Annotated in this window: 49 protein-coding genes, 5 pseudogenes and 1 riboswitch; of the genes and pseudogenes, 48 read left to right on the top strand and 6 right to left on the bottom strand. The window is 37.7% G+C overall.

Translation table 11 applies throughout. The annotated features are described in order from the left end of the window. Window positions 1–369, bottom strand: a pseudogene (locus ACERJO_RS18790) (DUF2268 domain-containing putative Zn-dependent protease); the annotation flags it as partial. 342 nt (window positions 370–711) lie between these two features. Here ACERJO_RS18790 and ACERJO_RS18785 point away from each other — a divergent pair. The 3 genes from ACERJO_RS18785 to ACERJO_RS18775 all read left to right on the top strand — a co-directional run bounded on the left by ACERJO_RS18785 (window position 712) and on the right by ACERJO_RS18775 (window position 2,931). Beyond that, complete coding sequence (locus ACERJO_RS18785) at window positions 712–933, top strand: hypothetical protein (RefSeq protein WP_373648503.1); 222 nt, start codon at window positions 712–714, stop codon at window positions 931–933. Window positions 934–1,231: 298 nt separating this feature from the next. After that, window positions 1,232–2,242 (top strand): DUF3231 family protein, encoded by a 1,011-nt coding sequence (locus ACERJO_RS18780; RefSeq protein ID WP_373648502.1) that lies wholly within the window; start codon window positions 1,232–1,234, stop codon window positions 2,240–2,242. A 182-nt stretch (window positions 2,243–2,424) separates the two neighbouring features. Further along, complete coding sequence (locus ACERJO_RS18775) at window positions 2,425–2,931, top strand: DUF3231 family protein (RefSeq protein WP_247106832.1); 507 nt, start codon at window positions 2,425–2,427, stop codon at window positions 2,929–2,931. A gap of 73 nt (window positions 2,932–3,004) precedes the next feature. On the opposite strand, the pseudogene ACERJO_RS18770 reads toward ACERJO_RS18775, so the two are convergent. Then, a pseudogene (locus ACERJO_RS18770) lies at window positions 3,005–3,157 on the bottom strand (IS5/IS1182 family transposase); the annotation flags it as partial. Between the two features lie 215 nt (window positions 3,158–3,372). Here ACERJO_RS18770 and ACERJO_RS18765 point away from each other — a divergent pair. From ACERJO_RS18765 to ACERJO_RS18740, 6 genes are all read left to right on the top strand, one after another. Next, on the top strand, window positions 3,373–4,068 hold the full coding sequence (locus tag ACERJO_RS18765) for a hypothetical protein (protein ID WP_373648501.1): 696 nt from the start codon (window positions 3,373–3,375) through the stop codon (window positions 4,066–4,068). A gap of 199 nt (window positions 4,069–4,267) precedes the next feature. Next, on the top strand, window positions 4,268–5,221 hold the full coding sequence (uvsE, locus tag ACERJO_RS18760; protein ID WP_373648500.1) for a UV DNA damage repair endonuclease UvsE: 954 nt from the start codon (window positions 4,268–4,270) through the stop codon (window positions 5,219–5,221). Window positions 5,222–5,849: 628 nt separating this feature from the next. Then, window positions 5,850–7,382 (top strand): NADH dehydrogenase subunit 5, encoded by a 1,533-nt coding sequence (locus ACERJO_RS18755; protein ID WP_373648499.1) that lies wholly within the window; start codon window positions 5,850–5,852, stop codon window positions 7,380–7,382. Continuing rightward, complete coding sequence (locus ACERJO_RS18750) at window positions 7,382–10,000, top strand: DUF2309 domain-containing protein (RefSeq protein WP_373648498.1); 2,619 nt, start codon at window positions 7,382–7,384, stop codon at window positions 9,998–10,000. Before ACERJO_RS18755 ends, ACERJO_RS18750 begins: the two co-directional genes overlap by 1 nt. A 55-nt stretch (window positions 10,001–10,055) precedes the next feature. Continuing rightward, the gene (locus ACERJO_RS18745) at window positions 10,056–10,436 is read left to right on the top strand and encodes a Na-translocating system protein MpsC family protein (RefSeq protein WP_373648497.1); all 381 of its coding nucleotides are present in this window, start codon (window positions 10,056–10,058) and stop codon (window positions 10,434–10,436) included. 1 nt (window position 10,437) lies between these two features. Continuing rightward, window positions 10,438–10,968, top strand: a complete 531-nt coding sequence (locus tag ACERJO_RS18740) for a carbonic anhydrase (RefSeq protein ID WP_373648496.1) — start codon at window positions 10,438–10,440, stop codon at window positions 10,966–10,968. Window positions 10,969–11,332: 364 nt separating this feature from the next. Here the strand turns inward: ACERJO_RS18740 and ACERJO_RS18735 are convergent, their stop codons facing one another. Beyond that, window positions 11,333–12,724 carry a family 4 glycosyl hydrolase gene (locus ACERJO_RS18735; protein ID WP_373648495.1) on the bottom strand — a complete coding sequence of 464 codons (1,392 nt, stop codon included), beginning with the start codon at window positions 12,722–12,724 and terminating at the stop codon, window positions 11,333–11,335. Window positions 12,725–12,887: 163 nt separating this feature from the next. On the opposite strand from ACERJO_RS18735, the gene ACERJO_RS18730 reads away from it, so the two are divergent. From ACERJO_RS18730 to ACERJO_RS18670, 13 genes are all read left to right on the top strand, one after another. Further along, window positions 12,888–13,724, top strand: coding sequence for an AraC family transcriptional regulator (locus ACERJO_RS18730; protein ID WP_373648494.1), 837 nt, complete (start codon window positions 12,888–12,890; stop codon window positions 13,722–13,724). 40 nt (window positions 13,725–13,764) lie between these two features. Continuing rightward, window positions 13,765–13,911 carry a hypothetical protein gene (locus tag ACERJO_RS18725; protein WP_373648493.1) on the top strand — a complete coding sequence of 49 codons (147 nt, stop codon included), beginning with the start codon at window positions 13,765–13,767 and terminating at the stop codon, window positions 13,909–13,911. Between the two features lie 190 nt (window positions 13,912–14,101). Further along, on the top strand, window positions 14,102–15,043 hold the full coding sequence (locus ACERJO_RS18720) for a family 43 glycosylhydrolase (protein WP_373648492.1): 942 nt from the start codon (window positions 14,102–14,104) through the stop codon (window positions 15,041–15,043). A gap of 178 nt (window positions 15,044–15,221) precedes the next feature. Beyond that, on the top strand, window positions 15,222–16,955 hold the full coding sequence (locus tag ACERJO_RS18715; RefSeq protein ID WP_373648491.1) for a sensor histidine kinase: 1,734 nt from the start codon (window positions 15,222–15,224) through the stop codon (window positions 16,953–16,955). Beyond that, window positions 16,952–18,322: a response regulator transcription factor gene (locus ACERJO_RS18710; RefSeq protein ID WP_373648490.1), complete on the top strand. Its 1,371-nt coding sequence runs from the start codon at window positions 16,952–16,954 to the stop codon at window positions 18,320–18,322. Before ACERJO_RS18715 ends, ACERJO_RS18710 begins: the two co-directional genes overlap by 4 nt. A 396-nt stretch (window positions 18,323–18,718) precedes the next feature. Next, window positions 18,719–20,419 (top strand): extracellular solute-binding protein, encoded by a 1,701-nt coding sequence (locus ACERJO_RS18705; RefSeq protein WP_373648489.1) that lies wholly within the window; start codon window positions 18,719–18,721, stop codon window positions 20,417–20,419. 73 nt (window positions 20,420–20,492) lie between these two features. Beyond that, window positions 20,493–21,383, top strand: coding sequence for an ABC transporter permease (locus ACERJO_RS18700; RefSeq protein ID WP_373648488.1), 891 nt, complete (start codon window positions 20,493–20,495; stop codon window positions 21,381–21,383). A 13-nt stretch (window positions 21,384–21,396) separates the two neighbouring features. Beyond that, entirely contained in the window at window positions 21,397–22,287 is an 891-nt protein-coding gene (locus ACERJO_RS18695; RefSeq protein ID WP_247106807.1) for a carbohydrate ABC transporter permease, read from the top strand. Window positions 22,288–22,298: 11 nt separating this feature from the next. Continuing rightward, the gene (locus ACERJO_RS18690) at window positions 22,299–22,928 is read left to right on the top strand and encodes a YesL family protein (RefSeq protein ID WP_373648487.1); all 630 of its coding nucleotides are present in this window, start codon (window positions 22,299–22,301) and stop codon (window positions 22,926–22,928) included. Window positions 22,929–23,379: 451 nt separating this feature from the next. Continuing rightward, window positions 23,380–23,703, top strand: a complete 324-nt coding sequence (locus tag ACERJO_RS18685) for a pyrophosphohydrolase domain-containing protein (RefSeq protein WP_373648486.1) — start codon at window positions 23,380–23,382, stop codon at window positions 23,701–23,703. A 25-nt stretch (window positions 23,704–23,728) separates the two neighbouring features. Beyond that, entirely contained in the window at window positions 23,729–24,718 is a 990-nt protein-coding gene (locus ACERJO_RS18680) for an HNH endonuclease domain-containing protein (RefSeq protein ID WP_373648485.1), read from the top strand. Between the two features lie 82 nt (window positions 24,719–24,800). Continuing rightward, window positions 24,801–25,265, top strand: coding sequence for a UPF0158 family protein (locus ACERJO_RS18675; protein ID WP_373648484.1), 465 nt, complete (start codon window positions 24,801–24,803; stop codon window positions 25,263–25,265). Window positions 25,266–25,301: 36 nt separating this feature from the next. Further along, window positions 25,302–26,057: an alpha/beta fold hydrolase gene (locus ACERJO_RS18670; protein WP_373648483.1), complete on the top strand. Its 756-nt coding sequence runs from the start codon at window positions 25,302–25,304 to the stop codon at window positions 26,055–26,057. On the opposite strand, the gene ACERJO_RS18665 is transcribed toward ACERJO_RS18670, so the two are convergent. Further along, window positions 26,054–26,449, bottom strand: coding sequence for a (deoxy)nucleoside triphosphate pyrophosphohydrolase (locus tag ACERJO_RS18665; RefSeq protein WP_373648481.1), 396 nt, complete (start codon window positions 26,447–26,449; stop codon window positions 26,054–26,056). The genes ACERJO_RS18670 and ACERJO_RS18665 overlap by 4 nt on opposite strands. 209 nt (window positions 26,450–26,658) lie before the next feature. Beyond that, window positions 26,659–27,138 carry a DinB family protein gene (locus ACERJO_RS18660; protein ID WP_247106800.1) on the bottom strand — a complete coding sequence of 160 codons (480 nt, stop codon included), beginning with the start codon at window positions 27,136–27,138 and terminating at the stop codon, window positions 26,659–26,661. 423 nt (window positions 27,139–27,561) lie between these two features. On the opposite strand from ACERJO_RS18660, the gene ACERJO_RS18655 reads away from it, so the two are divergent. The 18 genes and pseudogenes from ACERJO_RS18655 to ACERJO_RS18570 all read left to right on the top strand — a co-directional run. Then, window positions 27,562–28,194 carry a glycoside hydrolase family 11 protein gene (locus ACERJO_RS18655; RefSeq protein WP_308446102.1) on the top strand — a complete coding sequence of 211 codons (633 nt, stop codon included), beginning with the start codon at window positions 27,562–27,564 and terminating at the stop codon, window positions 28,192–28,194. Window positions 28,195–28,671: 477 nt separating this feature from the next. Beyond that, window positions 28,672–29,547, top strand: a complete 876-nt coding sequence (locus tag ACERJO_RS18650) for a formylglycine-generating enzyme family protein (protein WP_373648480.1) — start codon at window positions 28,672–28,674, stop codon at window positions 29,545–29,547. Between the two features lie 444 nt (window positions 29,548–29,991). Continuing rightward, window positions 29,992–30,177, top strand: a complete 186-nt coding sequence (locus tag ACERJO_RS18645; protein WP_373648479.1) for a hypothetical protein — start codon at window positions 29,992–29,994, stop codon at window positions 30,175–30,177. 29 nt (window positions 30,178–30,206) lie between these two features. Then, window positions 30,207–30,557 (top strand): Na-translocating system protein MpsC family protein, encoded by a 351-nt coding sequence (locus tag ACERJO_RS18640; RefSeq protein WP_373648478.1) that lies wholly within the window; start codon window positions 30,207–30,209, stop codon window positions 30,555–30,557. A gap of 392 nt (window positions 30,558–30,949) precedes the next feature. After that, a complete protein-coding gene (gene ilvD, locus ACERJO_RS18635; protein WP_373648477.1) occupies window positions 30,950–32,620 on the top strand; it encodes a dihydroxy-acid dehydratase in 1,671 nt (556 codons plus the stop codon). Window positions 32,621–32,803: 183 nt separating this feature from the next. Continuing rightward, window positions 32,804–33,094: a DUF6407 family protein gene (locus tag ACERJO_RS18630; RefSeq protein WP_373648476.1), complete on the top strand. Its 291-nt coding sequence runs from the start codon at window positions 32,804–32,806 to the stop codon at window positions 33,092–33,094. Window positions 33,095–33,726: 632 nt separating this feature from the next. Further along, window positions 33,727–33,915, top strand: a complete 189-nt coding sequence (locus tag ACERJO_RS18625; RefSeq protein WP_373648475.1) for a hypothetical protein — start codon at window positions 33,727–33,729, stop codon at window positions 33,913–33,915. 19 nt (window positions 33,916–33,934) lie between these two features. Then, window positions 33,935–34,591, top strand: a complete 657-nt coding sequence (locus ACERJO_RS18620) for a YdcF family protein (RefSeq protein WP_373648474.1) — start codon at window positions 33,935–33,937, stop codon at window positions 34,589–34,591. 31 nt (window positions 34,592–34,622) lie between these two features. After that, complete coding sequence (locus ACERJO_RS18615) at window positions 34,623–34,877, top strand: GrpB family protein (RefSeq protein ID WP_373648473.1); 255 nt, start codon at window positions 34,623–34,625, stop codon at window positions 34,875–34,877. A 374-nt stretch (window positions 34,878–35,251) separates the two neighbouring features. Further along, window positions 35,252–35,713: a GNAT family N-acetyltransferase gene (locus tag ACERJO_RS18610; RefSeq protein WP_373648472.1), complete on the top strand. Its 462-nt coding sequence runs from the start codon at window positions 35,252–35,254 to the stop codon at window positions 35,711–35,713. A gap of 56 nt (window positions 35,714–35,769) precedes the next feature. Continuing rightward, window positions 35,770–35,964, top strand: a complete 195-nt coding sequence (locus tag ACERJO_RS18605; RefSeq protein ID WP_373648471.1) for a hypothetical protein — start codon at window positions 35,770–35,772, stop codon at window positions 35,962–35,964. A 157-nt stretch (window positions 35,965–36,121) separates the two neighbouring features. Further along, entirely contained in the window at window positions 36,122–36,574 is a 453-nt protein-coding gene (locus ACERJO_RS18600; protein WP_373648470.1) for a GNAT family N-acetyltransferase, read from the top strand. 56 nt (window positions 36,575–36,630) lie between these two features. Beyond that, a pseudogene (locus ACERJO_RS18595) lies at window positions 36,631–37,203 on the top strand (histidine phosphatase family protein). 210 nt (window positions 37,204–37,413) lie between these two features. Next, window positions 37,414–37,953 (top strand): histidine phosphatase family protein, encoded by a 540-nt coding sequence (locus tag ACERJO_RS18590; protein ID WP_373648469.1) that lies wholly within the window; start codon window positions 37,414–37,416, stop codon window positions 37,951–37,953. Between the two features lie 245 nt (window positions 37,954–38,198). Beyond that, a complete protein-coding gene (locus ACERJO_RS18585) occupies window positions 38,199–38,750 on the top strand; it encodes a hypothetical protein (protein ID WP_247106782.1) in 552 nt (183 codons plus the stop codon). A gap of 238 nt (window positions 38,751–38,988) precedes the next feature. Continuing rightward, window positions 38,989–39,423: a GNAT family N-acetyltransferase gene (locus ACERJO_RS18580; RefSeq protein ID WP_373648468.1), complete on the top strand. Its 435-nt coding sequence runs from the start codon at window positions 38,989–38,991 to the stop codon at window positions 39,421–39,423. 191 nt (window positions 39,424–39,614) lie between these two features. After that, on the top strand, window positions 39,615–41,090 hold the full coding sequence (locus ACERJO_RS18575) for a BCCT family transporter (RefSeq protein ID WP_247106780.1): 1,476 nt from the start codon (window positions 39,615–39,617) through the stop codon (window positions 41,088–41,090). A gap of 160 nt (window positions 41,091–41,250) precedes the next feature. Beyond that, a pseudogene (locus tag ACERJO_RS18570) lies at window positions 41,251–41,535 on the top strand (HD domain-containing protein); the annotation flags it as partial. 26 nt (window positions 41,536–41,561) lie between these two features. On the opposite strand, the gene ACERJO_RS18565 reads toward ACERJO_RS18570, so the two are convergent. Then, a complete protein-coding gene (locus tag ACERJO_RS18565; protein WP_373648467.1) occupies window positions 41,562–41,786 on the bottom strand; it encodes a hypothetical protein in 225 nt (74 codons plus the stop codon). 160 nt (window positions 41,787–41,946) lie between these two features. Between ACERJO_RS18565 and ACERJO_RS18560 the strand changes: the two genes are divergently transcribed. The 8 genes and pseudogenes from ACERJO_RS18560 (at window position 41,947) to ACERJO_RS18525 (ending at window position 51,432) form a co-directional block, all read left to right on the top strand. Next, window positions 41,947–42,273 carry a PadR family transcriptional regulator gene (locus tag ACERJO_RS18560; protein ID WP_373648466.1) on the top strand — a complete coding sequence of 109 codons (327 nt, stop codon included), beginning with the start codon at window positions 41,947–41,949 and terminating at the stop codon, window positions 42,271–42,273. A 14-nt stretch (window positions 42,274–42,287) separates the two neighbouring features. Continuing rightward, a complete protein-coding gene (locus tag ACERJO_RS18555) occupies window positions 42,288–42,626 on the top strand; it encodes a DUF1048 domain-containing protein (protein WP_373648465.1) in 339 nt (112 codons plus the stop codon). 312 nt (window positions 42,627–42,938) lie between these two features. After that, window positions 42,939–43,572 (top strand): annotated as a pseudogene (locus ACERJO_RS18550) (ABC transporter permease). Between the two features lie 287 nt (window positions 43,573–43,859). Next, a riboswitch (cobalamin riboswitch) is annotated at window positions 43,860–44,053 on the top strand. Between the two features lie 193 nt (window positions 44,054–44,246). Beyond that, a complete protein-coding gene (locus tag ACERJO_RS18545; protein WP_373648464.1) occupies window positions 44,247–47,159 on the top strand; it encodes a DUF4430 domain-containing protein in 2,913 nt (970 codons plus the stop codon). 9 nt (window positions 47,160–47,168) lie between these two features. After that, window positions 47,169–48,026 carry a DUF4430 domain-containing protein gene (locus ACERJO_RS18540; protein ID WP_373648463.1) on the top strand — a complete coding sequence of 286 codons (858 nt, stop codon included), beginning with the start codon at window positions 47,169–47,171 and terminating at the stop codon, window positions 48,024–48,026. A gap of 201 nt (window positions 48,027–48,227) precedes the next feature. Then, the gene (locus ACERJO_RS18535; protein WP_373648462.1) at window positions 48,228–49,106 is read left to right on the top strand and encodes an energy-coupling factor transporter transmembrane component T; all 879 of its coding nucleotides are present in this window, start codon (window positions 48,228–48,230) and stop codon (window positions 49,104–49,106) included. Beyond that, window positions 49,088–50,764: an ABC transporter ATP-binding protein gene (locus ACERJO_RS18530; RefSeq protein ID WP_373648461.1), complete on the top strand. Its 1,677-nt coding sequence runs from the start codon at window positions 49,088–49,090 to the stop codon at window positions 50,762–50,764. Before ACERJO_RS18535 ends, ACERJO_RS18530 begins: the two co-directional genes overlap by 19 nt. Continuing rightward, complete coding sequence (locus ACERJO_RS18525; protein WP_373648460.1) at window positions 50,740–51,432, top strand: ECF transporter S component; 693 nt, start codon at window positions 50,740–50,742, stop codon at window positions 51,430–51,432. The genes ACERJO_RS18530 and ACERJO_RS18525 overlap by 25 nt, the downstream gene beginning before the upstream one ends. The last annotated feature ends 269 nt before the right edge of the window (window positions 51,433–51,701 follow it).

The raw sequence follows: 51,701 nt of genomic DNA, 5'->3' as shown, positions 1-51,701 counted from the left end.
TTTTTTCGGATCTGCTATATACAGTCCGAACCTCAACTCATCGGAACGAATCATTAAGTTATTTTCTTCAAGGAACTTAATGCAATCATTCAATGTTTTTTCGACCGTTTGAAGCGCTTGAGCCTCCTTTAAATGTTTTAATGCTATTTTGCCTATTTCGGTATCCGATACACGAAGATAACCAAGCATATTTGTAGCCATTATGACATCATAGCCATTTGGTTGCTTTGCCTTTAATGGAACATTGATCGTGTTCCACATTTCTTCAAAGGGCTTCATCATTGAGTACCGATAAAAATATTCCCTATCACTTTCCATGGAAAACAATGCTTCATATTGTTCAATTGTGTCTTCTATTATAAATTTCATAACTACCACCTTTTTCAATTTTATTCATTTAGCAAATGTGTCTTATTTACAAGTATGGTCGTATCATGAGCATATACATACTCCAATACGTTCACATCCATCTTTTTCGCCTTTCATTTATGACTATAAAGTATTACGTAGCGTAAAAGTCAATGGAGTGAGTTGTGATTTTTTTTGTAACGTGAGTTCCTTAGTTTATTGAGCAAGGACAGAGGAAATAGTAAAGTATTTATTAATGCTAAGGGGTTTGAAATATATGTAAATCTTAAATGAATGGATTTTTTGTTTGTATTTGGACACCTTAAAAATGGTGGAAAAATTCAAATCGAGGTGAAATCGCTAATGGCATCAAGACGTCATCAATTATTTAACCTAATGATAATCATACTTCCATGGCTATCGTTACTATTTATAGGTAAACGTACGATTAAAAGATATTCATTAGCGAGTATTATAATAGGGATATTAGAGGTTATAAATCATATTATTGGCCACCAACGAAAATGGTGGAGTTTTATGAAAAGCCAAAATCATTTATTAGGGATGAGTTCCCTTTTGATCTAGGTCCCTACTTCCCCGTTACTTAAACTTTCATATGGGAATTTCAAAAAGTTTATATTAGTTAATGCTCTTGCGAATGGAATGTTTGCATTTTTCGGTATTCCTTTACTTGAAAAATTAAAGATTCTTCGTTTAAATCGGATAAGTTACTTTCAATTCTTTTTATATATTCACTACAAGGCGTATTTATTGTATGGAGTGCAATATTTGTTAGAAGAAAAATATAAGAAATAAGTCAGGACTGTCGGTTATGCGCAAATGAATGTTATTCTGAGGAAGCTACATTTTGGAGGGAGTTATATTGAGCCAAGGAAAACAAATTAGACTCACATCAGGAGAGATTGCCCAACTTTGGGCTCAATACATGAGTGATAGTGCAAGTATCTGCATGCTCACTTATTTTTTAGAAAAGGCTGAAGATACTGATATTAAGTCTGTCATTGCTTATTCCTTAAAGTTGTCACAGTCTCATATTAAAAAAATAACTTCCATTTTTACTGCGGAGAAACATGAAATACCGCATGGTTTTAAGATAGAGGAGGATGTGGATATACATGCTCCTAGATTGTACTCTGATAGCTATGTATTAAATTTTATTCATCAGATGTCCATGATTGGACTTACTACTTATTCGGGAAGTTTATCATCTTCTGTAAGAGCAGATATAACAGACTACTACAGCAAATGTCTTTCAGAGACCATGCAATTAAATAAAATGACAAAGAATGTATTATTGTCAAATGGTCTATTCATAAGATCACCTTACTTACCTAATCTAGAAGAAAGTAAATTTGTTAGCAAGCAAGGATTTTTATGGGATGTATTTGGTGACAAAAGATCATTAGTGGCATCAGAGGTAGCAAATGTATTTGCTAATTTCCAGAGAAATGCATTGGGAGTAGCTACCCTTATTGGATTTTCTCAGGTGTCACAGGGGAAAGATGTCAAGAAATTCTTTATAAGAGGAATAGAAATTGGAAAAAAGCACACTAAATTATTCGGGGGGAAATTGGAGGAAAGTAATCTCCCCGTTCCTACTTCATGGGCAGCAGAAATAACAAACAGTACGACTTATACATTTTCGGATAAACTTATGATGTTTTATACATCTACTTTGATAGCTTTAAGTGTTGGTTACTATGGTACAGGTATTTCTCAAAGTCCAAGAGTAGATTTAGGTGTTATGTATAACCGATTATCTTTAGAAATTCAATTATACTCTGAGGATGGGGCTAATATTATGATAAAAAATAAATGGTTAGAACAACCTCCGATGGCACTAAATAGAGAGGAATTAATAAAAAATAAATAAAATTGGAGTATGTATTTAATAAGAATTTCTGAGCATGGATAAAAGATTAGGTTGGAAAAACATATACATTGTAAAAAAATATGCGATTGATCAATATTTCTTGAAGACTGGGATATCCTATCATTGTACTGAATTGGAGTGATCTAAATTTGAATTTAAATTTCGTTAGGAGGATATCAACAATGGGAATTTTAAGTGGAAATCCGCAAGAAGAACCGATGCATTACGGTGAGGTATTTGGCACATGGACCTTTTTACATGGCGCTAAAACGGCATTAATCTCTCACCAAACATTATTGAATCATGCAGGTGACGAGGATTTAAAAAAGCTTCTAATAAGTATGATGGAAAATGCGAACCAAGAAATTGAGCAATTAGAAAAGCTATTAAAAGAGAACGAAGTCGCATTACCACCTACTGCACCAGAACGTCCGAAAGCCGATTTAGAATCAATACCGGTAGGAGCGAAATTCAATGATCCTGAAATTGCTGCAATGTTAACTGCCGATATTGGAGCGGGTCTTATTTCTTGTAGTAAAAATATGGCACAGGGAATAAGAGAAGATATCATTATGATGTTTGGTCAGTTTCACACACAAAAAGCAACACTTGGTGGAAAGCTATTACGCTTGACAAAAGAAAAGGGCTGGTTAGTACCACCACCATTACATTTAAGTCAAACTGAATAGATGAATGCTGGGACAAAACCCTCTGAAATGAAATCCGGTGAAATTTTACGACAAGTAAAATCTCACCGGATTTTATTCTCTTGAGATTCACCGCAAATATCGTGGTAGCAGCTTGAATTTGCATACCAAACAGAACCGAGGATGATACAATTTTTAACCCGTGTCTATTTTTTAATTCGCTATTTTTTGCTTCTATTTTATAACGTGACTTTGCCATGTCTTTAAACTCTTCTGTTTGTTCCCGGGAGCGAGGGCAAAGCTCCCTTTCAAGTCCGAAGTAAACGAGCCCTTTTTCAGTGGCCTCGAAGTATCGCTTACTGAATGTGACATCCAGTTAAATACCTACTCGAATGAATACTAGGAAAAATTTGTACAACGACTAAAAACTATCCCATTTTAGTGTTATCATAAATGGAGATTATGTAAAGAAAGGGGAAAACGTTGAAAAAAAGTTATTTGCTATCTACTATACTATTGATTATGCTCATAGGATGCCAAAGTTCACCGACGGAGCAACCTGCAGTTGAAGAAGAACAACAAGCGCAGTCTTCGGACGAGGGAAATGATGGAACTGAACAATCAGTACGAGATGAACAAAATAGTGAAATGGTGATCACTGTTGAGGAGATTCAACAGATTATAGAAAATGGAGACACATCATTTGAAACGCAAAGTCCACTAGTTGGGGTTGGAGATACATATGAAGCCTTTGTCGATTTCTTCGGTGAGCCGGATGAGGGGGCTGGTATCTATTACTTATTTTTAAATAGTTACATGCCATTGCTTGTGAATGAGGTAAATGATGTGATGCAAGTTGTAGGTGTTCACTTGATTTTTGAGAAAACAGATTATCCGGCGCGAACTCTTGAGGAGACAATGGAAGAAATCGCTGCCTTCATTCCAACAGATGCCGAGGAGATCGACTTTTATGAACTTCCAAATGGACATGGCGTTGAATATTATTATGAAAGTAACTATATTGCCGATGTTTTTCGTGATCACATCTTTGAATTGGAGGAGCCAGGCGGCTTTTCCGTGCAAGCCACCTATGCTTCTGGTTCGCAAAAGGAGCTGTTTAGAGAAGTTGTTGTGACCGTTGGATATAAGGAAGATCCTGAGGGGGAAGAGGATCGTTAATTCAAGGCTGTGTTGTGCCTCTTTTTGGGGTTAGGTGTGTAAGTATTCGTGTTCATGGGAATGGTCATGTTTTCGTTAGTGAGTATAATAGGAATTACGTTACAGTAGACAGGCCTTTTTGGATATGAAAGATCACACATGATTGTCTCTCCCCATACAAATACTATGATTATCGACAAGAATAAGGTGGATTGATGAAATGAGACTTAGATTCGGCTATGTGTCAACAGCACTATCTCTGTGGGAGGCATCTCCCTCTCGAACGTTAACCTTTACAAAGTGGTCTAAGATGGAACGAGATCAGCGGAGGGAGAAGCTACTTCATGTGACAAGGCATAATTTGCAGGCAACGATTCGAATGCTGCATTATAATATTGCTCACGGTATTGAGCTGTATCGCATGTCTTCTTCACTCGTGCCACTCGCAACTCATCCGGAGGTGAAGTGGGATTATGTTACTCCCTTTCAAGATTTATTTCAAGAGATCGGTGAACTTGTCCAGCGCTACTATTTGCGAGTGAGCTTTCATCCAAATCAATTTACGCTCTTTACGAGTCCTGAGGAGCATGTGACGATTAATGCGATTCGTGATATGACGTATCACTATGATATGTTGGAAGCGATGGGTTTACATAAGGATGCTAGAATCAATATTCATGTAGGTGGTGCATATGGAAATAAAATAGAGGCACTCGCGCGATTTAAGGATAATTTTTCAAAATTGGATAAGAAGATTCGCAAGCAAACTACGATTGAGAACGACGATAAGACATACACCGCTCTTGAAACGTTAAATGTTTGTGAGGAGCAAGGACTTCCTTTTGTATTTGATTATCACCATCACTGGGCAAATTCGCTAGAAGGTTCATTGGATGTGATCATACCAAGAGTCTTTGTAACGTGGGAACATACGGGAATGCCACCGAAATTTCATTTGTCTTCGCCGAAATCAAATAAAGCGATACGAGCTCATGCTGATTACGTTGACATTGATTTTGCTCTTCCTTTTATCAAAGCTCTCAAAGCCTACGGACAATCAGCCGATATTATGATTGAAGCGAAGTCGAAGGATCAAGCTGCTCTGAAGCTTGTTGAGGAATTAAGTCAGATACGTGGGTTTAAACGTATTAGTGGAGGGGCGATTGAGATATAAGGAAAGCTCTGAATCCTTTTCAAGACAGGGATCAAGTATCTATCAAAACAGAAGATCGGCAAAGAATCTCCCCTGTCACATCTGAATGTCAGACGATATGAGGACAACACTTGAAATGAAGTGAAAGTTAATCTTTATATATTTGTCTGCTGAAGAGAAATTATTGTTGACAATTCCTATAATAAGGTATATATTTTTACATAACTTAATAATCGATAGATGTTTATTTTTAGTTTCATAATTAATAAGGTCTTTAGCATTCTTTTAATATATAATATTGAAGTGGATGAAAAAGCTTCCTTAAGTATAAAGAACGAGAGAGTGACATAAATCGGTATATTTATAATCTAGTGATTAGATTATGAAATATACCGATTATTTTTGGCAAAAAAATGATAAACATGTATGGATTATATCCTTTATGAAGGTAGCTCTTCAAAAAACGTAAGTTAGTTGAAGTGAAGCCGACAATTTTCAAGATTCAATGATTTTCTTTATCATTGAAGATTTGAAATTGTCGGCTTTTTTTTTTTTTATTGGGGAAAAACACATCATGCAGGGGAAAAGTACGTATGTTATCTGAATCTGTCTCATCATACGTTTACGTCACTTAAAGGAGGAATGCTAAATGTTAGCTTTCATGAGTTCATCATCATTTTTAACCTTATTTTTTATCGTGCTTATCATTTCTTGTCTAAGCGGACTATTGTTTTTACACCCAAGGATTCCCTTACGGTTTGTACGGATTCATATTAGTATTGTAACCCTGCCACCATTGGTTTCCTTATTAGCTCTTGTTAATACTAGTGTGAATGGTGTAGTTGGTCTTTGGTATGTAGATTCGTTAGCATGGTTGTTGGCTTTCTTTGTTCTTTTAATTGGTTTAATCATCCAGCGTTTTTCCGCACGTTATTTAATGGGAGATCGCTCGTATCGAAAATATTTCATGCTGTTTACATTCACTACAGGGGCTGCTTCTATTGCATGGTTAAGTGGTGATCTTCGCTTATTGATCATTTGTTGGGGGCTCACTCTTATAGGATTAACCGTATTGATAAGGTTAAATAGTAGATGGAAAGTAACGAATGAAGCTGCTAAGGTTTCTGGTCGTTTATTTGCATTAAGTTGGTTCGCTTTGTTAATCGCTATCATATGGCTTTCGCAAGCCACTGGGCAATGGCAGTTATCGCTAGCTCTAACGAATGAACGTTTAGTTCTACTTGAAGCATGGGAGGTAACGGGCATTAATTTATTGATTGTATTAGCGGTTATTATCCCTGCAGCCCAATGGCCTTTCCAACGGTGGTTAATAGAATCTGTTGTCGCTCCTACTCCTATTTCCGCTATTATGCACGCAGGCTTAGTCAATGCGGGAGGAGTGATTCTAACTCGGTTTTCACCCCTTTTTAATGGCGATGTAGCTCAGATTGTTTTACTTGTTTTCGCGAGTGTTTCCGTCTTAATCGGTTCAGGTATTAGCTTAGTTCAAGTCGATTATAAGCGCCAGTTAGTTGGCTCAACGATTACACAAATGGGGTTTATGCTCATTCAATGTGCGCTAGGTGCATATTTAGCAGCCATTATTCATCTTGTATTACACGGTTTGTTCAAAGCGACGCTGTTTTTACAGGCTGGCTCGGCAGTACGACGTTATGAAGCAGTAACTCGTATTAATGAACGTTCTTCTTATTTCTGGGTCATCGCTGGACGTGCATTAGGCTTACTTGCTGGGGTTGCCTTTTGGCTCCTCGCTCCTGGAGAAGGGTATCAATTAGTTAGCGCACTAATCTTAGGGTGGGCATTATCCGTTTCTTGGACACAGCTCGTTGCATTTGGAGAGGGAAGAATGGGACGACTTGCAGGCGTTTTCTTGTTGGGAGGCTTTGCCATTGTTTACTTCATCACTCATAGCCTGTTCTTTGGGTGGTTGCATACGACTGGTTATCAAAGTGTTCAGCCTCCAATGTCAGTAGTTATCTTTGTCATAAGTCTTTTACTGTTTGGTAGTGGTGTAGGTACTTGGGCTGCTCGTAACCGTTCTTCTCTGTTCTTTGCTGTACTCTACCTTTGGTTAGTACGTTTAGGTGAAGCAAAGTCGAAGGCGGTAGATAGTCATCCAACCTATCTTAAACAATATTTTTCACAAGGAGGTAATCGCTGATGGGCATGACATCTGTATTGGTTAAAGAAACAAATGAACAAGGAAAGGATCTAAATACTGATTCTCAAAAAACGGATATAAACGTGTTAGTAAAATCAGCTAGCCGAGTTATTGCACCGCTTTGGCCTATTGCAACGTTTGCGGCACGTCATCCATGGATGGGCCTTGAAACACAATCTTTTGAACAGGTCGCAAGGTGGTTGAAAAATACGCGAGATGTGGATATTTATCCTAGTGCTTCGATGATTCAATCGGCAAAGGATCGAGGGGAAATTGATGAAACCTTTCTAGAATTGGGATTACAGCGTTGGCTTTCCTCACATTCTATGAATATACCACGGGAGATGGCAGAGCGCTTCTGTCGTGCTTCCATAAAGTTGGATCCGTTACCTACTAATCTTATGTCTTCACCTGAGTTACATACATTGGTAGATGGACTAAGTGTCTTGAATCCGGAACGTAACCCTTCAATGAAACCTTTAAGTTCGTATGTTAAGAATCAAAATAGTGAAAAAATCGTAAATATTCTCGATCATCATATGATCAAGTGGTGCAAATTTTACCTTGATGATTCACAGGCTGGTTGGACAATGCCCAATCGTGAGAAAGGATTTTATCATGCATGGCAACAGCTTATTTCGCATGATCCTGCCCTTAGTAAAGGTCAGCGTAACCTCTTAAAAGATTGGCCACAAGAGGCTCATGTGGCTTTAACACAGGTATTATCTGCACTAGAAATCCCTGAGTCAGAGAGGCAAAGCTATTTAGAAGATCATTTGCTTTCTTTACCTGGGTGGGCAGGGATGATGCTTTGGCGGTCGCAACAGTCGTCCCATGAACGTTCGCTTCTAACGGAATATTTAGCCGTTCGAATATCGATGGAGTGGGTTTTTATAAAACCTTACTTACCTATAGCAAATCAACAGTCTGATAAGGAAGTTTCGGTTGCTTCGCTTTTAGCAGCTTGGATTCACTGGGGGAATCTTACAATCGAGGAATGGACCCAGATGTCTAATATCGAACAAAACGAATATTTGACCTTTGCTTACCGTTTTGATGAGACGATGCGAAGAAAGCTATGGTTGGAAGCATGGGAACAAACGTATACAGAACAATTAAGTGAGAAGATTCATTCGAAACAAAGTGTGAAGAATGATAAAAAAACATTAGCTCAATTTGCATTTTGTATAGATGTACGTTCAGAGCCCTTTCGTCGCAAGCTGGAAAAAGAAGGGCCATTTGAAACCATTGGTATTGCTGGCTTCTTCGGATTACCAATTGCAACTAGCGAGCTTGGTAGTACACATTGCCATTCCTCTCTGCCTGTTATACTCAAACCGCAACATACAATAAAAGAGTCTGCAGATACAAGTGAACTCAAGCAATATCAACAGCGTAAGCAGGTGGCTAATTCACTAGGCTATACATTTCATAGAATGAAACAGAATGTATTTGCGAGCTTACTTTTACCAGAAATCAGTGGACCTTGGCTTAGTTTACAAATGGTAGCGCGGAGTTTTGTTCCTAGAAGAGCAAATGGTGTCATACGTAACCTTCGAGAAGCATGGCTACGCAAGCCTGATACAAAGATTTCACTTCAGCATGTTCATGACACAGAAGCAGATATACCTGTTGGTTTTTCTGAGGAAGAGAAGGTTAATTATGCACGACAAGCTTTGTCAATGATGGGGCTGACAAAGAATTTCGCACCATTAGTTGTAATTTGCGGACATGGAAGTCAAAGTACGAATAATCCGTATGCTGCTGCTCTAGACTGTGGTGCATGTGGCGGTGCGGCAGGTGGATTCAATGCAAGAGTTTTAGCGGTTTTATGCAACCTTCATGAAGTAAGAGAAAGTCTATATACGGAAGGAATTGAAATCCCAGAGGACACGGTTTTCGTGGCTGCTGAACATAAAACAACGGTGGATGATTTACATTGGCTCTATGTTCCTAAGCTTTCGCAATCAGCTCAAGAAGCGTTTGATCATATTAATGCTGTATTACCGAAAGTAAGTAATGATGCAAACGCAGAGCGCTTATCACAATTGCCTAATTATCACTCACATTTTAAAAATCCGAAGACAGAGGCACACCGATTTGCAGAAGATTGGAGTGAAATACGTCCAGAATGGGGTCTGGCACGTAATGCTGCTTTTATTATCGGTCAACGAGATTTGACTGAGGACTGTAATTTGGAGGGGAGAGCTTTTCTTCATAGCTATGATTGGAGACAGGATCACAAAGGTGATCTTCTCGCTAATATCATTGCTGGACCAGGGACGGTGGCTCAATGGATTAACTTACAGTATTATGCTTCCACTGTGGCCCCTCATTACTATGGGAGTGGAAATAAGGCAACACAAACGGTTACAGCAAGTCTTGGTGTGATGCAGGGGAACGCAAGTGACTTATTATCTGGGTTTCCTTGGCAATCTGTCATGAAATCAGATAATGAGGCTTATCATTCACCCTTACGATTATTAGTGGTGATACAAGCACCACGGGAGTATGTAGAAAGACTACTAAATCATGATCCAACGTTCTCTCAAAAAGTTGAGAATGGCTGGATTCGATTGGCCACGGTCAATCAAGAAGGATATTGGGAGAATTGGTAATCGGTATATAAAGTGAATGAATAGAACTTATATAAATGTTTAAAAGGAGGATTATATGAATAAATCGAAAGGCACGTTTGAATCTGAAATCAGTAAAGCTGTAACAAAATGGGAGAAGGAGTATCTTGGGCGTGGTCCGATCTCTGTGAAATCAGATATTTTACGCGATATGATAATCGTCACATTAAATGGAATATTAACCCCAGCTGAGTATAAATTGTGTAAGGATAAAGAAGGAATAACAACAATCAAAAGAACTCGAACTGAATTAGTGGAATCAGGAGTAGAAGAGCTAAAGGAAGTTATTTTTACGATAACAGGGAAAAAAGTCGTTAGTTTTCATACTGATCTAAGCACACGTACGGGCGAACGGATGATGGTCTTTAAATTATCAAATGAGTTTGATGAAAAAGGGAACCATGGAAGGAGTGAATGAAATGAGTGTAGATAAAATTAACAAAAAATCGTTATGTTTAATTGACATTGATCCTGAATTGGAGACCCTCCTAGAAGATGTAGTTAACGTTCAGCCGGAAAATATGTTAACTTTACAAAGCTACGGTCCCGAAATCTCTCATCCTTATGGTGATATAATGAGATCGATCATCATTGCAGTTTATCAAGAGAATGTTGAAGAGATTTTTGTAGTAGGAATAAAAGACAAGGAAACTGATCCAGTCGATCTAGAAAGCCTACTTTATTCTGAGAGTAAAGGCATGAAGGATAAAGTAGAAAGGTTGGACTATCTTTTTCAAAATTGTCGACCTGAATTTTCAGGTGGCAAGGTAATAGATTGGTTAGAAGGAAAAAAGAATATAACCGAAAGTATTGAGAAGAGTGTGGAAATTATTCGAAATCATCCTTTCATACCAGCTTATGTGAAAGTTCGTGGTTTAATCATGGATAATAGGAGTGGAGAGTTTTCTATTATTGATGGGGTTACAAGAGAACCCTTATTAAAATCTTAACGAATTGAAATAGATCCTTTGGTAAGAGAAGGTGAATGGCAATCTACTCTATAGCTTTGGAATGGGTGACCAAAAGGATCCTTATTCCGCTAAATGCGAGAAATGTGGTTCATGATGCATAAGGCGGTTCCTCATTCCGTTATTTTGATAAAGTCGGAAGGAAAAGGAGGGGACATGGGGAAATAGCGGAATGAGGATCCTACAACAGCCTCAATAAAGGCTTTATGACGCAAATAGAGGAATGACGATTACATAAGAGAACGACAGGCTTCACGGGTGGCGTCTGCTTCGCTTGTTACATGTCCCACTTTTAGGAAATTAGGACATCGGACGACACAGCTCGACGAAGCCTACCGTGTATTTCTTAATCCGAAGTATCATACCAATGCTGAGGAATGATGTCCTTTTCTAATTGCAACAGCTCATGAATGATCTGATCAGCATCAGCAATTGAATGAACTAATGGATCTGTTAACATCGCTCTTCGCAATTTCTCGTAACTGCCTTCTAAAACAGCTTCAACGGTTATTTCATGAGTATCTAAGACGACCTCCTGCATCCCTCTAATTCCGCGAGGCATTTCCCCTACAGGTAAAGGCTTCACCCCATCCATTGTCACTTCACATAACAGTTCTAAAAAGGCATCATCACTCATATTCGTAACAGCACCTTTGTTCCATGTATTAATGTAAAATGGCTTATTTAATCCACCTACCATATTCTCAATAATATCTGTAGCATGGTCGGGGCCGAATAGCGTCATATATTCTTCAATCGGAGATTCACCATTTAGAAAACGATCCACCTGTTCCCACATTTCCTCATGCCGCTTATATCGATCATCGGTTTCCCAAATTGAAAGTGGTGGAATGTCTTCTTTTAATTTCCCGAGTCCTTGCCAGTACGGTACATATTCTTTTGTATGGGCTGTACATGTTGGAACACTTCCGAATATGTCATATAATTGAAAGCTAATTTTATCATTAAATAACGCTTTTGCACCTGTATCTCCGCCTACCGTTTCTGTTTCGGCTGAGCGTTTTAGCGATTGTGCAATAATAGGAAGAACATTTTCCCCTTTGTACTCCGCCTTGATCAACCAAGTGAAATGATTGACGCCGGCAATACGTATATCAAACTGACGGTCAACATCTGCTGTATACTCTTTTGCATCGTTTATGATCCCTGCTCGTTGTGCATATAATATTTTCTTATGTGGCATATGATGTGAATCGCACAAAGCAAAGCTTTTCAAATTTGGGGCATATCGTTTCAATGCCATTCCATGTACGGTGGATGGGTTAATATAATTGATCACCCACGCATTTGGACAAAGCGCCTCTATGTCCTTTGCACATTCCATAATATTCGGCAACTCACGCATCGCTCGGAAAATTCCACCAGGACCAATCGTATCGCCTGAACACATTCTAATACCAAATTTCTCAGAAATCGTACAATCCATTCCTCTATATTTCACTGTATCAACAGCAAAGCTAAGGACGACAAAGTCAGCATTCTTAAGGACCTTCGTCCGATCAGTGGAGCCTTCAATCTTCAACTCTACGTTATTTGCTTCTACAACCATCTTAGCGAGTTTAACTAGCTTGTTTAACCGCTCTTCATTCGTATCAACTAATGCTAACGTACCTTTATTCAAGTGTTCTGAATGGACCATCTGCCAAATAGCTTGACGTCCAAAGAATAAACTTCCTGCACCTAACACGACTACCTTCGGATATGTAGCGATTGTCATCCCCTCCAAATGTTATTTGTTCCAATTATAAAACAATGACTAGAAATAAAAATGTACGCAGGTAAGTATAAGATGTCATTTAGTACGATTATTTCGTTTCATTAGTTCCTATTGTTATAATTAAGGGAAACGACTATGTCTAAAAGTATGAGGTAGATAAATTATGGATAACGTAATCCTTTTTAACGAGCTTGCCGAGCATGCGATGCTACGTATATATGGTAGTCATGAAATAGCCCACCCTAGCCAATGGGTTGAAAGTAAAAACCATATTGACTATGACCTATGGTACATTCAAAAAGGGCAAGTAGAGATTCACATTAATGAGGAGGTTTATAAGGCGTCAGTAGGTGATCTCGTTCTATTCAGCCCAATGGTTGCCTATACTGCAACAACAGTAGATGGACCTTGTCAGTTTATTTTTACCCATTTTGATTTCATATTAGGAGATCGCCTTGATTTCTTAAACCACTTTCAATTGTCAGGTGTGATCAAACATGGACTTGTGAAAGAGGAAGTTGAACTATTTCTTGAAACATATAACCAATACAAACAGAACGCCCCGATGTCAGGAATCCGCTTAAAAGGATGTCTAACGATTCTGATTGCTAAGATAATCGAAAAGTACGGAACAGGCGATTATCGAGGAACATTTACAAGCCTATCACCTTCTCATAATCAAACGGGGCATTTGGACCACTTAAAACCCGTCTTTAATTATGTAAATGAGCATTTGCATACAACACTGCGTATTAAGGATTTAGCTACTCTTGCAGGAATGTCAGAGAAGTATTTTATCCACTATTTTAAACAAGCACTTGGTATGACGCCAGGGAGGTATATGTATCAGCTGAAAATGAACCGAGCTCGCGAGCTGTTATTTAGTAAACATTACACGATTCAACAAATTGCCAACAAGCTCGGATACCCAGACCCTTATAGCTTTTCAAAAGCATTTAAGAAGCATTATAAAGTACCGCCTTCTCAGTTTTTTAGGTAGTTTGATAAGGTATCTCATCTACGGGGAATAGGAATGATTCATGATTGGATTGACCTTACTCTTACCAGTAGGAGTCGTTGATATTTATTTTCGTAATCACCGATTTGCGGAGAAGCCAAACGTGTTTGAGAATGGGTCTTTTTATCATATTCAGAACCGAATCTTAAAAAGGTCGATGCTTCATTAATTTTTTGAGCAATACCACCATTTTATAAATGAAATACGTTGCTATCTATTATATAATGAAGTGTATATATATAAATATATTAATAAAAATATTAACTTAATATATTTGTAAGCGTTGCATTTTTTTTTTTTTTGAAAGGGCTTTATTCTGATTCAACAATTAAGAGCTGACGAAGGGAAGGAGAAATAGGATGTTTAACACGGAATGCTTTAAAGGGATTGATTTTTATAAGAAAAACTGGGAGTTAAAAGGTGCTTTGTGGGCGCATGATCCGGTTATTAGTAAAGAAGGTGACAAGTGGTATGTCTTTCATACTGGTAGGGGGATTGGGGTGAAATCCTCAGATGATGGTATCGTTTGGAAGCAGGAAAAGCCAGTCTTTTCATCGTTGCCTGAATGGAGCAAAGAATATGTGCCGGAAAAGACAGAGGAGAGTATTTGGGCACCTGACATTTCCTATTATAACGGCGTATATTATATGTATTATTCGGTTTCGACGTTTGGAAAAAATACATCCACAATTGGCTTAGTGACGAACACAACGTTAAATCGCGAGCATCGAGACTTTGAATGGAAGGATCAAGGCTATGTGATTCACTCATCAGCTGACGATCCGTACAATGCGATTGATGCGAATTTAATTGTAGATGAACAGGGACAGCCTTGGTTAAACTTTGGATCATTTTGGGGAGGGATGCAGCTAATTCCATTAGATCCCAAAACAATGAAGCCAGCTACTGACGCCGAACGGATCGTTATCTCCACAAGAAAGCTTGAACCGAATACGATTGAGGCGCCGTTCATTGTCCATCGCGACGGGTACTATTATCAATTTGTCTCGTTTGATTTTTGCTGTCGCGGGGTAGATAGCACATACAATATCGTCGTTGGAAGATCAAAGGATGTTATTGGACCTTATGTAGATCAAGAGGGAAAGTCGATGATGGAAGGTGGAGGAACATTGGTAGACGCAGGTGATGAGCGTTGGATTGGCCCTGGCCATTGTGCGGTTTATTTTTCAGGGGATTCTAGTATTCTTGTCAATCACGCCTATGATGCGAAGAATAAAGGAAAGCCGACCTTACAAATAAGACCGTTGTATTGGGGAGAGGATGGTTGGCCACACATATAAATGTAAAAATGACTACGTAACGAATGGGGTTACGTAGTTTTTTTGTGAGTCAAGGGAAGATGAATAGTTCTTTAGTATGATAGTTACTATCTCAAAATGTTTTAATATATGCTATTATAATGTAAGAAAGCGTTTACTTTTTAGTATTGTCATTACATTTCGTGGAGTGAATGGATGTATGAAAGCTTTTCGTCGATTTCGAACCTTTTTTGTAGCAATGAGCTTGAAAAGTAGAATTTCAATTCTTTTAGGCACAGGTACCTTTTTGTTGCTAACTTTTACAATTTTATTCTCATATTTCTCGATGTCCTCTATTTTAACTAGTAAGCTACACTCCACTTTCAATAGTAATGTGCAGCAAATTAGATTATCGATAGAAAATAAAATAGATGATCTAAATTATGTCGCTCAGCAAATTGTATTCTCTGATAACATTACGTATAACTTTTATGACTATTTACATCTTCCTCAATCATACGAGCGTGTCACACTGTATGACGAAATAAAAAGTGAATTGAATTTAGTCACATTTAGTAATCCGAGTATTGGTCTGGTTTTCATTTATATAGAGGGAGATGATGATTATTTTTTTAATAACTATGGTGTAAAAGACCCATTTGTCATTGATAGCGATACAATTATAAGTGAAGGTTCTAGTATGTATATGTTTGGCCCGCATGTGAGTATGGAACGGTATAAAGATTCGTATGTTCTGTCGACAATTAGAGAGCTTAACATGGGGATTGATCGAAATGTCTATGTTTATTTAGAATCAAACCTCGATCTAACGAATGATTTATTAGCAATAGATCACGTTATGAATGATGCCGAATATATGATTTTAGATGATTCTGATCAAATCATTTATAGCGATAGTGACTTGTTTCCGAAAAATCAATACTTTAATCGTGAACATAGTACTTATGGTAAGAAAAACGGCTACTATTGGTTTCAAGAGCAAACGGATGAAGGCTGGAGTATTATTGCACTTATACCTATATCAGAATATAACCAAGAAATGAATCAATGGGTTCTTTTAATGATTTACATTATGATCTTATTTGTCGTGATCAGTTTTCTTGTATCTTTAATCCTATGGAAGACGATTTATAAACCAATCAATGAATTTAGAAGAGAAATTAAGCTTGTGGGAAATAATAATTTTCATACTGATATCGTTGATACGAAAATACCAGAGTTTTCAGATCTTGTCACACGATTTAGAGCGATGCGAACGAAAATTGCAGAATTGATCAAAGAGATTGAAAAAAAAGAAAGAAAAAGAGCTGATTTAGAAGTAGAAAAATTGAAGCACCAAATTAGTCCTCACTTTTTAATGAATACGTTAGACACCGCAAAATGGTTAGCCATTTCTGGAGAAAGAAAAGAATTAACGCACTTGTTGACGTCTCTAAATAAATTGTTATATTACAATATGGGCAAATTAGGAATTTTATCGACGCTAGAAGATGAGTTAGATTCAATGGAGCAATATTTGAAGCTTCAACAAATTCGTTATGATTTTTCTTATGAAACTAATATTCAGGTTTCAAGTGGAGTACTCCGTACAGTCATTCCAAGATTCATTTTGCAGCCGATCGTTGAAAATTCAATCTACCATGGGCTAGTTGATGAAGGGACTATTCGTATTAACGTAAATCGTAAAGATAGTAGAATTATCATTGAAATTACAGATGATGGTAGAGGTATGGAGAAAGAGAAAATGAAAGAGATTCTTTATAAAGAAACTCACAAACAAACGAAGAGTGGGATGGGAATTGGTTTAAACTATGTAAAAAGGGTTATGGATAGAACCTATGGCGAATATGGCATGCTTGAGATTCAAAGTACTTTAGGCAAGGGAACTACCATTCGATTGTCAATACCATTCATTAAGGGGGAAAACCCATGATAAATGTACTGATTGTGGAAGATGACAAGTTAGTTCGCAGTAGCCTTATTTCGACCTTTAATTGGGAAAAATATGATATGCACATTGTTAATGATGCAAAAAATGGTGAAAAAGCATTAGAAGTATTAGAACAAGAATCAGTAGATTTAATCATTACAGATTTAGCTATGCCCATTATGTCTGGAATAGAACTAATAAGAGTCGTAACAAAAAAATATCCGCGTATTGCTATTGTCGTTTTATCATTACATCGAGATTTTGAATATATTCAAGAGGCTATGAGATTAGGGGCAATTGATTATATAGCAAAAGTTGAGTTAGATGAAGAAAATATGGATGAGAGTCTAAATCGAATTAGAAACCGAATTAAAAGCAAGAGTCATACTTCTAAATACTATGTTGAAGAAAGTATTGACAATGGATATGTATTGCTTACTGATCATGCATTTGATTGTCATAATATTTTAAAAGGTGTACTAGACTCTCAACATATGAATGTAGCTAATGAAAACTGTTTGATCATAAAGACTAATCGTTTTTCGGTTGAGTTGTTAGTGGACACTTTAATAAAATACCATCAAAATATCGGTCCATTATTATGCATCACCTCAAATGGAAACAAAGATAAGATCGAAATAAACAAATTAATAGACCATTATGAACAACTAATCTTTTATGAATTAGAATCAGATTATAAAGTAGCAATAAAAAATATAGACCAAATCCTTTTACCTGAAAGAATTTCAAAAGAGCAACTTGGTAAATGGAAAAAGCAAATTCATTCATTAGAATGGATTACGAATGAATTAGAATTAACGAATCTTTTGCAAATGATCAAAAATGCGCGTCTTAATAAGAGCCAATTAGAAGATGTTTTATTATGGACGATTAATAAGTGCACTCGTATGTTTTATGAACAATTATCATTTGAGATTCAGATGCCTGATGAATTTGCTCACTGGAAAGAAGTGGAGAAGTGGTTCTATGAAGTGAAGCAGAAAATATATTTAGAAACCTATTGCTCTCATTATTCACCTGAAGCGAATAAGTGTATTATCCAGGCACTATCTATGATCGAAAATAATATAAATTCACCAATTACTGCGAATGACATATCAGAACAGGTGAATATGAGTAGAAGTTATTTTTCTAAATGCTTTAAAGATATTGTTGGCCAGACCTTCAATGAATATGTTCGATTCGTAAGAATTCACAAAGCAAAGCACTACTTACAAAATACGAATGATAGAATAGGTGTCATTTCAGAAAAAGTTGGCTATATTGATGTGAAGTATTTCAGTAAAATCTTCCGTTTAGAGACAGGTCTTTTGCCTAGCGATTATCGAAAAATAAAACAAGGGTCTTAAATGTCATTTAAACATGCACTTTATACTGTCCATACTGCGAAAGTGGTTATTATTAGGTGAACATATAAACTAAAATAAGTATCAACGACCTTTAACTATTTATTAGTTTAGGTTGGTTGATGCTTTTTAAAATGCACAGAGGATGACTTTCGAAGTGACGTTTACATCGATGTTGTAATCTAAGCGACAGCTACACGTATACATTTGCGGATAAGGTAGACAAATGAATACTATTTGTATGACTAAAGTGTTGTGATAGTTAAAATCTTCCTTATCAAATATAAATGCAACACAAATCTCTCCGTATTTTAAAAACAACCATCCCGTTGTATGCGCTTTCATTTGTGGATATGATGAAGTTGTAAAAAAACTATTGAGAACAAGGGGGAAATAACATTGAAAAAATTAATTTTATTGTCACTGTTCTTATTCGTATTCAGTATGGTTGCTTGTTCTAATGACGATTCTTCTGAAGGACAATCTAGTAATGAGACAGAGAATACTACTTCCTCAGAACCAGGAGATCCGTTTGGTGCGTATGATGAGACGATCACTATCTCAATTGCACAAGAGGTAGACCCAAGTGATACATCATTGCCAGAAGATGATACACCACTTGACAACCAATACACACGTAGCGTGAAAGAGAATCTTAATATTCAAGTGGAGCATGATTTCACTGCTTCGCCATCGAACTATAACCAACGAATTAGTCTTGCGATTGCAAGTAATGATTTACCAGATGCTATGATTGTCGGACCAGTAGAATTACGCCAACTAGTAGAAACAGACCAAATCGCGGAGATGACAGATATTTATGAGAATTATGCTTCTCCAGCTATCAAAAGAATTGTAGACAGTACAGATGGGATTGCTAAAGAAACAGTAACATTCGATGGTCGAATGATGGCTATCCCTAATGTCCAATTACAAGCGGATGGTATCCACTTGTTGTGGATACGTCAAGATTGGCTTGATCACTTAGGGTTAGACGTTCCGCAAACAGTAGAGGAATTAAAAGAAGTGGCAAGGGCCTTTACTGAAGATGATCCGAATGGAACAGGTGCAAATGACACAATTGGCCTTGCAGGTCCAGGAAATAATAATAAATTATATGCTAATTTTTTAGAATCAACGAATAATCTGTATGGTTTTGACGGTGTTTTTGCAGCATTTGGTGCTTATCCAGGCTTTTGGATTGAAGATGATAATGGCGATGTTGCATATGGAGCCACTCAAAATCAAACGAAAGAAGCTTTATCATTTTTACGTGACATGTATGCAGACGGTTTAATTGATCGAGAAATAGGGGTTAGGGAAGATCCAGGTGAATCCGTTATTAGTGGTGAAACGGGGATGTTTTTTGCACCGTGGTGGATGCCATATGGTCCGATAACGGATGCTGTTACAGAAGATCCAAATGCTAACTGGCAAGCATACACAACTCCATTGAATGCGGATGGAGAATACCGACCAAGTCTGAGCTCACCATCTGCTAACTTTGTCGTTGTAAGAAAAGGTTACGAACACCCAGAAGCTGCCATGAAAATATTAAATAATTTATTAGATAATGAAGCAACCTTTGACCCAAGCTTAGGTGGACCAGGCTATTACCCATTGCGTTTAGTATTTGCACCAGCTGATGAGACAGAATATAGCGTAGAAGCATTAAGAGAAGTACTAAATGGAACGAAAACTCCAGCTGACTTTGAGGATAAACCAGAATATAAACTATTAGTTTCCGATGCGGAATCGATTACAGATGTTAAAACAGAACCCTATGATGATTATAATATTGAGCATTGGGATATAGACTCAGATCGTGGAGCGTGGACAAGAGCTTATGCTCTAATGGTAGGTGGTTCCCCATTAGTAGATAATGAAGTCAATGGCGTTCATAGTTTAGCTTATTCACAAACAGATACGATGGAACAAAGATGGGTGAACCTAAAAGCTATGGAAGATGAGACCTTTTTGAGAATTATTATGGGGAACGCTCCATTAGAAGATTTCGATACATTTGTTGAAGATTGGTTGAACCAAGGTGGTGAACAAATTACGAGTGAAGTAGAAGAAGTTGTAGAATTGACTGAATAATGATGATAAAGGCGTCGGTATATGGTCGACGCCTTTATATTCCATAGATACTCAATGGAAGGAGTATAAACTCATGAGAAATAAAAGCTTTGCAAAAGATTACTATATTATGCTTTTGCCTGGGGTTATATGGATTGTGTTTTTTAGTATTGTTCCTATGTTCGGTATCTTTATTGCCTTTCAAAATTATAATCCTGTACAAGGTGTATTAGGTTCTGAGTTTGTTGGTTTAGACGTATTTCGTTATATGTTCCAATTAAATGATACAATGAGAATTTTTTTTAATACCATTTATATAGCTGTTATGAAAATAATAGGGAACTTGATCGTACCATTAGTATTTGCCTTAATGTTGAATGAAATTCGTTATATGGGATTAAAAAGAACGATACAAACAATTGTCTATCTTCCACATTTTTTATCTTGGGTTATTTTAGGTGGTGTAATGTTAGACATCTTTGCATTTGCGGGTCCAGTTAATCAATTATTATCATTGTTTGGGCAGGAACCGATTCTCTTCTTTGGAAGAGCTGACTTATTTCCATATTTAGTAGTAGGTAGTGACGTCTGGAAAGAGTTTGGGTTTAATACGATTATTTACTTAGCTGCGTTAACCGGCATTAATCCAGCATTGTATGAAGCTGCGGGTATTGATGGTGCGTCAAGATGGAGAAAGTTATGGCATGTAACGTTGCCAGGCATTCGTACGACAGCTGTATTATTGGCTGTACTGAGCTTAGGGAATGTATTAAATGCCGGTTTCGATCAAATCTTCAACCTGTACAATCCATTAGTGTATTCAACGGGTGACATTATTGATACGTGGGTGTATCGTGCTGGTTTACTTAATTTACAATTCGAATTAGCAACAGCTGTTGGACTATTGAAATCGGTCGTTGGATTTTTATTAATTACGATTTCTTATTACTTGGCCTATCGATTTACCAAATATCGAATTTTCTAATGGAGGTGCTGTTATGGTTAAAGGAAATCAATTATCTTCAAAAATAGCGGATGTTATTCTTATTATCATTCTAGTAGCGGTTGCCATAACATGTATACTTCCGTTATGGTATACATTAGCTCTATCATTTAGTTCTAGTTCTGCTGCATCTGCAGGTGCTGTTACTTTATGGCCGGTAGATTTTAACTTCAATTCTTATAAACAACTATTACAAGATGGACAGTTTTTTAAGTCTTTTTGGGTATCGATTCAAAGGGTCATACTTGGAGCGGGATTGAATTTAATTATAGTGCCACTTATGGCGTATCCTCTTTCTAAAACGGTAAAAGATTTCAAAGGTCGAAATCTCATTATGTGGACATTGATATTTACAATGCTATTTAATGGTGGGTTGATTCCATTATATATTACGATCCAATCGTACGGTTTAATGAATAGTATTTGGGCGCTAGTACTTGTTGGAGGAGCTCAAATTATTGTTTTCTATATTATATTAACGATTAACTTTTTTAGGAATTTACCTCCTTCATTGGAGGAAGCAGCATTAGTGGATGGTGCTGGACCGTGGTATATCTTATTCAAAGTATATATGCCCTTATCTGTACCAGTTTTAGCGACGATTTCATTGTTTGGCATTGTCTATCATTGGAATGAGTTTTTATACGGCTTAATTTTTATGACTAGAGAAGAATTTTATCCTTTGCAAACATATATTCAACAATTAGTTGTTTCTGTTGATCCGTCTACGATGACTGAGGATCAATATAAACGTATGAGTGAATTATCGAATCGAACATTAGATGCAGCCAAAATATTTATTGCTATGATTCCAGTGTTAGTGGTTTATCCGTTCTTGCAAAGATATTTCATACATGGTATTACATTAGGGTCTGTAAAAGAGTAGGGGGCCATTATATGGCAATGGAGAGAATTTATTATTTTGCTGATTCTATCATACGATTAGTCTATGTCAATTTACTTGCGATTTTATTCAGTTTATTAGGATTCGTTGTATTCGGTTTTTTTCCTGCAATTGTCGCAACCTTTTTTATCATCAAAAAGTGGTTGACTGGTTTTAGCGACATACACATAACAAAGCATTTTTGGAAAATTTTCAAGAAAGAACTGATACGAAGTAATTTATTAGGTTGGTTATTAACCTTAATTGGTTTATTCCTGTATATTAATATGAGTATTGCGGAAGTCATCGGTCATTCAATCGTTCAATATAGTTATTACCCGATAGTAATCGTTTTCAGTATTCTTATTTGTCTCTGCTTGTTTGTAATGCCAATATATGTTTATTATAGTGTATCGATTTTCGCAACAATTAGGAATGCATTCTTCTTATTATTCGTGCATCCATTAAATACTCTATTTATGCTAGCAGTTACTGTATTATTTTTTCTATTCATTAGAATGATACCAGGTTTCTTTCCGATCATTGGGATTAGCGGATTTGCTATGATTATTATGTGGTTTAGCTTGAGAACATTTGAAAGAGTTGATCATATGCAGAAGGAAGAAAATAAAGTGGTGAATTAGAAGCAAACCTTCAGCTTTGTGAAACGGAATAGAAGTGTCGGCAAAGAGAGATCACTATATGATTCAAAGAGTTCATTCCCTGAATGAGCTCTTTTTATTACGTCTGGCTAAATATAGAGCTGTAAATTCATACAATATCTAACAAATATCACACCTTTTCTGTATAATAGGTATAAAGTTTTAGATTTCTACCGGAATAGAAAGGATGTTTCCATGTCTACGCAGCTGACAAATTGTAAAGTGCATCCGTGAATTCTATTAATTAATATAGAAAATAATCTCTATTTATGTGGTGATAGATCTGATTAATTGGAACTGTTAATATTGGAATGTAAGTTTGAACAACTTCAATGATTATGATCGGTACTTTTCGTTATAGATCATTTTACTATTTGTTTATATAGAAAATGAGCGTTGTACTTTTAAAAAAAACGATGAAAGGATGCCCAAAATGCCAACATACAACAAACTAGTAAGAGACCGAATCCCAGACACAATTGAAAAAAGCAGAAAACGATTCCGGGCAATGACATTAGATGAGTCTACATATGAAAAGGAACTTAAGGTGAAGCTAAAGGAAGAAACGGATGAGCTATTAAAAGCGAAGTTACGAGAAGAGCAAGTCGAAGAAATGGCCGATTTGCTAGAAGTGGTTTATGCACTCGGTAAACTGGAAGGTATTGAACCGGGCGAGATTGAACATGTTAGAAAGAAGAAGCGTACTGAGCGAGGTGGCTTTGAAGAGAGGATTTTTTTAATTGATGTAGAGGAATAAGTCAATTACTAAGGCGTGATATAGAATGAGTCATAAGTTAAAAGTAGGTGAATTACAAGAAACGTATTTAACTGACGAAGATATTTGGCGTACTTTTACCATTATCCTTTCTAATAAATCGGTGAAATCTTCTACGTATAAGTATGCTCTAATCAAATCATTGATAGAGAATCTGTATCAGGTTAATGAGAACTTTGAATTAACCTATGATCAATTGGCTTATTCGTTCACAAAGGTTTATTGGAATTTAATTGTGACTCATCATTTAGAAAAACAAAACCGTGGAAAGAATGCTAGAGTCGTCACAATTATTAAGGAAGCTCAGAGATTGTATGGAGTCCCAAATGAATTTAGTTTCGATAAGATTTCCGAAGAAATTCAAATTAAGATTGTGAGTAAAGTGAAATCGACAATGAAAGAGAATGTATTTGGTGCTCTTTACGGAGATACAAAAGGTACGTTTTATGCTTTTGATCATAAAAAAGAATATTTTAAAATAAACCCTCCTGTGCATGCATTTATGCTAAATTATCAACGACTCATTGTAAATTTAACAAACTACCATCTAGCGGCAATGATTGAGCAGTTAAATGAAGTTCCAAGCATCAATTATCTTCTAGGAAAAGTCGAAAGTATTGCAAGACGTTCGTCGTTAAGACCTTTTGAAAAGTTACTTCTGAATCACTTTGAAGCGCGTTGTTTTTACTGCAACAAAACTCTTTCTGGTCACAAACGAGAAACGCATGTTGATCATTTTATTCCTTGGTCGTTTGTACAATCCGATCATATTTGGAATCTAGTACTTTCCTGTCATACGTGCAACCGTTCAAAAAGTGACAAACTTCCGAAGCGAGAGTTTCTTGAGTTTATGATTGACCGTAATCATGTATTAACGAATAAGCAAGAGGATCAGCAAGTAAGAAGCATGATGATGAATTACAAAGAACGAAAAATGGTGATGCTGTATGAGTATTCGATTAAAAATGGGTATGATACGATTTGGGTTCCGAGGTAGTATTAAGTGTATATATAAGCAAGTGATTATGTAGTTATCGTTCGACCAATGTGTCAGGAAACATATCGAAAGGAGTATCACGATGACTATTAAATTAGAAACAATTATTGATGAAATAGATTCCTCTTTTAGAGAATGGAAAGTATTTGTTTATATGCCTACTAGTGAGATTGTTACTGTGAGTCTTGACGACTTGAGAGTTGTGGAGGATGATGATTCACTAGAGGGACTGTCAGGCTGGCAGCTGGATGCTAGGAAGCAAGCGATACATATTTTGGATCATGAGGAGCAATATATTGAACTTCCGGTTTTAGAGGACTATGAAGAGTATCAAATGATAGAGGACTTCTGTACGGATGTCATTCAACCACTTCATATTCGACAGGACTTTCTCAAAGCCATTAATGGTAAAGGTGCTTTTCGGAGGTTTAAGAATAAGTTGATCAAATATGACCTTGATGAAGAGTGGTATGCATATCGAAAGCAACAGTTACAGAAGATTGCACTTCAATGGGCAGAGAAGAATCAAATAAAGCTCGAATTATAAAATGGATATATTTATGCCAACAAAGGAGGAAACCCCTTGCTCTATAAAGAAACTGGATCGAATGAAGCGCCCCTCCTCGTCCTTATCCACGGTGGTGGTGTGAGTGGCTGGATGTGGGATAAGCAAGTGGAGCATTTCGCCTCTAATTATCATATTATCGTTCCCGATTTACCTGGTCATGGTCGTAGTAAGGAGGAATCCTTTTCAATTGAATCGTCTGCTTTGCAAATGAATGAGCTCATCAAGGAGAAAAAATCTGATAAAGCGGTGATTGTCATCGGTTTTTCGTTAGGAGCTCAAGTGTTAGTGGCAATGTTAAGTAAGGAGCCAGAGTTAATTGATTTTGCGATGATTAATAGTGCGCTCGTTAAACCAATTCCTTTTGCCAATATCCTCATTAAATCAATGGTTCCTGCGTTCCCATTAGTTAGAAATAAAACCTTTTCTACGATTCAAGCTAAATCGATGTACATCGATGAAACCAATCAAGAGAAGTACTATCAAGAAAGCCGGCAAATGAAGAAAGATGTGTTTGTGAGAGTGATGCAAGAGAACATGTCATTTACGATTCCTGACGGCTTTAAGAATGTGACTAGCAACATCTTAGTGACGGTAGGAGAGAAAGAGCGGAAAGTGATGAAAGACTCTATGAAGTCACTCGTTGAAAGCAATCCTTATGCCAAAGGTCACATGATTCCGCAAATCGGTCATGGCTTTTCGCTTGCAAACGCCGTAGCATTTAATGAGATGGTAGAAGAGTGGTTAAATGGTGCGGGGCAATCGAAAGGCTAGTTTTCACCTATCAATTGCTCAACTGCTGGAATGTCTGCTGGCGCCCATTTCAGTGAAGATAGATTTTCTCGTTTTAACCAAATCAATGTAGAATGCTCATTTGGTACAGGTGTTCCACGAATGATCTTCGCCTTAATCGAGATGAGGTTAATTGTAAATGTTTCGTATTCATGTGTGTTGTTATTAAATATAGCGGTCGCTTCGATTTGACATTGTAATTCCTCGTCTATTTCTCTTTTGAGCGCGGTAAAGAGGTCTTCGTCTTTTTCTACTTTTCCACCTGGAAATTCCCACATGTTCGGGAGTGTCATGCTAGCGGACCTGAGGGCGCATAAGATTTCATTTTTTTCGTTTTCGATGATAGCGGCGACAACGGTTATGGTTTTCTTCAAGCTGATTCCTCCTCTCTTTGATTAATACGTTTGGTTCTTGGTTGAATTGGTAGTGAAAACGCATTTGAGAATGATTTCTCAAATGCGTTTTGTTTATGGGTTAGAAAGTTATAAAACGTTGTCTGTTCCTCATAGTACTCGGAGTCGATTCAATGGTGGCGTCGCGTCCTTTTTCAGAAAATCGCCCTCAGTACGACCGTGTGACGTCATTATTGATTCTGTGCTTCTTGTGTAGGTCCCATTATTCCAGGGACAGGTAATCCAGCTTGTCTTAATAAAACCGTCATTTGCCCACGGTGGTGGGTTTGATGGTCGATGAGGAGACGTAATAATGCACCACGTGGAACCTTCCTGCCCATCGCTTCAACTTCCTCCACCATCATTTCATCTGTTAATGTTTCTTCTACTCTCGATTTCACACGCTCACCAACTTGCTTATAAGCATTTAAGATGTCAGCAGCGGACGTCGGAACGTCCTGACTGTCACTAGCGGGAGCAACCGATACACCGACTAAACTAGCAAAGCTTACAGGACTATTTGCTAAATGCCAGCCTAACCAGCCTAAAGAGCTATGTCCTTCTACGATTGATTGAGATAACGTCTCATCTGTCATTGCTTCAAGCACTTGGTTTGTCCCTGCAGTAGCGGCAGACCAATCTTGGATAAAATCTTCAACTGTACGATACATGATAATTCACTCCTTTTTAATCAAGTATACATGATAGGCTTTTTCCACTCAAAGCTTAGCATCTGGAACGATTGAATTTAATTTCTCAATCACCTTCAAAGCCTGTGATAGAGGACATTGAAGAAGACGATGAACAATATCACGATTGAGATAAGCACATTAAATAGATGATGAATAATGTCCAGAGCAAAGAAATGGGAACGATGCTCCTGTATCTAGTAGAAAGAATATTTAGAATGAGAGGGTAAATCTATAGTTTTTAAAATGTAATGTATGCGTTTACATTCTATAATTTACAAATAGAGGAGGTGGTTGTAAGATGCTTCAAATAAATGACACGTCATAAATTATGAATAAGCGGACATCATTTTGGAAGTAGTATGTAGGTAAGTAGTGCTATAAAAATAGTAGGAGGGTAAATGTATAATGAAAATGAATAAGAAAACCTTAACTGTATTTATTGTAGCAATATTGAGTCTGTGTATGATCGCATCTCCCGTAAGTGCGAACACGTATTGGCAAAATTGGACCGATGGTGGTGGAACGGTAAATGCTACTAATGGGCCTGGTGGTAACTATAGTGTGAATTGGACAAATACGGGTAACTTTGTCGTTGGTAAAGGTTGGGAAATAGGCTCTCACAATCGGGTTATCAATTATAACGCTGGTGTGTGGCAGCCGTCCGGTAATGCATATTTAACGCTTTATGGATGGACGAGAAACTCTTTGATCGAGTATTACGTTGTGGACAGCTGGGGAACTTATCGCCCTACTGGTACACACCGCGGTACGGTTTTCAGTGATGGAGCGACATATGATCTCTATACAACGATGCGATATAACGCGCCTTCGATTGACGGAACACAAACGTTCCAACAGTTCTGGAGCGTGAGACAGTCGAAGAGACCGACGGGGAACAACGCTAGTATTACATTTAACAACCACTTTAACGCTTGGAATAATGCAGGAATGAACCTTGGAAGTAATTGGTCTTACCAAGTGTTAGCAACAGAGGGCTATCAAAGTAGTGGAAGCTCAAATGTAACGGTGTGGTAATTGATGTGTAAGCAGTAAAACTGGCGGGAACAGATTCATAACAGAAAGATAGCTTTTGGTCGTCGAATGCTATGGCAAATAGGTTCAACAGCCAGCCGTTTCACTTCACCAAAAGATACTTACCTATTTACTACTTCATTCTATCTTGCGACAAGGGGGATGATCTTTAACAATCATTGGGTTGCAAGCATTCTGAATAATGACTAACTTTATTAATATCGATACTAAATTAGATGATCTCTTTCCTTATCCGTCAGTTTGGTGTGATTCGCTTCGCAAGACGAATGGTGAGATTCGACGATAGTAGAGGTGAGTTATAGGTCATTGTGGCGTGCGTGGCCTATAGCTTGCCCTATTCGTTTAGAAAAGGTGTAAGAAGGCATTCAAGTAAAGGCGCTGAAAAAGTTTCATTTTCAACTTTTTCGGTGCCTTATTTAAACAAGGGTGTAATCCATTGTTAATAAAGGAGATTTATGAATGAGAAAGCTACTTATGTTCCTGATCTTTTTTGCGATGATCGTTGCTTCTAGTGCTTGTTCGCAAGAGGAGTCTGCTACCAAAGAAAGCCTAGGGCAGGATGATCGTTTTGTATTCGTTGAAGGTGGCTCTTTTGTGAATGAGGACTCCAATTTCTATAGTGAAGGTGTCATCATAGAAGACTTTTATATCGGCAAGTATGAGGTAACTCAGGCAGAATGGATTGAGGTTATGGGAGGTAATCCCTCTTATTTTGAAGGGGAGAACTTACCTGTAGAAATGGTTAGCTGGTATGACGCGATCGAGTACTGTAATGCAAGAAGTATGGATGAAGGGTTAGTGCCTTATTACAACATTGACAAGGAAAATAAAGATCCGAACAATGAGAGTGAACATGATCCTATCAAATGGACGGTGACGATTAATGAGGGGGCGAATGGATACCGATTGCCGACAGAAGCAGAATGGGAATATGCCGCAAGTGGAGGTCAGTCGAGTGACGGTTACACATACAGTGGAAGTGATGAAGTCGATGAGGTAGCTTGGTATTGGCGAAACGCCGGAGACCAATATTTAACAGGAGACTGGAACTGGCCGATTATTGAAAATAACCATACTAGAACACATGATGCCGGAAGCAAAGATCCTAATGAGTTAGGACTATTCGATATGTCAGGTAACGTAAGGGAATGGTGCTGGGATTGGTATGGAGACGACGTGAATCATGAAAGCGATAGTGGTTCTTATCGAGTAGTCAGAGGTGGCGGTTGGATCGGTGATGTGAGCAGTAGCGAAATATCGTTTCGCGGTCAGTTCGAGGCGAGTGGAAGTGGTCCGGACCAAGGCTTTCGTGTCGTGCGCGACCCAATTGAATAAGGAAGTGGTTAGACAGATTAAGGATATAATATTACCTAAGGGCAACGGTGAAAGTTTGGCTTGCTTGACAATTTTTTTTTGATGAGGTATATATTTAAATGAACTTAATAAGCGATAGATGTTTATTTGGACTTTCTACTATTAGGAACTTTAGCATCCTTTTGATAGATAATATCGAAATGGATGGAAAAGTTTCCTAGAGGTATAAAGAATGAAAAAGTAACGTAAATCGGTCTATTTCATCATTTAGCGATTAGAAATATACTGATATATTTTTGAAGGAAAAAGATAAACATGTATGTATTATAACCTTTATAAAGGTAGCTCTTCAAAAAACTTTTGAAGTTAGTTGAAGGGAAGCCGACAATTTTCAAGATTCATTGATGTTCACCCATCATTGAAGGCTTGAAATTGTCGGCTTTTTTATTGGGGAGATGACTACGCATGAACCATTCGCAATGGAATTGTTTAAATGATTATGTTGGAATAGGAGTAAGGTTAAAGTTAGCTACAGAGGCTGCTTCAATCTCCTTTACGTTTGTTAAGGGGATGGCCGGATTTGATTGGCCACTATCAATTAAGAAGAGGATTGGCAGAACTGATATTTGTTATAATTCGTGTCATAATTGAATGTATAAACTTTTTTAAGGGAGGACTATATGAATAAAACAAAAGGAACGTTTGAAGCTGAAATAAGTAAAGCTGTAACAAAATGGGAGAAGGAGTATCTTGGACGTGGCCCGATCTCTGTGAAATCAGATATTGTACGCGATATGATTATCGTCACATTAAATGGAATATTAACACCGGCTGAGTATAAATTATGCAAGGATAAAGAAGGAATCACCACAATCAAAAGAACTCGATCTGAATTAGTGGAATCAGGTGTAGAAGAGCTAAAGGAAGCGGTTTTTAATATAACAGGAAAAGAAATCGTTAGTTTTCATACTGATCTAAGCACACGTACTGGTGAACGGATGATGGTCTTTAAATTAGCGAATGAGTTCTAATGAAAAATTGTTAGCTAAAGAAGGAGTGATTTAAATGTATTTACGTAAAAACAAAAGGTTGACATTGAATTTGAATGGGAGACTACCCTTCTAAAAAGGGATGAACATTCAATTTTGAAGATATCATGAGGTCGATCATTAATGCTGTATACTAGGAGAATGATGAGGAGATATTTGTAGTAAGAACAAAAGGCAAAGGCTTTCGTGGATTACCTTGTGAAAAAACAAATGGCAAAAGAAGTACTTGGGTGCCCTTGTTGCGATTTCAGAAAAGAAGAGCCGCGTCAGGATGGTGTGACAGCGTCATCTCCCACTTATTGTGATTGGTGTAATCCTTAATTGAGTGTACAATGAAGGAAAGATTATTTAAAAATATGAGGAGGTATAGTCTAATGAATAACTATAAATCAAAAGTTCGTAGTTCTGTTTTCAATGATATCAACCGTGCCCCAAATCGCGCCATGATAAGGGCAATGGGAATTACAGATGAAGACTTTAAGAAGCCATTTGTGGGAATTGCAAGTACTTGGAGTGAGGTTACTCCTTGTAATATGCATATTGACGAGTTAGCAAGAAAAGCAAAAGAAGGGGCTTTAGAGGATGGGGGAACTCCTTTCATATTTAATACGATTACAGTTTCAGATGGTATCTCCATGGGTACCGATGGGATGCGTTTTTCTTTACCGAGTCGAGAAGTAATCGCGGATTCCATTGAAACCGTTGTTAGCGCTCAGAATTACGACGGCGTCGTAGCAATTGGTGGGTGCGATAAGAATATGCCAGGATGTATGATTGCAATAGGGAGATTGAATTTACCTGCTGTTTTTGTTTATGGTGGAACTATTCGACCGGGACATGTAGATGGCAAGGACATTGATATTGTTTCTGCCTTTGAAGCAGTAGGAAAATACAATAATGGAGATATTGACCGTAAGGAACTTCACGAAATTGAATGCCATGCATGTCCGGGAGCTGGATCGTGTGGTGGCATGTATACTGCTAATACAATGGCTGCGGCAATCGAAGCTTTGGGGATGAGTCTACCTGGAAGTTCATCGAACCCAGCTGAGACAGAAGAAAAATTAGAAGACTGTATAAAAGCGGGCAAAGCGGTTATACATTTGATGAATAAAGGAATTACTCCTAAGGATATTATAACGAAGAAAGCCTTTGAAAATGCTATTACTGTTGTAATGGCGCTTGGAGGGTCCACCAATGCAGTTCTTCATTTATTAGCATTAGCTCATACTGTGAATGTTGATCTTAGCTTAGATGATTTTGAACGTATCCGTAAAAAAGTTCCTCATATAGCGGATTTGAAACCAAGTGGTCGTTATGTAATGGAGGATTTGTTTAAAATTGGGGGAGTACCTGCTGTAATGAAGCTCCTTCTTGATGAAGGATTCCTTCATGGCGATTGCTTGACAGTAACCGGTAGCACAATAGAGCAGAATCTATCAGAAATTCAACATTTAAAAAATGGACAAGACATTATTTCCTTTGAAAATCCAAAACGTTCAACAGGTCCATTAGTCATCTTAAAGGGGAACTTGGCTCCTGAAGGTGCATTAGCCAAAATGTCTGGATTGAAAATTAAAAAAATTACAGGGCCAGCAAGGGTTTTTGATTCAGAAACAGAGGCAACAAATGCCGTTTTAAATAATGAGATTAATTCGGGCGATGTGATCGTTATACGGTATGTTGGACCAAAAGGTGGTCCTGGAATGGCTGAGATGTTATCGATTACAGCAATTGTAGTCGGTAAAGGTCTTGGAGAAAAAGTAGGGTTAATTACAGATGGACGTTTCTCTGGAGGGACACATGGATTAGTAGTAGGTCATATCTCCCCTGAAGCACAAGTTGGTGGCCCAATTGCATTAATTAAAGAAGGAGATTTGCTAACTATTGATAGTGAAACGCAAGAACTTGTTGCTCATGTTTCTCAAGAAGAGTTTAATGAAAGAGTAAAGGATTGGAGTCCTCCAGAACAAAATTTAAGGGGGATCCTAGGTAAGTATGCTCGATCCGTTTCATCTGCTTCAAAGGGGGCAATAACGGATTAATGATTTCCAATCATAGGTGATAGCAGGCTTACGTTTTGAATAAAAAGGAGGGGGACGTCAAAAAAGTTCCTCTTCTTTTTTATATATTTTATACAAATTCAACGATTCTTACATACGTGAGGAACAAAAAATCCAGTAGACTTTACAAGAGAATTAGTGACTTATATTAAAGGAGAAGATTTAATGGGTTTGAATATAGCTGACTTCGTAAATAGAACATTAGGTGAAATAAATAAGAAAGATTGTCGAAATTTGGAATGTATTAAAAATCTGATTCAAAAAGCAATTGACTTTTACAATTTGAAATCTTATGAGGAAGTGGAAACAAACCATTTAGGTACCATTAGATGTCTACATATACACTCTATTGTGGAAGAAAATATTTTATCAAAAATTGTAGAGGTCGCAATAAACCGTGAAAAGGATTTAAATATCGAAGCTGTATATGAAGGGCATGTTGTTAGAGAGTATTAAATTGTAAGTGTCGAATAGTCTGCGATACCGTTGTCTATTTTGAGAAGCTTGATACGAGTGAATCCATTGCTAATGAAACTAAGGAACTGAAAAGTCGATTGGTACTTTTTCAGTGGTCTCATAAAGAGGAGGGGACAGATTTATTTAAGGGAATTGTATATATTTAACTGTTAATAAAGTAATGAGTGGCAATGACAAAGCCACCGGGCATCGAACCGATGTCAGCAATTGAACTCGAAAAGTAGAACCTAATGTAATCCTCATTCCGCTAAAAGCTGAAAATAGACGCTCTACAGAATATAGTGTAATCTACGTTCCGCTAATCGAGTAAAAAGAGCTCGAAACGAAGAAGAGAAGCTGACATAGAGGAATAAGGAACCGTTCCGACGAGAAAAAGAGAATTCAGAGGAAATAGCGGAACGAGGAACCGCTATTCCTCAATCATGTTGGATACTCTGTCACGTAGTCAGCTCCTTCTATGTAAGCATCCGTTCGCAAGGTTGTGAGTCAGGAGTCCTCCGCACAATCCCTTGTACTAACTACAACGCAGTATAGAGAAAAGCGGAAGCATCTGTAATAAGTGGAGACATATGCTACAATGTATAAAAAGGTAAAATAAGGAGGTTTTTCATATGGAATGGGTCATCGGTATTGCTTTGGGAGTATTGACCATTATATGGTTAGCGATGGAGTTCGCTACATATGAGGATAATGGCGAAGGTTTTCGTTCCTATTTTCTTGGGTTCAAAAAATATGTAGTTGTTGCTACGTTATTATTCGCTAAAGGGGGAATACTCTATTACGGATTTTTAATGAAGTAGATAAAAGGGTTGGTGACAGTTGAAAAAGAAAATCATAGCGAAAATCGTTGTAGTGTTTGCTAGTTTAATAGTGATATGTATAGCTATATGTGCTTACAGTATCTGGTCTTACAGTGAAGTAAATCAATTAGTCAAAGCAGATGCAGCTATTGTACTAGGAGCGGCTGCTTGGGAGGATGAACCTTCACCTGTCCTTCGTGAAAGAATTAACCATGCCATTTGGCTGTATGATAATGAATATGTAGATAAAATACTCTTCACGGGTGGTAAAGGTGATAATAGTAAATATTCTGAATCAGAGGTTGCCAGAGATTATGCCATTGAACATCATATACCACCAGAAGATATTCTGATTGAAACAGAATCGAGCATTACAGAAGAAAACCTTCGATATGCTAGTGAAGTAGCTTTCGATAATCATTTACATTCCTTTATCATTGTAAGCGACCCACTGCATATGAAGCGAGCCATGTTAATGGCAGAAAACACGGGGTTAGAAGCATATTCTTCGCCAACGCCTAGCTCGATGTATCAATCTCTGAATAGTAAAATTCCTTTTTTGATTCGGGAAGTGTTCTTTTACATCGGATATTTGATAAGCTGGCCGTTTAGAACATTAGTGGCTATGTATATAACTGACCTGAAATGTGTGCCAAGCAGCATATATAGATGCTAGTTATGAATATTACCTGTGAATGATTTAGACGATGGCAAGTATTAAAGGAGGGCTTCCATTGAGGAAAACCAGAATTGATCCTTGGAAAGACGAATGGGAAGAGTCATATAGAAACGAAAAAGAAAAATTGAAAGAAGTTTTTAAGGAGGAACTAGTTGATATTTTTCACATTGGAAGTACCTCTATCCCAGCAATAGGTTTCGCAAAGCCAATAATAGATATGTTACTTGCTTGCCTACATGCTAAAACTCTTCATAGGAACGATTTTCGTCTTTGGTTATTATAAGAATAAGCTGAATGAAAAAAGATTGATGATAGTTAGAACGATGGGAAGAATGATGATATTCCTTTTATGTTTGCCATTTGGATTTTCTGCTTTTTCGATTGCAAACACTGGAGAGGTCATGCTATTTTCATCCATTTATTTAGTTTTCTATTTAACAGTTTGGTCGATTTACTATTTTTCGTTACGGAGTATCTATCAGAAAAAAGTTGCGAACTCAGTTGGATATACATGGTGAATAGGATTAGGAGAAGAAAATGTTGTCGCTTGTTCAACACGATTGGAGGTTGATCGTATACATCAGTTAACCTGTTGCCATTGAAAAAGGATAATCAACTTTATCAGTACTCTTGTTAACATACGTGGGAGGGATTTAATTGGAGACCGAAATTAAGTTTAGGCTAGCTAACGAAAATGATTTAGATAGTATTGTTGCCATGCTTGCTGATGATGCTTTAGGAAGTAAGCGTGAGCGTTATGAGAATCCACTTCCTCACAGTTACATGAAAGCATTTGAGGCTATTACATCTGACCCTAATAACGAGTTAATAGTGGCTTGTGCTGGAAATGTAGTCGTTGGAGTCCAACAAATTACGTTTACCCCTTATATCACACATCAAGGTGGATGGAGAGCGACTATCGAAGGGGTAAGAACGTCAGCTTCGGTAAGAGGAAAGGGTATTGGTACTGAGCTTATAAAGTGGGCCATTCAACGTGCGGAAGAACGTGATTGTCATTTAGTACAATTGACTACGGATAAGAAAAGGCCAGATGCATTAAGGTTTTATGAACGGTTAGGCTTTAAAGCAACGCATGAGGGTCTAAAGCTAAAACGATAATCACTTTTTTTATTGAAATCATGTGGCAGGAAGTGTAAGAATAAAGGAGGCGTAATGTGTTTAAGAAGAACATAAAATTCGCTTTGATGCTTTTAGCTGTCCTTACAATAAAGGATTTATTTTTTGCTGAAAAAATCCAATGGGGTGAGAATTTTATATTTTTTGCTGTCATATTTTTATTGTATTCATTATGGGATTGGTCAAATAAACCTTATGATTGGAATAAAAATAAAAGTAATGATATCCGATGAAGTTGTTGTTCTATTGAACAAATGGTAGCGTTTCTGAAATATGAAGCGCTTTTTTTGTATGTCAATAAAAAGGAAATGAATGTTAAAATGAAGAAGTAGTTGGATGTAATAAATAAAGAGATAAATAAAAAAAATCAATGCTAATTAAGGAGATTACATGAATATTAGAAAACTTAATAAAGGTGAAAAACCGCCAATGGAATTGTTGTTACTGGCTGATCCTTCAAGAGAGATTGTGGAGGACTATAGTAAGAGGGGCGAATGTTTTATAGCTGAAATCGATCAGCACATAATGGGCGTTTATGTGTTACTTCCGACGAGGCCAGAAACAGTTGAGCTTGTGAATGTTGCAGTCGTAGAAGAGCAACATGGTCGAGGTATAGGCAAACGCTTGGTCATGGATGCCATTAAGGTAGCTAAGTCAAAAGGCTACAAAACCGTTGAAATAGGAACTGGGAATTCAGGCATAGGGCAGCTGGCTCTTTATCAAAAATGTGGCTTTAGAATAGTTGGTGTTGATATAGACTTTTTTGTTAAGCATTACGAAGATGAGATTGTTGAAAATGGAATTCAGTGTAGGGATATGATTCGTTTGTCTCAAGATGTATAGGTTAGCCAGGTGAATGATCACGGATGTTAAATAAATTATAAAGGGGAGAGACACTTTTGCTCACACATTTATACTTTGTACGCCACGCGCATTCTACATATACTGCTGAAGAATTAACAAGACCCTTATCTTCTAAAGGTCTGGCTGATGCAAAAAGTATTAGTAGCATTCTTGAAAATGAAAACATAGATTGTGTCCTTTCTAGCCCATACAAAAGGGCTGTGCAAACGGTCGAGTGAATCGCACAATGTATAGGTGAAGAAATTGTCATTGAGGATGGTTTTAAGGAAAGGAACTTATCTGCACAACCTGTTGAGGACTTTCATGTAGCTATTACAAAAGTATGGGAGGAACCTACTTTTTCTTGGGAAGGTGGAGAATCTAATATTGTCGCCCAAAAACGGGGTGTTAAGGCAATGTTGAAGGTATTAGAAACATATGAAGGTAAAAACATTGTAGTAGGAACACACGGTAATATAATGGTCCTAATGATGAATTACTTTGATGAACAATATGGTTTTCATTTTTGGGAAGGCCTTGATATGCCAGATATTTATAAATTAACCTTTGATAAAAAGAATCTTAGAGAAGTTGAGAGGATTTGGCATAGGGGTGGTAGTCAGTTATAGGTGCTACACATAAAAAAAACTCACTTTAATATTGAGAGAGAAGGGCTAATATGGAAGTCATTATGGAAATGTTAGAGCTTAATTCAGACGAGACCAAGTAGCCAAATGCACCCTTTGTCTAAAAGAAAATCATAAGTGTGCAATGATAATAAAATCAAACTTATAAACGTTTACTCTTAAAACAAACGAATTCATAATGGAGTGGTTCAATTGAAGAATGTTTATGTTATCAGACATTGTGAGGCTGAGGGGCAACCACCTGTATCGCCGCTCACGAATAGAGGATTAAAACAAGCCATTGAGTTAGCTACTTTTTTTGAAAATATTAAAGTTGAACGTATCATTTCAAGTCCTTATAAGCGTGCTATTCAAACGATACAACCACTTGCAAAGCAGGTAAATGTCGAGATAGAAGTTAATAGACAATTAAAAGAGCGTGTACTAAGCACTAATTACCTTTTCGATTGGCCTGGGAAATTAAGAAACACATTTGAGGATTTTGAATTGAAATTTGATGGTGGAGAGTCCAGTCAAGAGGCTGCAGAACGAATCACAGAAGTGGTAGAGGATGTTTTTAAAGGTGCATTTGAAAATACAATTATTGTATCACATGGGAATCTAATATCCTTGCTATTAAACTCCTATAATAAAGATTTTGGATTTAACGATTGGTCAAATCTTAGCAACCCTGATGTATATCTTTTAAAATCAGAAAACAAAAAGGTAACTTTTGAACGAGTATGGAGATAACACTGTCCATGAGAACTATCTCACTTAGCATAATCGCTATCATCAAGTACATATCAAACTAGAAAGTGTTTAAATGAAAATTTTTTTAATGAGTAATTAAGGGAAATGGCTGATGTTCACATCAAACAGAATGAATAATAACTCAAGGTGGTTAGAAAATCGTTCTCCAAAATATCTTATTATTTAAAACGAAACTAGCTTATCCTTTTCAAAAATATGGCGGGTTTTATGCAAGGAGTGAAATTATGGATTTAAATGAGGAAGTACCTTATCTTTATCATTATTATGAACGCAATACTGGTCCCTTAAAAAATCTATCCGAACTAGATAGTAACGATGCTGAAAGAATTTTTAAAAAGCTTCAAAAGGAAAATACTACATTCGCTGCTAAACGTCCAGCCAATTATTTAATAATCCGTAGGGAGCTAGAAGAAAAAATAAGAGAACTATTTATAAACAAAGGCGGCGAACCGAAGAAAGGATTTCCGCATTATTTTATTTTTGGAGAATGTCCTTGGGTGAAGGAATGGTTTCAGGACGGAATGGAAGTGAAAATTCCACTAAAAAAGTTTGATCCAAAAACAATAAGTTTTACTTATGGTGACTCGTTTCCTGCAATGAGATTTCAGGATGGGAAGCCATATAGAGGTCAAGTATATACACTTGAAGAAATTTCAAAAATAATAAAACTATATGGGCTTCCTCAAGAGTGGAATAAGGATGGAAAATATGGGCCTGAGAGATATATTGAAGTTCAGGTATGGGATGATGAACCTTTGCTTTTAAATGGGGGGTGAATTGCCCTCGGATGCGGGATGGCTTGGAACAGGATTGTTTGAAGGTTTTTATATTGTAGGCATCATCACAACAGTATTTGTTGTTAGTATAATCTTTGGTTTTATTTATAAAAGAACAGGTTCACTTTGATCTGTAATAATCATACATTCTGGTTATAATTTTTGTGTAGTGGTTTTCAACTAATGGGGAACGTTAGTTGATGAAAAAAGATGGTACAACCCGTAGGAGGATTGATAAATGGAAATAAGAGAAGCGGTAGAAAATGATATTGAGGCATTAACGTCATTGATGGAGCAACTTGGTTATCCTACTACAATTGAAGCTATGAGAACGCGATTTCATACTATTGAATCAAGTCCTGATTATCATACTTTAGTAGCTTCGTATGATGGAAAAATAGTTGGAATGGTAGGGATGGCTAAGGGGTATTATTATGAGTTGAATGGTGTCTATGTTCGTATTGTAGCCCTGGTAGTAGATGTTAATTTTCGTAATAAAGGGATAGGGAAAAAACTTGTAGTGGAAGCTGAAAGTTGGGCAAGAATAATTGGAGCAACTCGTATCGGATTAAATAGCGGAATCCGACCAGAAAGAGCACATGCACATAAATTTTATAAAAATATCGGTTACGTAGAAAAAAGCAGAGGCTTTGTAAAAAGTCTTCCTAATTAGTTTTGAAGAGTATGTACTTACAAACGAGGGAGAGCATTTAATAATGAGGGAGATAAATGATTGAAAATGATAAGCCTCTTAGTCATCCTACATAGTACATATTCATTTTCAAGTATTAGCAAAAGATACAAGATTGGACGTTTTCCTCGCCTTACTTAAGGTTAATGAGTAGGTAAGGAGGATAACGACCGATGAATGTTTTGAAAAAATTAAACCCAGTTTTTCTAGTCACACTTTTTGGAATTTTGCTGTTTCTCAGCATCGGGGTTTTTTATCCAGAGCGGCTAGACTCTATGGCAGAGAGTGCATTTGCATGGACAACGACCCATTTTTCAGGCTTTTATTTACTAGTAGCGTTGTTTTTTATTTGCTTCTGTTTATTTTTAGCGTTTAGTACATATGGAAAGATAAAGCTTGGTAAAGAGGAAGACCAGCCGGAATACTCCTATTATAGTTGGATTGGGATGTTATTTTCAGCAGGTTTTGGGGTGGCCCTCGTCTTTTGGGGCGTCTCTGAGCCAGTTAGTCATTATATGGACCCACCACCAGGCTATGAGGATCAGTCACTTGAAACGGTTAGAGTTGCCATCCAATACTCGATGTTTCATTGGGGGATTCATCAATGGGCCATCTTTGCGGTCATCGGTTTGTCGATTGCATACGTACAGTTCAGAAAAGGAAAAAAAGGGAGGATTAGTGCCTCTCTTGAACCACTTCTTTCTCATATGAGAGGCTGGCGTCAAGCAGTTGATAGCTTAGCTGTTCTAGCAACAGCAACTGGAGTTGCCACGACACTAGGTCTTGGCGTGATTCAAGTAAGTGGCGGATTACATTATACGTATAACACCCCTGATGGTATAGGAACAGAATTAGTGATCATTGCTCTCTTACTTGTTTGTTATTTAGGAGCAACCATCATTGGCTTAAATAAAGGGATTCAGGTTATTAGTTTTATTAATTTAACACTAGCCTTTTTCCTCATGTTTTTTATTTTTTTTGGAGGGCCAACGATCTATTTATTCCACACGTTCATCGCGGGAATGGGAGATTACGTGCACCATTTTGCCAGTATGAGTTTAGATGTTTCCCCAACGGAAGATAGTAGTTGGCTAGATGAATGGACGATTTTTTATTGGGCGTGGGCAATGGCTTGGTCGCCGTTTGTCGGAAGCTTTATCGCGAGAGTTTCAAAGGGAAGGACGATTAGAGAGTTCGTGATCGGTGTCATGCTCGTGCCACCACTTGTTGCGGTTGCATGGATTGCCGTATTCGGTGGAGGTGCGCTCTTCTTTGAAACAGAGGAAGGGCAGCCTATCGCGGAAGAGGTGAGGGAAGATGTAACGTATGGATTGTTTGCATTGCTTGATCACATACCATTTGGAGGAATCCTTACCGTCCTCTCCATCGGTCTTATTTTCTTGTTTCTCATCACTTCTGCGGCTTCGGCCACGTATGTATTAGGAATGATGACTTCGAATGATTCGTTACACCCAAGTCGTTGGAAAAACATCGTTTGGGGCGTGTTAATTGCAGCAATCGCGACTATTCTCTTAGTTGCTGGCGGTCTTGAGGCGCTTCAAACAGCATCACTAGTGGCAGCATTACCTTTTTCGGTCATTATGGTGCTTATGTGTATGGCGCTTTTAAAGGAACTAAGGGCAAAATAGGGGCTGAGAATCCGAACATTTAGAAAACGTAGCGATGTATATTTAACGAGCGGTTCATGTGCTCCGCTCTGCGGTTTCTCATTTATTAAAATACTTTTGTCCCAGCCTCGCAATGAATCGTATTTTGCAAATAGTAAGGACTTAACATAGGAGAATATTCATGATTGTCTTTGACGAAATTTACGGTGAGTTTGTGGTAGATAAAGTGCTAGAAGAGTTAATTTTAAGTGAGCCTGTTCAAAGGTTAAAGGGAATTCACCAAGGGGGAGCAAGTTATTTAGTGAATGAGAAATGGAATGTAACACGCTTTGATCATTCGATTGGTGTCATGCTACTCATTCGCAAGCTTGGTGGATCATTAGAAGAGCAAATTGCTGGGCTCTTGCATGATGTTTCCCACATCGCTTTTTCTCATGTTATTGATTTCGTTTTTGAAAATAAAGATGGGGTTTTCCCATTGTACCGCTTTATCTAACGTTTCATGACTATAATAAGCTTGAATATTCTGTTTAACGTAATAGGACGCATTCCATAAAAGGACGTTTTTTCTTTCGGATATTCCCATACATCTACACTCACATAATTACTATTTCCCTCATATTCCAAACGTGCACTCGGTAAATTGGGATCTCCTCTCTCTTTATACGTTAGAGATACCTCTTCAACCTCAAACGGAATACTCTCCCAACTAGTCACCAATATTTCTTCTTGGTGTTTTGATAAAAAATTCATTTTTGACAAGTGACGCTATTATGCGGTACTATATACTGGTAGTAAGTGTTACTGAATATCTGTAACACAGAATACCTTTGCTGCATAACACTGAATGCAATGAAATATAAATGGAGGTGAAAATTTGGAAAATATTACAGAAATGCTGAAAGGGGTGCTTGAAGGGTGTGTGCTTGAAATCATTAGCCGTGGCGAAACTTACGGCTATGAAATCACGCAACATCTACGAGAACTTGGGTTCACTGATGTGGTTGAAGGCACAGTTTATACGATTACGATGCGGCTTGAGAAGAACAATTTGGTGAACATCGAGAAAAAGCCATCCACTATGGGGCCACCTAGAAAGTTTTACACACTAAATTCGGCAGGTAAAGAGCACCTTGAAATTTTTTGGGGTAAATGGGAATTTATTTCTGGTAAAATTAATGAACTTAAAACAAAACTAAAATAAAAAGGAGATATACTATGAGTATTCTTGGGAAAATTATCGGTAGTCTGAATGACAAGCGGGAGTGGAAGGAGATGGAGGCTCGTGCGAAGTTACTTCCAAGTGAGTACCATACCGCTTATAAAGCAATTCAAAAATATATATGGACGACTGGTGGTCCAACCGAGTGGAAGGACATCAGCCGTATCTTTGGCAGTATTCTCGATCTTTTTGAGGTAGGTTCAGCGGAAGGCAAGAAAGTTACTGATCTTACGGGTGAGGATGTGGCAGTTTTTTGTGATGAACTAGTAAAGGGCGAGGAAACATGGAGTGACAAATATCGAGCGAAATTGAACGATACGATTGGTCGTGGCTAAAAGCGAAGTCTTAGCATTATTTTTGTCTAACGCGAAGATTAATGATGCAAACCTGAGAATATCGTTCAAGCTTGCAAAGTAATGATAATATTTTGTTTTTTCACAGAGAACTAGATGTAAACGTTTAAATCTACAAGGCAAGTATCGTGAGAACGAAGCGATTTGGGAAAAGTAAATTCAATAGAAAATTTTTACTGAATAGCTGGTTACAATAACCACCTCAACTATTCAGTTATATTTTTAACAAGGTAGTTAGTAATACAGAATACCTGTAAGACTTAGTAGTGAGTGATAGAAAAGGAAGAGAAAAATATGAGCAATGTAGCGATTTCTGTAAAAGAGTTAACAAAGTCGTTTAAAGACAAAGAAGTGTTAAAGGTGTGGATTTTCATGTGCAAAATGGAGAAATTTTCGCACTGCTGGGGTTAAATGGAGCGGGCAAGACACTATGGTTAATATCTTTTCTACTTTAATGAAGCCAAATGGCGGAGAAATAAGTATTTGCGGTTTTGACGTCCAAAGTCAACCGGATCACGTTCGCCAAAGCATCAGCGTGACAGGACAATTTGGGTTCCGTTCGAGTGCTGATATTTTGAATTGGCTTGCAGTAGCTGGAATTCTTGGGCTGTTTACATTGGCGTTGACATGGTTGGCAGTCATTCCTGGACTGAGAACGAGGTCTATGGAGGGAGCGACAGCTTACTCGTACCCGTTGATTTTCCTGCCCTTTATCAGTTCGGCCTTTGTTCCCACCGAAACGATGCCTAAGTTTGTGCGTGCGTTTGCTGAGAACCAACCCGTGACTTCAATCGTGAATGCAGTCCGTGCCCTTTTGTATGAAGGGACTGTTGGCAACGATATCTGGATTGCACTTTCCTGGTGCATCTGTATCATGATTATCGCTTATTTTTTTGCCAGTAAAGCTTTTAAACGCCAATTAGGGTGAGTAGACCATTATGAGTTAGTCAGCACCTCCTCAATGCGAAGCCGAAAAATAGCTATAGTAGTGATGGTGAGTGAGGATGAATGTTAAATAATTTGCTAGGTAAAAAAATCTAAATATTGAGAGAGGATTTTGATATCTCTCTTATACGTAGGAACTGAATTCCATTTTTTAATGGTGTTACTGTGTATCAATGAGTTTTACTAAATCGTTTGACAGTATGGTGATGTAAGGAATAGAAGATCATTAGTATTGATAAATAGGAAAATATATAATACGATGGAATAAATTAATAGTTTTTCATTTATGGTGCTATGGAGACGTGTGTTTCCAAAGTTAAAAGGGAAGTTGGTGAAATTCCAACACGGTCCCGCCACTGTAAAGCGGAGCAATCTATCATATCCACTGTTTGTTCATGAAATGGGAAGGAGATAGAGTTGTGTTGAAGCTAAGTCAGGATACCTGCCATAAATAACTCTGATATTCTCACGGTGAATGGGATAGGGGATCGATTATTCTTTTTTATTAGCTATTTTTATATTCGTTAAAAATGACTTATAAAAACATCTTTCTTCTATTTCTGGTGAAAGGTGTTTTTTTGTGTTAAAAAGCATCTTTGTTCTTGGAGAGTTTTGATGTAACTATTTTTTAATTTTAAAATAAGGGGAGTTTTAGCGATGTCAATCAAATTTGGACAGAGGTATGTAGCAATCGTATTAAGCGTATTAATGATTTTTTCTCTCGTTTTACCAAGCGGTGTATTTGCTGCAAATGAAAGCTTCAGTGAAACAGACCGTATAACAAACTCAGTGACGGTATCTGTAGAAAAATTTACGCTCGGACAAGGGTATGCTATTGAACCGATCCAAGTATCGTTGTCTGAAGGTGAAAAAGTCGGAGAGATTGTAGCAAGAGTACTAGGTAGTGGAAATTATAATGATGGAGTAGACTCGGAAAATATCGTTTATCTATCAAATATTAGAGATAATGATTCAAATGCAGTTGAAATCCCGCAATACATATTAGACCACGCTGATACAATTGGTTCTAAAAGTGATCCCGAGTGGTTAGGGGAATTTGATTATACGTGGATGTCAGGATGGATGTATGTTGTCAATAATGACATGGCTCCAGTTGGAATGGCTCAATATGAGAGTGAAGATGGAGATGTAATTCGCTTACAATTTACGGTTCATGGATGGGGGGCAGATCTTGGTTTCGGTTATGGCCATGAACCATACATACAAGCTGCTAATAAAGATGCATTAACGGCTGAAGTTGCTAAGATTAATAGTCACCCCAATAAGGAAGATATACTCTCATCCTCTATCGTTTCTTCAGCCTATCACAACGCATATGAAGTGTTAGAGGATATGGAAAGTAGTCAAGCAACTGTTGATCAATCGTTAGAAAATCTAGAGAATGCTTTGGAATTGCTTGATGTTGACAAGTCCTCATTGCAATCAGCTATTAGCACAGCTAAGGAAAATCAATCTTCAGTCGTCGTAAGTGTAGATGGTTCTGACGTAGACCCAGAAAATGAATGGGTTACAGAAGATGTGAGCACAGCATATGAAACGGCTCTGTTAGAAGCAGAAGCAGTTGTAGATGATGAGGAATCTACTCAAACGACAGTGGATGAAGCGGTAGAGGTATTGACTGTAGCGACAAAAGCGTTTGATTCCGATAAAGAACAAGGCAAACAAGTTGATACTCTGTCTATTTCATTAGAAGATATTAATCTAGCGATTGACCGAGCTGTTGAGCAGATGATTCACTCAGGTGTCACTAGTGAGTGGCAAGCGATTGGAATAGCTAGAGCAGGTAAAGAAGTTCCCGAAAGCTATTATGAGGATTATTTCTTAGAACATATAGATAATCAAATTATTCATGCTAGCCGAGTCCGAATCACAGATATCGAACGTTTGGCTATTGCAGCAGCTGCGTTAGGATTAGATGCAACAAATGTGAATGGACATAATTTAATTGAGAAAATTTTCAATAGTTCGGATTGGCCAAATGGCTTAGATTCAATGACAGCTCAAGGAATTAACGGTCCAATTTTTGCTTTAATTGCGTTAGATACGCTAGATTTCGATGTTCCAAGTGACGCGAGATGGACAAGGGACAAGCTCGTTCATCATTTGCTAGATTTGCAAAACTCCGATGGGAGCTGGTCTTTGTTTGGAACAGCGCCAAACTATGATCTTACGGCGATGGCGTTAATTGGCTTAGCTCCTTATCAAGCAGATGAAAATGTAGAAAGTAGTATTAACGATGCATTGACTTTTTTATCAGACAAGCAAGGTAGTAGTGGGGGGTTCGATGATCCTTGGAATGGAGGAGTATCAAGTGAGACGACAGCACAGGTTATTATTGCTCTTTCAAGTATAGGTGTTGACCCAACTTCAGATGAGTTTACGAAAAATGGAAATCATTTAGTTTCGCACTTATTAAGCTTTCAACATGATGATGGTGGATTTAAGCACCTTATATCAGAATCAGGTTCTAATGGAATGGCTACAGAGCAAGCATTACAAGCTATCGTTGCTTATAAGCTATTTATAGAAGACGAAGGAAGGCTTTATCACTTTGTTCCAAAAGAAGTTGAAGAAGAAAGGAAAGAGCTCATTGCAGTTACTCCAACGATAACAGACCATCAAGCAACACTGCATATAGAAGATCTTCATTTACTTAAAGATAAAGGCACAATTGTCGTTGAATTAAATACAGAAAATGTTGAGATTATTATTCCTGAGGAGCTATTAGAGGTCCTACTTGAAAAAGAAGTATCTCTTAAATTTGTAACAGAGCACATTGAGATGGTCGTTCCTGTCCATTTGTTTTCTGAAAATGGGGATGCATCTATTAATGTAAACAAACTAGAGCCAATCGAGAGTGCATACAGTCATGTTTATGATTTTACGTTATTACAAGGTGAGGAGCACATCACGCAATTTGATAATACGCCAATTAGCATGTCGCTTCAATTAACTAAAGAAGCGATGTCAAACGTTGCTATATATTACTTAAATGAGCATGAAAATGAATGGGAGAAAATAGGTGGAACTCTTGAAAACGGTTGGGTAACAGCAATAACAACACATTTTAGCCAATTTGCTGTTTTCGCTGAAGATGAACAATCAGTTCCAGAGCCAAGCCCAGAGCCAAGTCCAGAGCCAAGCCCAGAGCCAAGCCCAGAGCCAAGCCCAGAGCCAAGCCCAGAGCCAAGCCCAGAGCCAAGCCCAGAGCCAAGTCCAGAGCCAAGCCCAGAGCCAAGCCCAGAGCCAAGTCCAGAGCCAAGTCCAGAGCCAAGCCCAGAGCCAAGTCCAGAGCCAAGTCCAGAGCCGAGTCCAGAGCCAAGCCCAGAGCTAGAAACAGTTGAGGATAAAAAGGGAGAGAAGAATACTAATAAGAAAGATACCTCTACTCCAGAAACGCAATCAGATCAGACTGTTCAACATGCTGGCGAAACACTTCCTAACACGAATTCGCAAGCTTATAACTATTTGTTAGTGGGTGCATTACTTCTTATAGTAGGTGCAGGGATGTTTGTAAGAAGACGTTTAATATATAAGGGCACGCATTAGGGGGATGAAATGAGCAGAAATAAAAAGCTTTTATTAGCGATAATTGCTGTATTCGCCGTTACGATCGGTTTACTAGGGTTCCAATCGGCACTCTCTGAGTCGGATTATGCAATGAATGAAGTGTCTAAAAAAATAGAAAAATCGAGTGCTGTTGAAAAATCAATTGAAAGTGAGGAGCTTGAGGAAACGAGCTCCCCTTCATCTGAAGAAGCAGCTGAAGAATTACAAGAAGACGATGATAGCGAGAAGAAGCAGGAAGAGAATGATTCAGCTTCAGAGGATCATGGTGAATCAAATAAAGAAGAGCACACAGAAAAGAAGTCAGTTGCCAGCTCAGATCATGAAAAGGGACAAGTCACATCCTCAACCGATCAAACCGCTAGTAACTCAAACTCTGATTCTGTAAGCTCTAAAGAAACAGATAATCGATCTACCGACAAGAAGGTGGAAAAGGAACAAACGTCTCAAAAAGAAAAGAAGACGAACAAAGAACCTGAAACGAAGGAGACTGTTCCAACTGTCACATATTCTATTGTTGCCGAAAGTGATACGATTCTAGCCCCAGTTACCGTTGAAATTAATGAAGGGGACACGGTGTTAGATGTATTGATCAACGTAACAAGAAAGAATAAAATTCATATGTCCTTCCGTGGAGGAACGGGTGCAAACGCCTATGTAGAAGGTATTGATAACCTATATGAATTTGACAGAGGTCAAGGAAGTGGCTGGATGTATAGAGTGAATGGGATTTTCCCTAATCGAGGAGCAGGAGTTGTTCCATTACTAGACGGTGATGTGATCGAATGGCTGTATACCGTTGATTTAGGAAAAGACCTAGGAGCAGAGCTACAGCCGTTTCGACCATAAAGAAAGAGGCTGGGACATAAAGAAAGTGTTTAGCCGAGAATCCGAACAATGTGCGAATGTAGCAGATGAAATATACGTAAACTCCCGCGGAAAGGGAAGTGTATTTCAGGAGCGGTTTATGTGCACCGCTAAGTTTGGGTTCTCATTTATTAAAACACTTTTGTCCCAGCTTCTTCGCTTTTGTAAAGAAAGGAGCACTATATGAATGCCGTTATCCATTCAACTCATCCATTTGTCAATTTCCTATACTATTTGTGTGTAGGCTGTGCAATGATGTTTTTTTCACATCCGTTATTTTTAGGAACAGCTATCTTACTTCTCTGTTTACTAAATATCGTTCATGGAAACAAAACGGTGTTAAGCAAATATGTCTTTTATTTGATGTTCATGGGGTTGATTGTTATCTTATTAAACCCGATCTTCGTTAGGAGAGGATCGACGATCTTATTTTATTTCCGTCATAACCCGATCACGCTAGAATCAATCGTATATGGTCTTGTGATGGCATTATTATTAATCGGTATTCTCATTCTCTTTCTATCGTTTCATCAAGTGCTTAATGGAAGAAAGTTTATGTTTTTATTTAGAAAGGTGTGGCCACAATTGGGGTTATTGTTGATGCTGACGATTCGGTTTGTGCCTTTGTTTATTCGCAGATGGAAAGAAATATATGATACTCAAAAAGTGCGTCAGTATTCGATGACGGAAGGTTCTATTAAGGTGAGAGCACAAAGAGGAATGCTATATATGCAAAAGCTTTTGACCTGGTCGTTAGAGGAAGCACTACAATCAGCAGAATCGATGAAAGCAAGAGGATACGGAACATCGAAACGGTCGGTCTATCACTTATATCATTTGACAATAAGAGATATAGGTATGATTGTTTTTCTATTATCCTTGACTGGGATAGCTATCGTTGGTGCGCAGCAAGGCTATGGGGTTTTGACTATATATCCAGAGCTTGAGTCCTGGACATTTACGTTGTTGGATTGGACATACTTTATCGTATTTATTCTACTAGTCAGCTTCCCAATCCTTTTGGAAGGAGGAGAACATGTAAGATGGCGCTTATTGAAATGACAAATGTTAGCTTTCGTTACCCTAATGAAGCAGTGAATGCTTTAGACCAATTTTCCATTACTATACATAAAGGCGAATTTATTGTGGTTGCAGGGCCTTCTGGCTGTGGGAAAACGACCTTTTTAAAATTGTTGAAAAGGGAATTGACTCCAGTTGGCGATATGGCAGGGACGATTCAATATAAGGGCCAGCAAATCGAGGAATGGAATGAAGCTGATCGTTCAAATGAGATTGGCTATGTTTTTCAAAACCCTGAGAATCAAATCGTGATGGAAGATGTGTTAAGTGAATTGGTATTTGGACTAGAAAATCAAGGAACTGAAGCGGTGGAAATGAGGCAGAGAATCGCAGAAATGGTTCATTTCTTTGGGTTGGAGCACTTATTGCATAAAGAAACCATTACCCTTTCTGGTGGTCAGAAGCAATTGATTAATTTAGCGAGTATCTTATTACTCAAGCCTAAGCTACTTTTACTAGATGAACCTACCTCTCAGCTAGATCCAGTACAGGCGAAAGAATTTCTGCAATTTCTTAGACGATTAAATGAAGAGTTTGGCATGACGATTATTCTTGTCGAGCATCGGCTTGAGGATGTGTTTTCACTGGCAGATCGAGTTACACTGTTATCTGAAGGCAGCCTTGCATATGAAGGAAAAACGAAAGCTGTCATTGAACAAGTGTGGACAAATCAAGATTCAAGATTTCTGTCCTATCTTCCATCGATCTCAAGGCTATTTTATCACTTTCATTTAGAAGGCTCTTCTAAGGGTTTTCCGATAACGGTAAAAGAAGCACAAAACTGGTTGAGTCACTTAGCGATAGATGAAGCCAAGCAGGCTGGTAACATTGAACTCACAAAGGAAGAGAAAGGCTGTACTTTATTACAGGTGAAAAGCATTCATTATAAATATAAGAAAGATAGTCCTCTTATTTTAAAGAATTTGTCGTTGGGCGTATGGGAGAGTGATTTCTTAGCTGTTGTTGGAGGAAATGGATCTGGAAAAACGACGCTTCTAAAATGTTGTGCAAATATCATGCAGCCATTAAAAGGTAAAGTAAAATGGAAAAACAAATCGTTACCGTCCTACAAAAAAAAGGAATGGATTAACGCGGTTGGCTACTTACCGCAAAATCCGTTACTTTGTTTTATGGCTGAAACGTTAGAAGAGGAGCTTTTAACAATTGCATCACGCTTCAATCTCGATTATGCTCATGAACGAATCGAAACGTTGACAAGGGATTTAGGCATTCAATCGATCTTAAAAAAGCATATCCATGATTGCAGTGGTGGTGAGCAACAAAAGGCTGCATTAGCAACCGTTTTATTAACAGAGCCAAAGCTATTGTTGATTGATGAACCAACAAAAGGAATGGATCCGATTTCAAAGAGGGTTTTTGCAAAGCTATTAAAACAGCTTCATCAAAACGGGATGACGATCTTAATGGTCACACATGATATTGAATTTGTAGCGGAGCATGCAAAGCGCTGTGCTTGGTTATTTGATGGTGAGATTACTTCTATTGGTCAGGCAGAAGACGTGTTAAAAGGAAATTATTTTTACACAACGACGATTAACCGGGTGACGAGAGAAGCAGCAGTTCCAGTGTTAACGTTAGAGGAGGCAGATTCTAAATGGAAAACCCGCGTTCCATTTTAATTGTATCCTCTCTAATGATCGTCACCTTGTTATTCATTTCGGTAATCGTATTTGACGATAAGCCCTATTTGATGATATCAATGGCGATCATGGTCTTAACGACGATTCCATTGTTCGCCAGGTTTGAGTTAAAGCAAATACAAAGTAAGGAAATTGTCTTTTTAGCGGTTCTTGCAGCGATTGCTGCAATCAGTCGTGTGCCATTCGCTCCGCTACCGAGTGTCCAGCCGACAAGCTTTGTTATTATTGTAAGTGCGATCGTGCTTGGACCACAAGCCGGCTTTATCATTGGAGCATCAGCAGCAATCGTATCGAACATATTCTTAGGTCAAGGACCGTGGACTCCGTGGCAAATGTTTGCATGGGGAATGATTGGATTAGTGGCAGGATTACTGCGAAATACCGCTATTATGAAGAATAAATATGGATTGATCGGCTATGGCTTTATTGTCGGTATTTTGTTTGGTTGGTTTATGAATCTATGGTTTATTATGGGTTTCTTAGGAGAATTGACGTGGCCAGTTTTCCTATCCGCATACGTAGCTAGTTTCTATTTTGATTTAGCTCACGGTCTTTCAAATGTATTCTTTCTCTTTCTATTCAGTGTCGCATGGATTAGGATTCTACAACGGTTTAAGGAGAAATATGGTATTTTGAGAGAGTACTGAAAAAATATAAATTTTTTTTGTTATAGTAAAAGAATCATTTAGAAAAATTGCAAGTGAAGGGGAAAGTTTACTAAAGAGGTTGTCGACTCGTTGCGAGATAGACAAATAAGAAAATTATTTTGAAGAAGAGAATACAGATGATTTACCAGTAGGTACAACGGTCGTTATTAACAAATTGGACGAAACTGACGTGGAACATGAAGGTTATGTTGTGGCAGGTGATGTGTATGACATTCACTTCACTTATCCAGCAATTGAATCGTTTCATG

The organism is Halalkalibacter sp. AB-rgal2 (genome assembly GCF_041821005.1).
Lineage (GTDB): Bacteria > Bacillota > Bacilli > Bacillales > Bacillaceae_D > Halalkalibacter.
Note: the sequence above shows the minus strand (reverse complement) of the source record. Positions and strands in the feature narration are given on the sequence as shown.

Bases quoted from the DNA above. Each gene is read 5' to 3' on its own strand.
- ACERJO_RS18535 (WP_373648462.1), top strand. From the start codon at position 48,228: ATGAATGCCGTTATCCATTCAACTCATCCATTTGTCAATTTCCTATAC.
- ACERJO_RS18720 (WP_373648492.1), top strand. From the start codon at position 14,102: ATGTTTAACACGGAATGCTTTAAAGGGATTGATTTTTATAAGAAAAAC.
- ACERJO_RS18615 (WP_373648473.1), top strand. From the start codon at position 34,623: ATGGCAAGTATTAAAGGAGGGCTTCCATTGAGGAAAACCAGAATTGAT.
- ACERJO_RS18540 (WP_373648463.1), top strand. From the start codon at position 47,169: ATGAGCAGAAATAAAAAGCTTTTATTAGCGATAATTGCTGTATTCGCC.
- ACERJO_RS18645 (WP_373648479.1), top strand. From the start codon at position 29,992: ATGAACCATTCGCAATGGAATTGTTTAAATGATTATGTTGGAATAGGA.
- ACERJO_RS18585 (WP_247106782.1), top strand. From the start codon at position 38,199: ATGGATTTAAATGAGGAAGTACCTTATCTTTATCATTATTATGAACGC.
- ACERJO_RS18640 (WP_373648478.1), top strand. From the start codon at position 30,207: ATGAATAAAACAAAAGGAACGTTTGAAGCTGAAATAAGTAAAGCTGTA.
- ACERJO_RS18545 (WP_373648464.1), top strand. From the start codon at position 44,247: ATGTCAATCAAATTTGGACAGAGGTATGTAGCAATCGTATTAAGCGTA.
- ilvD (WP_373648477.1), top strand. From the start codon at position 30,950: ATGAATAACTATAAATCAAAAGTTCGTAGTTCTGTTTTCAATGATATC.
- ACERJO_RS18600 (WP_373648470.1), top strand. From the start codon at position 36,122: ATGAATATTAGAAAACTTAATAAAGGTGAAAAACCGCCAATGGAATTG.
- ACERJO_RS18685 (WP_373648486.1), top strand. From the start codon at position 23,380: ATGCCAACATACAACAAACTAGTAAGAGACCGAATCCCAGACACAATT.
- ACERJO_RS18735 (WP_373648495.1), bottom strand. From the start codon at position 12,724: ATGACAATCGCTACATATCCGAAGGTAGTCGTGTTAGGTGCAGGAAGT.
- ACERJO_RS18775 (WP_247106832.1), top strand. From the start codon at position 2,425: ATGGGAATTTTAAGTGGAAATCCGCAAGAAGAACCGATGCATTACGGT.
- ACERJO_RS18525 (WP_373648460.1), top strand. From the start codon at position 50,740: ATGGAAAACCCGCGTTCCATTTTAATTGTATCCTCTCTAATGATCGTC.
- ACERJO_RS18745 (WP_373648497.1), top strand. From the start codon at position 10,056: ATGAATAAATCGAAAGGCACGTTTGAATCTGAAATCAGTAAAGCTGTA.
- ACERJO_RS18710 (WP_373648490.1), top strand. From the start codon at position 16,952: ATGATAAATGTACTGATTGTGGAAGATGACAAGTTAGTTCGCAGTAGC.
- ACERJO_RS18575 (WP_247106780.1), top strand. From the start codon at position 39,615: ATGAATGTTTTGAAAAAATTAAACCCAGTTTTTCTAGTCACACTTTTT.
- ACERJO_RS18730 (WP_373648494.1), top strand. From the start codon at position 12,888: ATGGATAACGTAATCCTTTTTAACGAGCTTGCCGAGCATGCGATGCTA.
- ACERJO_RS18725 (WP_373648493.1), top strand. From the start codon at position 13,765: ATGATTGGATTGACCTTACTCTTACCAGTAGGAGTCGTTGATATTTAT.
- ACERJO_RS18625 (WP_373648475.1), top strand. From the start codon at position 33,727: ATGGAATGGGTCATCGGTATTGCTTTGGGAGTATTGACCATTATATGG.
- ACERJO_RS18660 (WP_247106800.1), bottom strand. From the start codon at position 27,138: ATGTATCGTACAGTTGAAGATTTTATCCAAGATTGGTCTGCCGCTACT.
- ACERJO_RS18580 (WP_373648468.1), top strand. From the start codon at position 38,989: ATGGAAATAAGAGAAGCGGTAGAAAATGATATTGAGGCATTAACGTCA.
- ACERJO_RS18715 (WP_373648491.1), top strand. From the start codon at position 15,222: ATGAAAGCTTTTCGTCGATTTCGAACCTTTTTTGTAGCAATGAGCTTG.
- ACERJO_RS18650 (WP_373648480.1), top strand. From the start codon at position 28,672: ATGAGAAAGCTACTTATGTTCCTGATCTTTTTTGCGATGATCGTTGCT.
- ACERJO_RS18695 (WP_247106807.1), top strand. From the start codon at position 21,397: ATGGTTAAAGGAAATCAATTATCTTCAAAAATAGCGGATGTTATTCTT.
- ACERJO_RS18680 (WP_373648485.1), top strand. From the start codon at position 23,729: ATGAGTCATAAGTTAAAAGTAGGTGAATTACAAGAAACGTATTTAACT.
- ACERJO_RS18690 (WP_373648487.1), top strand. From the start codon at position 22,299: ATGGCAATGGAGAGAATTTATTATTTTGCTGATTCTATCATACGATTA.
- ACERJO_RS18530 (WP_373648461.1), top strand. From the start codon at position 49,088: ATGGCGCTTATTGAAATGACAAATGTTAGCTTTCGTTACCCTAATGAA.
- ACERJO_RS18755 (WP_373648499.1), top strand. From the start codon at position 5,850: ATGTTAGCTTTCATGAGTTCATCATCATTTTTAACCTTATTTTTTATC.
- ACERJO_RS18675 (WP_373648484.1), top strand. From the start codon at position 24,801: ATGACTATTAAATTAGAAACAATTATTGATGAAATAGATTCCTCTTTT.
- ACERJO_RS18700 (WP_373648488.1), top strand. From the start codon at position 20,493: ATGAGAAATAAAAGCTTTGCAAAAGATTACTATATTATGCTTTTGCCT.
- ACERJO_RS18785 (WP_373648503.1), top strand. From the start codon at position 712: ATGGCATCAAGACGTCATCAATTATTTAACCTAATGATAATCATACTT.
- ACERJO_RS18630 (WP_373648476.1), top strand. From the start codon at position 32,804: ATGGGTTTGAATATAGCTGACTTCGTAAATAGAACATTAGGTGAAATA.
- ACERJO_RS18740 (WP_373648496.1), top strand. From the start codon at position 10,438: ATGAGTGTAGATAAAATTAACAAAAAATCGTTATGTTTAATTGACATT.
- ACERJO_RS18750 (WP_373648498.1), top strand. From the start codon at position 7,382: ATGGGCATGACATCTGTATTGGTTAAAGAAACAAATGAACAAGGAAAG.
- ACERJO_RS18555 (WP_373648465.1), top strand. From the start codon at position 42,288: ATGAGTATTCTTGGGAAAATTATCGGTAGTCTGAATGACAAGCGGGAG.
- uvsE (WP_373648500.1), top strand. From the start codon at position 4,268: ATGAGACTTAGATTCGGCTATGTGTCAACAGCACTATCTCTGTGGGAG.